Raw genomic sequence first — 57,671 nt, 5'->3', positions numbered from 1 at the left:
TTGCTCACCTTAATTAAAGGAAAATATTTTTCGCCTTCTTTTGGAGGTCTTACATGTCCAAGAACAGTATCTCCGGTTTTTAGACCAAATAATCTGATTTGAGATTGAGAGACATAAATATCGTCAGGGGAGGAGAGGTAATTATAATCTGAAGAGCGCAAAAACCCGTAGCCATCTTGCATGATATCCAGCACGCCTTCACTTTCAATAATTGCATCAAATTCGAAATCAGGTTCTCTATAACGGTTTCTATTGTCTTTATTCCCGTTATTTACTTTAGAAGAAGAATGATTGTTGCTGTCGCGATTATGGTTCTGATCTTTAGAAGATGATTTATTCCCGTTGCTATCACTCGAACGCTGTTGTCTGTTGTCTTTAGCCTGGGGTTTGTTGGTGTCTTTTTCTTTTGGAGTGTGTTGTTTTTTCTCCCTGTGCTCTGCACTTTTAACGCTAGGGTTTTCTCTTTTAGGAGTATCAGAAGCGTCGGTTGAGGATTTGGCCTTAGGTGCTGGGGCTTTAGGGGCTACAGCTTTAGGTTCAGGCTTTTTAACTTCGGGCTTTTTTGCTTCAGTTTTTTCCTCGGGTAATTCCATTTTTTGTTGTGACTTATCCGAAGCAGGCTTTTTTACAACACGCTCTCGTTTTTTCTTTTGAGGAGGTGTCGATGTTTTTGGGGCTTCAGCCTTAATGTCTGTTTTAGTGTCAGTGATGGCTCCGATTTCAGTTTTCACCACTTCCGGATTTGCCGCTTGTAAGTCCAAGATTTGATAGACCAAATCTAATTTTTTAAGCGAACGGTACTTAGGTACATTTAACTTTTGAGCTATTTCCTGTAAATCAGAAAGCTTCTTTTCTTTTAATTGCGAAATTTCAAACATGTATGTTTATGAATATTAGTGTAAAATTGAAATTGGATTCGTTCCGAATCTATTTTAGAGATTAAGAAGAGGAAAAAACCGAATGTAATTTTGAAGATTTAACAGCTTATTACTCTGTGAGTAACACAATGTTGTTGCAATAATACAATTTTATTTTAAAAATAACTGTATGATTTAAAAAGAAACTGTTAATTTTGGCTTTTAATTTTTCAGATCAATACATGTTACAGCGCATTCAGACAGTTTATTTACTTATAGCAGCCATTTTTTCATGTGGTTTGATATTTGTATTCCATTTGTGGACCAACGCACAGGATGTGCCTGTGTACGCAAAAGATAATATGATGTATTTGGCTATGTTTTTTGGATCTGCTGCCTTATCTTTGATTTCTATATTTAATTATAAAAACAGGAAGTTCCAATTTGTTTTGGGGCGACTTAATATCATATTGAACTTTATTTTATTAGGATTATTTCTGTATCTATTGCTAATGGCGCCTGGAGAGAGTGAAATTTCAGAGAAAGGCGTTGGGATTTTCATTCCTATTTTTTCTATCGTGTTTTTGGTGTTAGCCAACAAGGCCATAAAAAAGGATGAAGATCTTGTAAAATCTGTTGATAGATTGCGATAAACCTATTATCTTAATTTTTTTAGTGCGTAAACCCGAGGTGAAGATCTCGGGTTTTTTTAGTGAAACTCATTTTTGAAAAGTCCAGAGGACGCATTCAAAAATGTAAGTTGAACTAATCCCGCTTTTGGGCGGGATCTCAAAGTTCTTTATCACCATCTATAGTTGTTGAAAGCCAAAGGCGCATTGAACGAGGCCTCCCTTAATCCCTCCAAAGGAGGGAAACTGTTGCGCAGTGCTAAATCGAGTTTTTATACTATAATAAGGCACATTAAAAATCACCTAATTTTCTGAAATCTAATAGCTGGAACACTGATGACACTGAATTTTTTGATTTTTGCTGATATCTTGATGAAAATCATTGAAAATCTGCTCAACCTGCGTCATCAGTGTTCTATTCTATTGATCAATCTCACTTCTTAAACTCAATCACCTCCAAATTATCAATCTTGCTACCATCAATCGTAAAGCGCAGCATCGTTCTGACCTGTTGAAAACCATGTTTGCCGATGGCCCCTGGATTCATGTGGAGCAGATTCAATTTTTTGTCCGGCATGACCTTAAGAATGTGCGAATGGCCACAAATAAAAAGCTTGGGCGGATTTTGGTAAAGCAATTCTCGTACACGTTGTGTGTACTTTCCAGGATAACCGCCGATATGAGTGATGAAAACGTCCACGTCTTCACACATAAATCGGTTGTTTTCTGGGAATTCCATTCGGGCTTTTGTATCGTCAATATTACCGTAAACTGCTCTAAGAGGTTTTAGTTTTTTTATCGTATCCGTAACTTTCAAATCGCCAATATCGCCAGCATGCCATACTTCATCTGCTTGTTTCACATATTTTAGAATATCGTCATCAATATAACTGTGGGTGTCTGATAGGAGAAGGATTTTTTTCAAAATAGGGTTTTCTGTATTTTTGAATTCTTAAATCAACAATCGTTTAATCATCAATCTTAAATAACTAACTTTGCAACGCACAAAAATAGTGATAAAGACATTAAACTATCGGTAAGTCATGTATAATCCTATTTTCAAATTTTAGTTTATTTTATCAATGGGTTTATAGCCCTTACATCTAAATAAGCTTTCAAATCTATCAAAGTCGCCTTGAGATATTTTATCGAATTTTCATACAACGGAAAAGCCTATCATGGTTGGCAGAAACAGCCCAATGCCGTTTCAGTGCAACAGGTTTTGGAACACGCGTTGACCACGTTGTTGAGGTCTCCTATTAAAGTTATGGGCGCAGGCCGTACGGATGCGGGCGTGCATGCTGCTCAAATGTATGCCCACTTTGATATGGAAGAGCCTTTTGATATCGATGTCTTGGTTTATAAGATTAATTGGTTTTTGCCTCACGACATTGCCGTACATCGTATTTTTGAAGTTCGAGATAAAGCACATGCAAGATTTAATGCGCTTAGCAGAACCTATCACTATCGAATTTCGAATACCAAGAATGTCTTTACACATGATTTTGCATATAAAATCCATTTACCTTTAGATCTGGATAAAATGAATGAAGCATGTAAAATATTAATGCAGTATAATGAGTTTCAATCTTTTTCTAAAAGTAATACGGACGTGAAAACGTATTTTTGTGACATTAAAGAAGCGTATTGGGAGCTAAAAGATACCGAATTGACATTTGTTATTACCGCCGATCGTTTTTTAAGGAATATGGTACGTGCCATTGTGGGAACGATGGTCAATATTGGTTTGGGCAAACTTGAGGTTGATCAATTGCACGACATTATCAAATCTAAAGATAGGAGCGAAGCCGGTTTTTCAGTTCCTGCACAAGGATTATTTTTAATCCATATTGAATATCCCGAAACGATTCTTAATGCTATATAATATATGAGTGCCAAAAAGAAAACTATAGTTTATGACGTGAACCTCTTCAAGAGATTGATGCAATACATCAAGCCTTATAAACTTGTTTTTGCATCGACTTTATTATTTGTAACGGGATTGGCGATTTTTGGGGCTTTGAGACCTTATGTGTTACAACAAGCCATCGACAATCAAATTGAACTTCAAAAGTCTGATGGTTTTATGTTCTATATTATCATCATGATTGTCCTGTTGCTGTTGGAGGTCATCTGTCAATTGCTATTTATCTACAATGCCAGTTGGTTGGGGCAGTCTGTGGTAAAGGACATTAGAGTGAAACTATTCAAGCATATCATGAGTTTCCGAATGAAATATTTTGACAATTCTTCTGTAGGTGTGTTGATTACGAGGACGGTAACGGATATGGAGCGTATTTCGGATATTTTTGGAGAAGGTCTTTTTATGATTTTCAGTGATGTCTTGAAAATGTTGGTGGTTGGTGGTGTCATGATTTTCATGAACTGGAAGCTCAGTCTTTTGGTATTCACAACCTTACCCATTGTTCTTTTTGCAACCACGATCTTTCAGAAGTATATGAAAATCGCTTTTGAAGATGTCCGTAACGAAGTTTCAAATCTCAATTCCTTTGTTCAAGAGCGTGTCACGGGTATGAAAATCTTGCAGTTATTCACACGAGAAGAAACAGAATATCGAAAGTTTAAAGAAATCAATGCACGCCATAAAAAAGGCTGGTTAAAAACGGTTTGGTACAACTCCGTGTTCTTTCCTATTGCTGAGTTTTTATCATCTTTGACTTTAGGGATGGTTGTCTGGTACGGGGGACTCAATATTATTTCTGATGATTTGGCTTCTCAAGGTGATTTGTTCGCCTTCATCATGATGATTCCAATGTTGTTCAGACCTTTGAACCAAATTGCAAACAGATTTAATACGTTGCAAATGGGAATTGTGGCTGCCAATCGCGTTTTTGATGTTTTAGATACCACATCGCAAATTGATGATGCAGGTAAAATTGAAGCCGCACCTTTTAAGGGCGACATTAAATTTGAGAATGTACATTTTTCATATATTGATGATGAAGAGGTTTTAAAGGACATATCTTTCGATGTTAAATCAGGGCAGACCATTGCTATTGTTGGTGCTACTGGAGCAGGAAAATCAACCATTATCAACTTATTGAACCGTTTTTACGATATTCAAAAAGGAAAAATTTGTATTGATGAAGTGGATATAAAGGAAATGACCTTAACCTCGTTAAGAGCTCAAATTGCCGTGGTGCTCCAGGATGTATTCCTTTTTGCCGATACCATTTTAAATAATATTACTTTAAACAATCCAGATATTACGGAAGAAGATGTGCAAAAAGCGGCCAAAGATATTGGGATTCATGAGTTTATAATGAGTTTGCCCCACGGGTACCATTATAACGTTAAAGAACGTGGCGTGATGCTGTCTTCTGGGCAGCGACAATTGATTTCTTTTTTAAGAGCTTATGTGACCAATCCGAGTATCCTGATTTTGGACGAAGCGACCTCTTCCGTAGATTCCTATTCTGAGCAGTTAATGCAAGTGGCTACTGAGAAAATCACAAAAGACAGAACATCCATAGTCATCGCCCATCGCTTGGCAACGATTCAAAAAGCGGATAGCATTATTGTGATGGATGCCGGGCGCATTGTGGAGCAGGGCACGCATAAGGAATTACTTCAAAATGAAAATGGCTACTACAGAAATTTATATGAAGTACAGTTCTTGAAAAATGAGGCGGTGTAATCTTTAAGTTGAATTCTCTAATATTTACCTTGGAGTCTTTTTTTCAAAGGGATTTTATTGACCTCTGGTTTGACAAGCTGAACGCTCTATACTATTACGCCAAATCTTTTTTGATCATCTCAATGAGTTCCGCATTGTCCTTGAACATCACAAATTCACCGTTCTTTATATAAGAAATCTGTCCGGTTTCCTCACTTACGGCAATGGCCAGGGCATCGGTTTTTTCAGTAATCCCAACAGCTGCTCGATGTCGCAGTCCAAAACGTTGTGGAATGCTCCTTTCACTACTGACAGGAAGAATGACTCGAGTGGCTTTTACAATATTGCTTGCAATGACAATGGCGCCATCGTGCAATGGGCTATTTTTAAAAAAGATACTTTCAATGATTGGTTGGGTGACGGCAATATTCATCTCATCTCCAGAACTGGTTAAAAAGTCCAAGTTGTTATTGCGCTCAATAACAATCAGTGCTCCTGTTCTGGTTGAAGCCATTTTTTTGCATGCAGAAATGATAACATCAACATCGGTTTGTACTTGACCTTCAGTTTTTAGAAAATTGAGATGTCTTAAGAATTTTCGTTTATTTCCAAAATTGGTAGAACCAACCATCAACAGGAATTTTCTTATTTCAGGTTGAAAAACAACAATTAACGCAATAATACCAACGTCCATAAAACCGCTAAAGATTGAACTCAGCAGGCCCATTTTAAGAAATGCCGTCAACTTCCAAACAAAATAGATGATGATGATGCCAATAAATATATTGATGGCAACAGTGCCTTTTATAAGCTTATAGACATAATATAAAAGTATGGCAACGAGGAAAACATCAATAAAATCTATAATCCCGAAATCCCAAAAATTAAGCTCGTCCAATCCAAAAAATGTTTTTGTAAAATTAAAAAATTATGGCTAATAAATGAATTCGTTTTCATTTATGGTCACATTAGGCGATTCTATTTTAGAAAGTGTTGATTTGAAGGTGATATAGTCCTGAAAGGTTAATTGATCATTGATACTCAGGACTAAATCGTATTCTGTTCCATTTGGTAAGGAATCGAGATCATTTTTGAGGGTCTTCAATGTTGATTTTTTGATGATGGAATCATTATAAAGCGTCACAAATTTAATGTCATTTGGAGCCTTAAAATCCAAGATCAGTCGTTTTTCTTTAGAATTATAATAATCTGACGATACGTTTGGAAGAATGGAATTCATCTTGTAGATGATATGGGTGAAATCTAAAAAACCTAAGTTTTGAATACTGGTATCATTACAGGTAAAATAATTTTTGGAATTTTCATTTTTGTGAACTTCAGCATTCCGCTTTTTGTCCTGTAATAAGATGACTTTCGGAATAACTTGACCTAAAGTGAGTCTTTTATCGATATTGACAAGCCAATTGGTCGTGCTGATGACATTGTTTCTATTGAGTTCAAGGCTGTCTGCTTTAGTTTCATCATAAAAAATATAGATTGGAGAAATATCGAGGACTTCAGTAATATCCGCATGGTCAATTTCAGGAAGTAAGACTGTTTTTTCGTGGTTACACGAAAAAATTAAGAGCAGTAATAATAGAGATAAATGTTTCATGGATTATTAGTTTAATTGCTGCGTCAGTTCAATACATTCCTTAGCTTCCTTGACATCATGGACTCTTAAGATTGAAGCATTTTTATAGAGGGCGAGCGTGTTTAAAACCGTAGTGCCATTAAGGGCTTGGGCTGCCGATGTATGAAGTGGTTTATAGATCATTGATTTTCTGGAAAATCCAACTAAAAGAGGTTTTTCCAACATTTTAAATAGTTCCAAATTCTTTAATAGTTCATAATTCTGGGCAGTTGTTTTTGAAAATCCAAATCCAGGATCCACAATCACATCCACAATACCTAATGCTCTGGCTACAGCAATGCGTTCAGAAAAGTAAAATAGTATCTCCTTTGTCAAATGCTCATAAGTAATATTTTGTTGCATATTTTGTGGCGTGCCCTTCATATGCATCATAATATAAGGAATTTTTAGTTCAGCAACAGTGTTCAGCATATTCTCGTCCATTTTCCCAGCGGAGATGTCATTGATCATAGAAGCACCAGCGCTTATAGCTTGTTTGGCGACTTCGCTTCTAAAGGTATCAACAGATATTAAAACATTTGGGAAGGCATCTGTCAAAAGTTTTATAATTGGAAGCAGTCTTTGCGATTCTTCAGTTTCTGAAATATGTACGGCATTTGGTCTAGAACTATAGGCGCCTATGTCGATAAAATCAGCACCTTCGTTAAGCATCTTGTCTGTTTGCTTTAAAATATCAGCGTCATTTTTGTAAAGGCCGCCATCATAAAAAGAATCAGGAGTAAGATTAAGAATCCCCATGACTTTGGGAATGGTCAAATCAATAAGTTGCCCTTTACAATTGATGGTCATGAGGTTGATTCTGATTTCTATGTTCAAATTTCAAAGTTATGAGGGATATAAAGTCAAATCTATAGATATTCACTAAAATATAATTTTATATCTGGAAAACTTTGAACCCTGAACTTTGAACTCTGAACTATTTAGGCGAAATTTACGCAAAATTACCAATTTTCTATGCAAGATACCTCAAAACAATACGATGCTGTTATTGAAAAATGCAGAAATCTCTTTGTTGATAAAATGTCGGATTATGGAAGTGCGTGGCGCATTTTGAGGCTCCCATCCTTAACCGATCAAATTTTTATAAAAGCACAACGCATACGAGGCTTACAACAAAATGTTGAGCGTAAGGTAGATGAAGGTGAGGAGAGTGAGTTTATAGGCATCATCAATTATTGTACTATGGCCTTGATTCAATTGGAAAAAGGAGTGGTTGAAAAACCAGATATGTCTGTGGCAGTCGCCACCAAACTTTACGATGAAAAAATAGCGTTGACTAAAGAATTGATGATGAACAAAAATCATGACTATGGTGAGGCATGGCGAGATATGAGAGTTAGTAGTTTGACTGATCTCATCTTGCAAAAACTCTTAAGAGTAAAACAAATTGAAGACAATGCAGGCAAAACGTTGGTAAGTGAAGGTATTGACGCCAATTATCAGGATATGATCAATTATGCTGTCTTTGCCTTAATTCATTTGAACGAAAAATTATAAGTATAGCACTATTTACAATCTCCGATTGGAGTTTGGAATTTTTAACTTTCGAAATTTTATGAAATATTTAGTAGGCATCAGTAGAGTATTTGTAGGCGTCCTTTTTATCATATCAGGCTTTGTGAAACTTAATGACCCCTTGGGTTTCTCCTATAAGCTTCAAGAATATTTTGGCACTGACGTCCTGAATCTGCCGTTTTTGGAACCTTATGCCTTGGGAATTGCCGTAATAGTCGTTGTTTTTGAAGTGGTATTGGGTATCTTTTTGCTCATTGGTTATAAACCGAAATTCACGGTGTGGAGCTTGTTGCTCATGATTGTTTTCTTCACCTTTTTGACTTTTTACTCTGCCTATTTTGATAAAGTAAAGGATTGTGGGTGTTTTGGAGATGCCATGCCTATGACGCCATGGCAGAGTTTTACTAAAGACATTGTTTTATTGTTCTTTATTCTAATTCTCTTTTTCGGTGTTAAACATATTAAACCAATTTTCAGCAAATTAGGTACCACTGTTGTAGCACTTGTAGGTTTTCTTGCCTCACTTTCGTTTGCGTATTACGTACTTATGCATTTACCAGTCATTGATTTTAGAGCTTACAAAATAGGTGATAATCTCCAACAAAATATGGTGCTCGCGCCTGATGCAAAAAGAGCTATTATAGATTACGAGTGGACTTATACAATTAATGGCGAAGAAAAAACCTTAACAGACCGCGGACAAGGACCAGCAGAGTACGATGAGATTATTGGTGTGGAAACCAAAGAGATCCAAGCTGCAGACCTTCCCAAAATACAGGATTTTTCAATAGAATCAGAAGATGAGGATTTGACCTCCTATTTCTTGGAGAAAGATAAATTGTTGATGATTGTTGCATACAACTTAAAATCCTCCGAAAAGGAAGGTATGGTGAAATTAAAATCCTTGGCTGATGAGGCTCTTGCAAAAGGATATACCGTTATTGGGATGACCACCTCTGATGAAGCTACAAAACAAGATGTCAAGTCGACATACAACCTCGATTTTGAGTTTTATCTATGTGACGAAAAAGTATTGAAAACCATTGTACGTTCAAACCCAGGTGCGGTGATCTTAAACAAAGGGACCGTCACGCAAAAGAAACATTGGAACGACATTGAGGATTTAAAATTGTAAAATAGAATATTAACTAAAAATATAAGCTCTTTTCTCGAAAAGGACTTAAGATAGGATATGAGAAAAAACATAGTAGCAGGAAATTGGAAAATGAACAATGATTTATCGGAAACGGAAACATTGATAAGAGAACTTAAATCGCAAAACAAAATCAGCGATGCTGAGGTTATGATTGCCCCATCATTCACCAATCTATGGCAGGCGTTCAACTCATTAAAAGACAGTACAATTGAAGTGATTGCACAAAATATGCATTTCGCAGAATCTGGTGCTTACACAGGTGAGGTTAGTGCAACAATGATCAAAAGTCTTGGTGTTAAAACAGTCATTTTAGGACATAGTGAGCGTCGCGCTTATTTCAATGAAACCGATGAGCTATTGGCTAAAAAGGTTGATGCGGCCATAAAAAATGAAATGCGTGTTATTTTCTGCTTCGGTGAAGAACTGAAAGATAGAAAATCTGGAAATCATGAACATATTGTTGAAAATCAGATTAAAAATGCTTTGTTTCATTTAGAGGCGACAGCCTTTAAAAACATCGTATTGGCTTACGAACCCGTTTGGGCCATTGGTACTGGAGAAACAGCAAGTCCGGAGCAGGCGCAGGATATGCACGCCTTCATTAGAAAAACATTGGCGAGCAAATACAGCCAAGACATGGCAAATAGTGTATCTATTCTATATGGAGGAAGTTGTAAGCCATCAAACGCCAAAGAGATTTTCTCAAAACCTGATGTTGATGGTGGATTGATTGGTGGCGCTGCCCTTAATGCGGACGATTTTTTTGCCATCGTTAATTCATTTTAATCATAAATAAAACCCGTCTTAGAGTATCACATTGAAATTCAATAATACGCAAATTAGAAGTCGAATATGGCCAATAGTATTTACATAGGTTATCAATTTAAGGTAGAACCTTTGCAACCAGGAACAGAGATCCTAATTGCTGAACTGGGTTATGCGGGCTTTGAAAGTTTCGTGGAAACTGACGAGGGCGTAACGGCGTACATTCAAAAAGATGAATGGAATGAGGACATCTTAAAAGGTATCCAGATCTTGAAATCTGATGAGTTTAAGTTTTCCTATACTTTTGAAGAAATAGAACAGGTCAACTGGAACGAGGAATGGGAGAAGAATTTCAATCCCATTGTCGTTGATGATGAATGTTCTGTTCGTGCACCATTTCATGAGAAACCAAACACCAAATACGACATTGTTATTGAGCCCAAAATGAGTTTTGGTACTGGACATCATGAGACGACACATATGATGATACAGCATATTCTGAAAAACGATTTCAAGAACAAATCGGTATTGGATATGGGCTGTGGTACGGGTGTTTTGGCGATTCTTGCCGAAATGAAAGGCGCCAAACCTCTAGATGCCATTGATTATGACAATTGGTGTTATGTGAACAGTTTGGAAAATGTGGAACGAAATAATTGTGAACACATAACAGTACTGGAAGGTGATGCCAGCTTATTGCAAAATCAAAAATATGATACCATCATTGCTAACATCAACCGAAATATTCTTTTGAATGATTTGGTTTCCTATGTCAAATGCCTAAAACCAAATGGAACCATCTTTTTAAGTGGATTTTACAATCACGATATTCCAGCCATTCAGGAGGAATGCAATAAACTGGGATTGACTCACGTTGAAAGTTTGGAAAGAAATAATTGGGTTGCTTTAAAATTCGTAAATTAGCTAGCGCCCAGATAGTTGTGTTAAATTGTGCAGTTAAAGGACTGCAGACTTAAGTTTTTAAAAAAAATGAGTACTAAAGAGAAAATTCAAGAAGACCTTCTCGTTGATACCCTTGAGCAAAATCTGAATGAGATCGTCTTGTATAATGATGATGTCAATACTTTTGATTATGTCATCGATACGCTTATTTATGCGTGTGACCACACTCCGGAACAAGCAGAGCAATGTTCCATTTTAGTACATTATAAAGGGAAATGTACGGTGAAAACAGGGTCCTATGACGATCTTAAACCGCGTTGCTCCATGCTTTTGGAAGCTGGTTTAAGTGCAGAGATAATATAGTAAAAAAAACCTCAGAGTTTTTTTATATTGAAACTTTGAGGTTTTAATTTTCTATTACCCATCTGCGAAAACCTCTCATTATTCTAACAGGCTATTTCTAGCAATTCTTAAAGAAGACATTGTAAATGGTTTTTTAAGCCTTGCTCAAAACAATAAATGTTTGGACAATGCCTGACTCCATTACTTTTTGAAAATCTACAATAGGTCGTTATTTTAATGCGGAAGTTTATCTTTCAAAACGCCGTAAACATAGGTGCCAAATAGAGCCGCCAAAATAGCAATCAGAATGGTGAAAACACCAGTGCCAACCAAGATGTACATTGGTCCTGGACATGCACCAGATAAGGCCCATCCCAAACCGAAAAGCGTGCCGCCTAAAATATACCGAGTAAAGCCCTTCTCTTTATCTGGGACGCTCATTAAGCCTCCTTCAATGTTCTTGAACTTAAACTTCTTAGTGATCAGAAGTAAAATAACTCCTGTAGCAATGGCAGTGCCGATTATGCCATACATGTGAAACGATTCAAAGCGGAACATTTCGTAAATGCGATACCATGATACGGCTTCTGATTTCACCAAAATGATTCCGAATACAATTCCGACGAGTAAAAATTTTAAAAATTTCATTTGTATATATTTATTTTGAAGATCCGGTGCATTGTCCAAATTAACTTTTTAGTTAATCTATGATTTGCAAAAGGACATTTCGTGTTAACCAAAAATTAAAGGGAATAATAAGTGAATCATAATCAATCCACCAAGAAAGAAACCGACAACAGCAATTAGAGAAGGCAGTTGCAAGCTACTTAGTCCAGTAATAGCATGTCCAGAGGTACAGCCACCAGCATAACGGGTTCCGAAACCTACCAAAAATCCTCCAATGATTAAAATGGATAATCCTTTTAAGCTAAAGGCGGCATCCCAACTATACAATTCGGCCGGTAGTAGGCTTTTTCCTGCATTTTCGAAGCCTAATTTAGATAGGCTATCAACAGTTTCAGGATTCAAATCGATATTCACGGGATTGGATAATAAAAAATGTGCGATGAAGCCCCCAATGACAGCACCTAAAACGACGACAAGATTCCACCGTTGCGATTTCCAATCGAAATCAAAGAAGTCGTTATTTTTTCCTGCCCCAGCCATGGAGCAAAGAGTTCTCAGATTAGAGGACATGCCAAAAGTCTTCCCAAAATAAATAAGTGTAAACATGATCAGGGCAAGAAGTGGGCCTGAAACATACCAAGGCCAAGGTTGTAAAATGTATTCCATTAAATTATTTTTTTGCAAATGTAAGCGTCCTAACTCAGATTTGTAAGGATTGTTTGTCAAAAAACGATAGATCGGTCTGGTCTTGGTCAACATCCATCAAAATCGTATTATTTTTCATATATCTGAAATAGCTTTCTTAAAGAGCTTATGTTGAACAATTTTGTCGAATTGATATTGGAAAGAAATTCTTAAAACTTCGTGTATCTTGGTCAAAAACTAAACATTTGCAAATTTGAAATAAATTATTTGGTACTAAATTAATAAAAGTGTTATATTTGCACCCACTTTAAAAGGCCTCGTGGCGCAACTGAATAGCGCACTTGATTACGGCTCAAGAGGTTACTGGTTTGAATCCAGTCGAGGTCACTCAAAGCTATATCAAATAGCATCAAAACCACGCAAATCTTAGGATTTGCGTGGTTTCGTGGTTTTTAAGGGTTCATTTAATTTGATATGATTTGATTTAAAATGATACCTCAGAGGTTACCCCAAAATTTAAAAGGTACCTCAGGTGTATTTTAAACTAAAGCAATATCACTCAATTGTTTGTTTGATTTGACAATCGGAATTTAAGTTTAACTTAAAACGGCAACAATTATGAGAACAGTAAAAACACTTGGGATTCACTTTTGGGTCAACAAGCAAAAAGAGATTGATGGTGAAGTACTTCTGTATATGCGAATCACTATCGACAAAAAGCGTGTCAACATTAGTTTGAAACGAAAAGTCCCATTGGAACTTTGGGATTTCAAACACCGGAAGATGATTGGTAATTCCGCTAAAGCGAAAGAAATTAATAATTATTTAGAAGTTACTAAGTCAGAACTTTATAATAAGTATCAAATTCTACGCAACGATAATATTCCTATAACTGCCGAAAATCTGAAAGATGGATTTTTGCAGGAAGGAGTAGACTCAAAAACACTTCTTGAGTTACTAAGATATCATGGGCAAAAAATTGAAAACACTTTGGCTATTGGTTCCATCAGAAATTTTAAAGTAACTGAAGGTTATATTTCACGATTTTTAAAACAGAAAAAGCTAAATGATATTTCTTTATCCCGTTTGAACTACGAGTTTTTATGTGATTTCGAGAACTATTTGAATGCCTACTATCCAAAGGGGCATCCTAAGGCGATGAGCCATAATACAGTTACTAAACACATTCAACGTTTTCGAAAGGTGGTGACTCTTGCATACAATTTGGAATGGATTAAAGATGACCCTTTTCGAAGATGGAAATCTTCATTTGATAAGGTGGATAGAGAATTCCTATCTGATAGTGAGCTTTCAAAACTTGCCACACATCATTTTGAACTTGATCGTTTGGATCGTGTGAGGGATCTTTTTGTTTTCAGCAGCTACACAGGTATCTCTTATGTGGACATTCGGAATTTGACAAAGAAAAATGTCTGGATTGGTGATGATGAAGTTCATAAATGGATTACAACGTTTAGGCAAAAAACGAATACTAAAATCAAGATTCCATTGCTGTTTCGTGCTGAACAGATTCTTCTTAAATATGAGGCGCATCCGGTGACACAGTTCACGGGTAAGCTTTTGCCATCCATAACCAATGAGAAAGCCAACCTTTATCTGAAAGACATAGCCAAAGAAGTTGGAATTGAAAAAAATCTCACCTTCCACATGGCGCGGCATACGTTTGCAACAACAGTGGCATTGAGCAACGGAATGCCGATTGAAACCGTTTCAAAAATATTGGGACATTCAAAAATCACAACGACTCAAATTTATGCTCGTGTCATGGATCACAAGATAAAATCTGATATGGACGCTGTGCAAAGAAGGCTCGACAAAAAAGCGAGAAAACTTGAAGAAGAACACGAGCTGAAACTGCTACGTAAAAAAATCGCAGATGCTGAAAAGGACAAATATGCTCAGATGACAAAAGAACAACTCCTTAAGAAGTTGAGCAAAATAATGAGCGAAAAATCAGATTAGGAATAATGTGGGATTTTTTGTTGTTTCTCTTTTCTTGATGGGCAATTAACAATAGGATATTTAATTCGGCATCAGCATTTTAATATGTATGAGGTTAAAATAGAGTACCTTGAACATAACTTGGTGTATATGGGAATCGGGAAATATTTGCTGATTAGCCTATGCGATCGATGCGTCAATGGTCTATAGTTGGCAATAGGAATTACCATAGGTCATTCTCTTTTATATATTCAACACCGTTGAATGCGGCTATCTTTGCTTGGTCGATATCCTCAAATTGCTTTGTACCTATAACGTCGCCAATATTGACCTTGAACGTTTTTATGTATCTGTCTTGATAAATGACAATTAAATGATCAGTTATTTTTAAGTGTGAATTGCCTTTCTTGCTAATCTTCCATTCTTTTTTAGCCAGTTGATGCGCCTGTGGGACTAATTTCTTAATTGTTTTTCTTGCTTTTTGGGATTTACATAATCATTGGTCATTTTCTCAGCAAAGATACATCCAACTTTAAATTCCTCTCCAAAATCTATATGGCTTACAACGTATACATGCCGTATGCGTTAGTTGTTGCACATCATGCACGTTTCATACTGGGTTCCATCCGTAGATTGTCTCTCAGCTCTGATGTCATAAACTTCTTCCAATATCCCTCCCTTCTGAGGAACACCCGATATATTCCAATAATTACTCATTTTGATAAGTATCGATTTATAAGTAAATGAATTGAAGAATGATAAACTGTTGATTAATTACAACATAGGTGCGACTTTTTGTTGTTTCAAATCCCATGTTTTTTTAAAATTAAATCAATTCAATTCTCATTTTTATTTAGGAGCTATCAATTAGGATAATAAATTCTGGTGAATCACAACCTTTCTCTCATCAGAAGGGAAATTTATTCTCATACAATATACGCGCAAGTTAAACTCGTAAAACACGTCTATCAAATGACTACGACATAAAGCCAAAGGATCTAATCTGGTATTTATGTCATTTCATTTTAAGTTAAAAATCTTTTCATTTTAATTCTTGCGAACAATTGTTAATTGGGAATTTCTTATAATTACCTTGGTGGTTTATTCTAAATCTTAATTGAATTGCTATTACTTAAAAATATTTGAAATAACTTAATTTAACATCTTGTTTTTTAATAGGTATAGGACACTAGTAATAATTTAATTAATTTACGCGTTTCAAAAAGTTGTTCAGTTCAACAAAAATTTGTTCCTGTTTTAAAATGTTTACCGAAAGTTATTTAAAAGCAATATTTGATACATATTATAAGTCTCTTGTAACCTATGCTAACCGCTTTTTGTCTTCACACGATGAATGTGAAGATGTGGTGCAAGAGGTGTTTGCGGATTTGTGGCAAACAGAAAACAACTTTCCAGATGAGATTTCACTTAAATCGTATCTTTATAAGACCTCAAGAAATAAATGTCTTAACATTATTAAACACAATAAAGTAAAAGATAAATATGCTGCAACTTCTATACAGCAGTTAAATGATGACAATCTATTTATGCAACACGTGCTTGAGGAAGAAATCTCGAGACAGTTGCATGAGGCTATCAACACCCTACCAATACGAAAAAAGGAGATTATAAAACTCAGCCTAAAAGGTCTAAAAAATAAAGAAGTTGCTGAAAATCTAAACATCAAACTACAAACAGTCAAAACCTTAAAATCTCAGGCTTACAAACAATTAAGACAAAGGTTTAAGAATTTAAGCATTATCATTTCTTTTTTAATTGCTCATAAAATGAAACTTGAGCACCCCTTAAAAAAACCGAATTAAATCAATAATCTTTCTTGGATTGTTTAGCTGACTGCCTAAATAAATGTGTTTAAAACTGAGCGGTATTAATTAAAATACAGTCTTCATTTGATTCCATTTTATATTTTTTTAAAAAAATAACATTTCTCAGTAGTACTTTTTTGGTTTTTAGTTGTTCTATATATAAACACCCTAATAGAATGAACACTATTTTTCATATTTCGAGACTGATCATCAAGAAAAAACTTGACGTCTTGACACCTGCTGAAAAATTGCAATTAAAAGAACTTAAAAAGAAATACCCTTTTCTATCCAAAACAGATTTCACTAAGGTTTCCGATACGCTTTCGAGTTACGATACCATAGATAAGGATAAAGCTTGGAAAAATGTTGTCCTAAAGGCGGAACAATCCAAATCGAAACAAAAAAATCTGTTTTCCAATAAGTCTTGGATCAAATACGCGGCAATAGCCGTTCTATTCCTTGGAATTGGCTTTCTATTTCAACAAGGCTATTTCAGTACTAACTCAACATTAGATATTCCGAATGAATTTATTACGCTTGAACTGGAAAACGGTAGCACAAAGATTATAAATGAAGACGGCACGTCTGAATTAGTTGATAAAAAAGGGAATATCATAGGGAATCAAAAAGGAAAAATTTTGGTATATGATACTACCATAACCAACGAAACCTTAGTTTATAATACCTTAACCGTACCTTATGGCAAACGTTTTGAAATTCAACTATCTGATGGCACCAGAGTGCATTTAAACGCCGGAACATCTTTAAAATATCCAGTTAAATTCATCAAAGGTCAAAACAGACAAGTCTTCTTAAAGGGTGAAGCGTTTTTTGATGTATCAACAGATGCCAAACATCCATTTATTGTCAATGCGGAGGAAATTAATATTAGAGTTCTTGGTACACAATTCAACGTGTCTTCCTATCTTGAAGATGAGCAGATTACCACTGTGCTTCTTGAAGGTTCTGTAGGTGTCTATAGCAGTAATGAAACTTATAATCAAGAAACGGCTACACTTTTAAATCCAGGTTTTAAGGCCGAATGGAACCTTAAGAATCACGAAATTAAAGTTGATAAAGCTGATACCGAAACACACACCGCCTGGATGGAGGGTAGATTAATATTGAACGGCGTTCCCTTTAATGATATTCTTAAAAAACTGGAAAGGCAATATAATGTTGTCTTTATAAATAATGATAAGGCTTTAGAGAACAGAAGGTTTACTGCACGATTTGATGTAGAAAACATCCATCAAGTGATGCAGAGCTTTAGTTATTCGGCCTCTTTTACCTATAAATTCGATTCAAATAAAATAATAATTAACCCATAAAAACTATAAAACATGTCTCGCTAAAACTAACAAACACAACTAAAAGAAAACATCATTTTTTTAATCTTTTGTATGAGTAGTATGAAAAAATAAAAAAACCGGGAAATGTTGGAGCATTCCCCGATTTTAAAAAAATGATCTAAAAATGTTCAACTCTTTAAATCAAACCAAAAGTATGAAAAAATTCATTATCGGGATTTACAGCTTGCTTTATATCCCTAAAATAAGTTTAAAAATGAAGCTCACGTACATGCTGCTCTTTTTAGCATTGTTCCAAATTCAAGCTAACAGCACATATTCTCAAAATACCAAAGTGACTTTAGACTGTAAGTCAATGACTATTGCGGATGTCTTAAATGAAATAGAGCGTAAAACCGAATTCAAGTTTTTATATGAGGATGAGATCCTCAGAAATAAGGAAATTGTCAGCATTTCTGCGACTAAAGAAAAGCTTTCAAATGTATTGAACACACTTTTTAAAAATGCCAATATTGGTTATAAGGTTGTGGACAAACAGATTGTTTTAAAGCCTAAAATTGTCGTTTCCGTAAAAGAAACACCGTCTTTTTTGGGCAAAATAAAATTCAATTTTTCAGAGATTTTAAACCAACAAAGAATCAGTGGAACAATTACTGATGAAAATGGACAACCATTGGCAGGTGCAACTATAATTGTAAAAGGTTCAAAAACAGGTGTAGTTTCGGACTATGATGGGGGATATAGTCTAATCTTTTCAAGTAACTCAGAAATTATCGTGGTATCCTATATTGGCTATGAAACTATTGATGTGCCCATTAACAATAGAAGCGTTGTAAACGTACAGTTGAAAACATCAGTAACAAGTTTAGATGAATTTGTAATTATTGGTTATGGTCGTGCCAAAAGAAAAGATTTGACTGGTTCAGTAGGAACGGTTGATGTGGCAAACATTGCCAGCCAATCGCCTACCATCAATCTTGATAATGCACTGCAAGGTCAGGTAGCAGGAGTTTATGTGTCAAGTTCTACAGGACAACCTGGTGCTGCAGCCCGAGTGCGTATTAGAGGGACCACTTCATTGTTGGGTTCTAATCAACCGTTGTATGTTATAGATGGTATACCAGTGGTTCCTGATAGTAACATCCCATTAGGTGGTAGAGAAGGTGGTGGTTTAGGATCACTCGGATTAGGTGATGAATTGGCAAAGGAAGGTATCAGTACGCCCATCGGTAATATAAACACATCTGATATCCAGTCTATAAGTGTACTAAAAGATGCTTCTGCTGCGGCCATTTACGGCTCTCGTGCCGCAAATGGTGTCATTATCATCACTACAAAACAAGGCATTTATTCCGGTAAAACAAAGTTTGAAGGAAGTGCCTCTACGAGCGTTCAGTTTGCTCAAACTTTAGATGTGCTCAATGCAGCACAATTTAGACAAGTCTGGACAACGGCAGTAGAAAATGGTACACGAAATGATGAGTTTGCGCGTAGCGTTTTAGATGGCTCTTATTTTGGAAATGCAGATACCAATTGGGAAAAAGAACTAAGTCCAGGAAGTCCAATAACGTCCAATTATAACTTAAGTGTTTATGGAGGTTCTGAAAAAACAAGATATAGCACCTCTTTAGGAATCAATACACAAGAAGGTGTTTATAAAAACTCAGGATTTGATAGGTATTCTTTAAATTTGAGTATTGATAATAAAATCAATGAGCGTTGGACATTTGGTACCAAAATTAATCTTTCAAACACTAATCAGGATGCACTTGACAATAGTTTAACACAACTCACTTATTCTTATAGACCGGATTTACCGGTATTTGATGCGGACGGCAATTATTCAGTCTCCCCATATTCTAATACTGAAAGTCCAGCAGCAAGATCTCAAGGCAACAACACCAACAGTACGTTTTTGGTGTTGGGATCGATTCATACAGAATTAGAAATTGTAAAAGATTTAAAATTTAAGACCTTGTTTTCCTTAAATTACAATAATGGAACTCAAAATAGTTTTTATCCTTTATTCACCGCCAGAGGAGGATGGGGTAGGTTAACAGGAAATGGTAACGGCTATGCACAAGAAAGTAGAAGTAAATACACGAACACACTCCTACAATCAACTTTAACTTATGACAAATTAATCGGTAACCATGACATCAACGCTGTAGCCGGTGCATCTTTTGAAAAATCAAAAAACTCTTATGTTAAAGCATGGGGAGAAGGTTTTTTTAATAACGTATTAACCAATGTTTCAAGTGCCACAGTTTTCAGAGACGCTTCATCCTTTGAGACTGGATCTGGCTTAGCTTCCTACTTTGGACGTATTAATTATGGTTATGACAGCAGGTACTTATTAACTTTATCTGCAAGGGTTGACGGCTCTTCAAAGTTTGCAAAAGATAACCAATATGCCTTTTTTCCAGCAGCTGCTGTTGCATGGAGGATATCTAATGAATCATTTTTAAAAGATAGTAGTGTCATAGATGACCTTAAACTTCGTGCAAGTTTAGGGAAAACCGGTCAACAGGACTTTGGGGATTACGCGTGGAGAACACTTTATGAAACCGATAATTATGGACCTGATCCGTCAATTGTAATATCTCAGTTGGGAAACCATAAACTAAAATGGGAAACCACTGATCAGTTTGACCTTGGAATTGATTTTTCATTGTTTAGAGGTCGTCTTAGTGGTGGGATTGGTTATTACACCAAAACTACCAAGGACGCTTTATTCACAGCTATTACTCCGGGAAGCACGGGGTATAACAGAATTACTGCAAATATTGGAGACACAGAAAATAAAGGGGTCGAATTGGAATTAAAAGGTGATCTTATTCGTTCAAACGATTTCAATTGGAGCATATCTCTAAACGTCAGTAAGAATAAGAATAAATTGACCAAAATCTCAGACGATTTTAGAGGAGATGATGGTTTCTTGACAGGTTTCCCAGGTGGTGGAAGATTGCGTGAAGGCAGTCCAATTGGCTTGATCTATGGTTATGTTGCCGAAGGTATTTTCCAAGAACAAGCTGAAATTGATGTACTAAATGCAGGATCGAGCACTGGTGCTTATCAAAATAGTGCAACCGCCCCAGGCGATCTGAAATTTAAAGATTTAACAGGGCCAGACGGTGTGCCAGATGGTAGGATTACCAGTTTAGACCAGGAAGTCCTTGGAGATACCCAACCAGATTTTTTTGGTGGTATTAATAATACATTCAGATACAAAGGATTTACACTCTCAACGTTCTTTACATTTTCTGTAGGGAATGACGTGCATGCATTTGGACTGGGAAGAGACACCAATTTTGCCAATACATTTATGGGAGAAAACAAAGTATCCAGTGTTTTGAACGCTTGGAGTCCTGATAACAGGGACACAAACATCCCGAGACTCGTCTATTTTGATCCAAACGTAAATAACAGATCGTCATCACATTATGTGTATGATGCGTCTTATATAAGATTAAAAACGCTTAATCTCAACTACACCTTCTCTCAGAAACTTATCGATCAGATTAAAATATTTGACAGTTTGTCTGTTTTTATGACCGCACAGAATTTATTTACGGTTACAAATTATCCTGGAGCAGATCCTGAAGCTTCCAACTTGTATAATAATGATATCAGTGCTGGAATGGACAATAACAAATTTCCAATTTCAAAAGTGTTTACCGCTGGCGTTAAATTAGGATTCTAAAAAATAAAAATTATGAAAAAAATAGCAATTTATATTACAACCTTGTTTTTTTTGACATCCTGCGAACTTACAGATGTAGTAGATGTTGACCCACCTAACAATCTGGTGGCTGAAAATGTCGTAAAAAACGAAAATGATGCAAAGGCTTTGCTCAATGGTGCTTACACTACTATCACATCGCGCACCAATCCTTTTTACTATATGTATACCGAGCTTATTCCGAGCGCTTTAGCAGGATCGATGAGTCAAACTGGAGGTGGAAATGTTCACGGCCAATTTTCTATAAATGACATTAAATATGACAATTCTTATGTCAAAGACTATTGGTTGAGTTTTTATAAGGTCATGGATATGGCAAATAATTCTATTGTGCTAACCGCTGAGCTCTCTGATGAAGAGATCTCTCCAAATAATAAGAGAGAAATTATAGGTGAAGCCCACTTTTTAAGAGCGATGGCAACATTTGATGCCCTCAGATATTATGGTCAATTTTTTGATGAAAGCAGTAAGTACGGCATTGTTTTAAGAACAGAGCCTTCAAATTTCGTAACCAGAGATAAAGCACGGAGTACCGTCGCAGAAAGTTACGCACAAATTTTAGCTGATTTAGACATTGCCATTGCTGACGCTCCTGATTACACAGTATCTTACAGAGCTTCCAAAACAGCCGCGAAAGCATTAAAGGCCAAAGTATTACTTTATCAAAGTAAATACGCAGAAGCTGCAGTTTTGGCTGACGAAGTGATCATGAGCGGTTCTACATCTTTGGAAAGTACTTTTGAGAACGTATTCAGTAAAGGCTTGAAGTCTTCTGAAATGATCTTGATGACTTATAGAGACGAAAATTCCGATAATATTGACAATAATAGAAAGCGATTTTATACTGGCCGTGTTGGAACCTCCTGGTTTACATCTTTAATGACATCAGATCCTCGAAAACCATTTACCTATAGTGGTGCTAACGTTTTAAAAACAAACAATGTAGAAGTTTTTAGACCTACCTATTTTATGCGTTTGGCAGAAATGTACTTGATAAAAGCAGAAGGCTTGGCTTTTAGTAACGCAAGCTTAGAAGATGCTAGTGCACCATTGAATGTCATCAGAAATCGCGCAGGTATTGGAAACACAACTGCGACGACTATTGATGAACTAAAGGACGATATTTTTGATGAAATTGCTAGGGAACTAGCATTCGAAAATGGCAGCGAGTGGTTTGCCGCCATCCGATTCAACAAAATAATGACCTTAAAACCTACAGTTACAAGTTCCAATCAGTATATCCTTCCTATTCCGGAAGAGGAAATTAACGGAAACGGCTCTATTACCCTTGCCGACCAAAATCCTGGTTACGAATAAGTTCAGTTGATTAGTTTGAGTTAGTCTTTTTAATGGAGCTTTAAATTTTAATCAACGGTTTGGAGCTCCATTTTTAAACCAAAAACAAAATGCAAAGCATGTTTATTCAAATACTTATAGGAATATCAATTGCGGTTTGGATTTGGACCCTAATGGATTTTTATGAAACAAAATTTAAAAAGTTAAATCAAAAAATTGTTTGGTTGCTACTCGTTTTATTCTTTCCATTATTAGGCACTATATTTTACTTTCGCTATAAAAAAGATTTGATAATTCGAGATACTTTAGAGTAATAGACCTGAGTCAACAATGACTCTTATTACGCTGTTCCTTAGGTAAATAAGCCAAATACAGTGAAACATCTATCCTATAAATTTAGCCCAATAGATCGAATCGAAGGTTTAACAAAATACAAGCTCTCTTTTCTACTGATAATTCCATCAGATTACCTCCCCTGAATAATTTTGTCTGCGTCAATTCAAGTGCATCACTATCTAAATTATTCCTTAAAAACAAAGATCATGAAAGACATCAAAACAATAATAACAACATTTTTGCTCATTGTTAGTTTGAGCCTGACAGCCCAGGTTAAGGATTTAAGCGAAAAAATTCCAATAGACCCTACAATAAAAACTGGCAAATTGGACAACGGTCTCACCTACTATATCAAACACAATCCTAAGCCTGCTGACAAAGCAGTATTACGGCTCGTTCTGAATGTGGGTTCGATATTGGAAGATGAGGACCAACTTGGCCTTGCACACTTTATTGAGCACATGGCGTTCAATGGTACCAAAAGCTTTGAGAAAAACGACCTGATTGATTATTTGCAAAGCCTTGGTGTTGAGTTTGGAGCCGACCTAAACGCGCATACAAGCTTTGATGAAACTGTGTACAAGCTCTCGATTCCAACTAATGACACGGATGTTTTTGATAAAAGTCTAAAAGTATTAAGAGATTGGGCAGACGGCATTACATTTTCCCATGAAGAAATTGATAACGAACGTGGTATTGTTGCAGAAGAATTGCGGGCAAGAAGTGGTGCAAGAACTCGTATGTACTATCAATCCATACCTGTGCTAACAAACAACTCCAGATATGCGGAAAGGCTTCCTATTGGAACATTGGATGTGATCATGAATTCTGAATATGATGCTCTTAAAAGATTTTATAAAGATTGGTACCGTCCAGATTTAATGGCACTTGTGATAGTAGGAGACTTTGATGTTACTGAAACAGAAGAAAAAGTCAAAACAATATTTGAGGACTTAAAAGCTGTTAAAAATCCGAGAGAGCGTATTTATTATGATATCAAAGATAACGATGCTCCTTCAGTAAGTATTATTACAGATAAAGAAGCACAAGGAGTCAGCATTTCCATTTATCATAAGAAACAAGGCACTGAAGTTGAAACCTTGAAAGATTATAAAGAGCAGCTCTTGCAATTGCTTTATTCAGGAATGCTGAAACAACGTCTTGCAGAGGTTGAAAAATCTGCAGACGCACCATTTTTATCTGCAAATGCAGGTATGGGAAAGTTTTTGGGTCCTTTAGATAGTTATTATTTACGAGCCATCTTAAAAGAAGATAAGATAGTTGAAGGTATTGAAGCTTTACTGACTGAAAGTGAGCGCGCCAGACGCTTTGGTTTTAAAACTTCTGAACTAGAACGCTATAAAGCGGCATTACTTAATAGCGCAGACCTATACAGGAAAGAAACCGGAAAAATCCCAACCCGTACGTACGTAGAACGTTATATAGATAACTATACGGGTAATAAACCTATTCCGAGTGATACTTTTAGATACCATTTCTACAATGAAATGTTGCCAACCATAACTGTGGAGGACGTCAATAATCTTGCAAAAAAATGGATTACAGATAAAAATATTGCCGTAGTCATAAATGCAATAGACAAAGAAGATTTGAAGCTGCCAACCGAAACAGAGATATTGGAACTTCTAAATAAAAACGCGAAGAAGAAAGTGGAGCCTTATGTAGATTCTCTTGAGAATCTTAAGTTAATGACAGAGATACCGCATGCAGGAAAAATTGTTAGCAGTATTTATAACGACAAGATTGATATGACCATGTGGAAATTCGCAAACGGCGTCACGGTTATCGCAAAGCCTACAGGCTTTCAAAACGACATGATTTCAATGAACGGATTTAGACCTGGCGGAAGTTCTGTTGCACCAGATTCATTATATGTTTCTGCAAGAAGCGCGGGTAATATCATTGGCGCTAGTGGTATTAATAATATCTCTAATACCGATTTAGGTAAATTGAACATGGGTAAGAGCGTCAGGGTAACCCCGTACATTAACTTCTATGACGAGCTGTTCTCAGGAAGTAGTTCATCTGCCGATTTAGAACGTATGTTACAAATGACCTATTTATATTTTACGGCTCCAAACAGAGATCAAAATGTATTTGACGCTTATAAGGCAAGTTCTTTATCACTATATAAAGACCAAGACAAAAGTCCGGATGCAGTGTTCAGAAAAAAGATCAGTGAAGTCATGACACAAAATCATTTAAGAGGCATCCCTCTTACCGAAGAACAAGTCGAGACAGGTATGGATTTGGAAACTGCCTTTGATTTTTACAAGGAAAGATTCGCATCAGCCAATGGCTTCACCTTCGTTTTTGTGGGGAGTTTTGATATAGAAAAACTTAAAGCTTTTACGACACAATATTTGGGTAGTCTTCCATCGAACCTCAATGAAAAAAGTACTTGGAACGACATCGGATTAAGACGTCCAGAAGGCATCATTAAAAATACAATTGTTAAGGGCATTGGTGATAAAAGTCAAGTGGTCATGAATTTTACGGGCAGCTTGGATTTTACGCTTGAACAAAAAGAGCAACTCACCTTATTGGCAAAATTGCTCAAAATTAAACTCACGGAAGAACTTCGCGAGAAAATGTCAGGCGTGTATGGAGTTAGAGTTTCTGGCTTTGCAGCTAATAGACCTAATGACTGGTACCGCATGAGCATTGAGTTTACTTGTGCACCAGAAAATGTAGAAAGGTTAACAAATAAAGTTTTCGAAGAAATTGAAATAATAAAACGTGATGGTGCATCAGAAAAAGATTTGCACAAACTTAAGGAAGCCGAATTGTCACGTACAAAAGAATGGTTGACCAATAATAGTTATTGGGTTGCAAAACTAAAGGAAGCTTATGAATTCGATTTGGAGTATAGCGATATCTTAAATTACGAAACTCAAATAAATAAGATGAGCACCAAAGATTTCAAAGATGCAGCCAACACCTATTTTGATGAGAGCAATTATGCTGAATTTATTTTGCTGCCCGAGAAAAAATAGGGTTATTAGGAGTTAAGTGGCTATATTTATGATAACACACAACCAGTAGCCAGAGGAGTGTTTTGAGATAGTAATACATCTCACTGATTTTATATAAAAATAAGTATAATAATTTAAATTTTAAATCATGAAAAAACTGATGGTTTCTAGTGCATTAATGATCATTTCGTTATCTGCTTTTGCAGGACCTTGTTCAGATTCCTTCAGTGCATTTGATGTGAACGGGATGATCTTTTAACCCTTGTAGAAATTCGAGCAGGAATTCCTGACCTCACAGAACAAATGTTTGCACAACTCGATACTGATGCCAGAGGGACAGTTGGTCTAGGTGAATGGGCAGCGGCTTGTGAAGCTCGAATAATAGTTTTTGAATAGTAGTTTTTAAATTTCATAAATCACAGTGTTTTGATATTTTCTCCAAAACACTGTGATTAATTTTTTCTAAATGAATATAATCCGTAAAGTATTCTTTGCAATGGGTTTGTTATTGATTCAACATTCTTATGCGCAAATAACTGTAAAGTCTTCATTGATAAGCTAAAAAGTCACGATTAATGGCAGTATAATTGACGTCAAAGGTGAGCCTATATCGTATGCAAATATTGTTTTTGTGAATTTAAAAACGGAGGAAAAGGTTGGAACTATCAGTAGTGAAGATGATGGAAAGTTTTCTATTGAATTAAGTTCCGGTGAATATATTTTGGAAGTAAGCGTTTTAGGATATTCAAAGTATATAAAAAGATACTCTTTAACATTGGATATTAAACTGCCAGATATTGTACTTAGAGATCAAAACCAACAATTGGATGAAGTGATGATTAAAGCGGAGATATCAAAAAATATAGAACACACCGCAACCAGTATAATGGTGAATATACAAAATGATTCATTGTTTAAACAGATATCAACCGCCGACGTGCTATCTCTTCTACCTGGGGTGCAAATTGATGAAGATGGTGGGGTTAAACTACAGGGTAGGTCCGCTTTGATTACAATAAACGGTAAACCCAACCGGATGTCTTCCCTAACATTTATGATGCTTTTGGAAAGTATGCAAGGTGACCACAACACAAATATACGCTAGGGTTTTGGATGAGAAATTAGTGAAGACATGAAAAGCGTTCAAGAGATTCTGAATTTAAATTCTTAGGATGTGTAAGTTTGATACGTTCTTGCCAGGCATGAAAGATGAAAAAGTGATATTCATAAGATAAGTGACGATTTTAAATCATAAAATGGAATATATCAATTACTGCTTTTATCTTAGTAGTAGAAACGTTCTATACTTAGGAACTGGTGCTGCCAGGTTTGGGGGTGAGAGTTCTATCAGAATAATAGAATTTTGGTAAATAATCATCTCATTCCTTTGTAAATGGAGTCGAATAAAAGTTAAAAGAAAATTCAAAGTTCTTGGATCTATTGCAAGCAGAGCTAACTATTAAAACTGGTGCTTCAGGCGTGGAAAGTTGAGTTTCTATGCACGGATTATAACTTTGGTGTTGTAGTTAGCAGTTACTCATTTTGAACGGGTTAGTTATTACCTAATTAGGTAAAATCGGCTGTGTTTTAACTATTTGATATTCAGACGAATAAGCCGTACGTCTAATGAAATAAAACACCGAATATGAATCCTAAGCTCTAAAAACGGGCTTTTGAATTTCAAAAGGTATAATCAAGGTACAAAGATTATCCGAATTCCAGCACAGTTTTCTATTTTCAACCCCTGGTGGGTAGTTTGATGATTTTTATGCACGTTTTCTCTAGAGCGACCTTGGAAAAATCCATCTTGTCATCCCTTAGGATTCTCTGGTCCGTGTCTTCGGTCTTTTGGATGCCGCTAAAGGTCTCTCATACCTATTCTACAAAACTTCAAGGGGTACCTGCAGACCGATGGTTATGCGGGATAAAATGCCTATGGCAAAAAATCTGAGGTAACACATTTAGCTTGCTGGGCACATACAAGACGCGAATTTGAGAGAGCTCTGGATAATGACAGATCAAGGAGCGAGCATGCGTTGGTTGAAATACAAAAACTCTATGCGGTCGAGCGCAAGGCAAAAGAACAGGGATTGAATCCAAAGCAGATCAAAGAGCTTAGGCTCAAAGAAAGTAGATGTTTTTGCAGATCAATCTCACCCCGCCCAAAAGCCAAATAGGCAAAGCCTTGGCATACTCCCAATCCAGATGGGACATGCTAACGGCATATCTAACAGGTGGAAACTTGCAGATAGACTAACCTGGTGGAAAACGTGATCAGGCTCGTTGCTCTTGGCAGAAAGAACTATCTCTTTGCGGGATCGCACGATACGGCCCAAAAGGCGGCAATGGCATATAATTTTTTTGCAAATTGTAAAAAAACAGGAGGTCAACCCGTATGCCTGACTGAAATATACACTTGAAAACATACAGTCCATAAACCACAAGAAGATCACAGATCAATATCCTCATAATTACAAGGGGACGATAGAGTCTACAACATCAAAATAGTGCTACACTAAAATTTTATTGAATTAACCAACATGTAGTTGCTCGGGTGATACATTATAACAGTTTAAATTTAGTAAATTCAAATTGATAAATGTATTATTCATAGGAAGCCTGCAACTCAGGTTAAACTATTAATAAAGCGCGGAGTTCTTCTCGGAATTCCGATTTTAAAAATGTTTATACAAAGACTAATGATTATTTTTGTAATATTGACGTTAGTCCATAACTAACAGTGAAATGAGGAATTATAAAATATTAAAATTTACAAGAACTATCTTAAATATCTTTTGGTATTTGCAAATAGTAATAATAGCTCTAATTATAGTGATCGGGTTTTTACTGTATTATAATATTGATATAATAGATTTAAATCATTTAAAAGGTTTTAATATTAGTTTTAAAAAAATCACTTTTGTGGAACCATTAATTTACAACGGTGATAATTATGTCTACTCATTAACAAATGGCAAAGGAAGGCTTCATATTACGGATCTGGATCAAAAATTCATATACTTAAGGATGTTGGCAGCAATGGTTGATTCTTTAATTTATTTAATTATAATCTATTTTTTGCGTAGAATATTTAAAAATTTAACAGACAATAATTATTTTATTACAGCTAATGGCATGTATATTAGGAAGATATCGTTGTTTATTATATTAATGTCATTTGTGGCTCAGTTGATTCAGTACGCGGCTGACTTATGGATAAAGAACACGTTAGTGTTCGAAAGTATTATTATTAAAAATGAGTTTAATTTTAGATTTCAAACAATATTATTAGGCTTATTAGTATACGTAATAAGTATCGTTTTTCTAAGAGGAGTTGAATTACAAAAAGATAAAGACCTTACCATATAGATGGCTATAATAACAAACCTTGATGTAGTTTTAGCAAAACGAAAGATGACTTTAACCGAACTTTCGGAGAGAGTTGGTATAACAATGGCTAATTTATCCATTTTAAAAAGTGGAAAAGCAAGGGCTATACGTTTTACAACCCTAGAACTTATATGTGAAGTGTTGGAATGTCAGCCAGCTGAACTTCTCGAATATGTTCCTGAAAAGTAACTTCATTTAATGGTCTTAAATTAAGTTAAAACTATCCACTTTAGTGCATGTCGCTTTAGCTTCTAAAAGTTTTGACACGAATTTCACGGATTACGAGATCTTACTCATACTCTGAGGATGCCAACTCATTTTTTTTACTGTAAATTTCATGAATGCAACAGACTTTCAATCTATTTCAAAAACCTATGGCACTTAAGTCCATTGATTTAGTTAGTTTAAATTCTTCCAAAAGAAATTTAGAGCATACTTAGGGTCAAGATCTCCGTACTCATAAGATTGGGGAAATAGGATAAAAAGTAGGGCATGCGGCATTTAGGGCTTCAACAGCATATTCTGAACGATATCAATCCATTATCAAATATACTGAACTACTTTGATGTTAGAAGCGCCAATGCTTCCGCAGAATCGTTCAATGCCATGATAGAAGCTTTTGGGGTGCAGTTCGGAGTTATCATGAGCGTAGAATTCTTCCTAATTATGGACTAACAACAATTTATGCTTAATCTTAAAATCACACAACTGTCTGACTTTTTCCCATACATATTTATTTTATTTATCAATAAACAGTAATAATGTATTGTTTATCAATAATAAATTTATATATTCACTGCATGAAGTTTCACGCACAAATAAAACACGCATAAATGGATATTAAAAAATACTTATCGTTATTGATTTTTGTAATGGTTTTTCAATACATGCCAGCACAAAATGCATATCAAGATATCTCTGTAAATATTGATATTTCTAACTCGAGCATTCAAGTGGAAAACACATTTGATTTGCCAAATAATATATTAGATAATAACAACAGTACATATATATACTTAAATAAAGATTTAATTATTGAAAATCTTAAAGGTGCAAAAATTGTTACAGTTGAAAATCCTAATAAAGATACACAAAGTTATGTTAATAAGTACTTGTTGACATTAGAAAAATCGTCAAAAAATTCATTTACTATTTCTTATAAGGGAGTTATTAACGATGCTATTGAAAAATCTGCTGCTGAATATGCACGAGGATTTAGCGAAACAAAAGGAACTATTTCGGAAACAGGAGTTTATTTAGCTGGTTCGACCTATTGGCTTCCTGAGTTTGAAAATAAATTGTTGTCTAGTTTTGATTTAAAAGTGAAAATCGACAAAAATTGGTCAATTGTATCACAGGGTGAGCGAACTCAAAATGAGGTGCAGAAGAACATTAGAAATGTTCTTTACCATTCCCCGGAGCCTATGGATGAAATTTATTTGATAGGTGCGAAATGGGCTGAGTACTCAAAAATGTTAGGTAATGTCGAAGTGCAAGCATTTTTAAGAACCCCGGATAAGGACTTGGCAGATAGGTATTTAAATTCAACTAGTGAGTTCTTAGCCATGTACGAGAACTTAATAGGGGAGTACCCTTATACAAAATTTGCATTGGTTGAGAATTTTTGGGAAACAGGTTATGGTATGCCATCTTTTACCTTATTGGGTGAGAAAATCATTCGTTTTCCTTGGATATTATATTCTTCTTATCCACATGAATTACTTCATAATTATTGGGGTAATGGTGTTTTTGTGGATTATTCTAGAGGGAACTGGTGTGAAGGTATTACAGCATACATGGCAGATCATTTGATTCAAGAACAAATGGGGAATGGCGCTACATACAGGCAACAAACTCTTCAAAAATTTACAGATTATGTAAATGAAGAAAATGATATGCCTATTAATCAGTTTTTAAGTCGAAATAATCCAGCTGAAGAGTCTATTGGTTACGGTAAAGTCCTGATGATAAATAATATGTTGAGAACTAATTTGGGAGATGATGTATTTATAAAAGCATATCAAAAATTTTATAAGGACAACAAATTTACAAAAGCTTCATTTTCTGATATTCAAAAGAGTTTTGAGGAGGTGTCAAAACAAGATTTGTCATCATTTTTTGAACAATGGATCGATAGAGTAGGTACTCCGTCTATCGAATTGTTGAATGTAAATTCAACTCAAAACAATAATGAGTTTGAATTATCTTTCACCTTAAAACAGGTGCAGAAAGAAGATTTATTTGATGTGGCTATCCCTATTGCAGTTTATTTAAATCAAAACTCTGAAGTGATTTGGAAGAAAGTAGATATGAATAAAAAAGAACAGAATTTCAGCTTTACGTTTAATCAAAAACCTCTAAAAATTGAGGTAGATCCAGAATTTGATGTCATGCGAAGAGTAAGTCGCAGCGAAGTGCCTTCTTCTTTATCCCAGGTTTTTGGAGCTAAAGCCTTATCACTGGTAATTCCTTCGAAAGGAGAGTATCAGGCAACTTACAAAGAATTGGCGAATATATGGAAAGCAACACAAGAAGCACAAGGTAAAATTGCTACAATACTATTAGATTCAGAAATAGAAAAATTGCCAACGGATCAATCTGTTTGGGTGATAGGTTTTGAAAATAAATTCAATAACAATGATTTACAGACCTCCTATGCCTCAAGCTTTGATTCTGAAACATTAGAGCAAATTAAAAATTTATCAAATACAGGCGCAATAGTTTATGCAGTACCAAACTCGAGTAATTTAGCGGAAAGTGTAGGTTTTGTTGGTGCAAATTCTCATGAAGCCATAACAGCTTTAAGTAGTAAATTATTGCACTATGGTAAATACGGATATTTAGGATTTGAGGGTAACGCAGCGAACAATGTATTAAAGGGCTCATTGCCAGTTTTAAATTCTTCTTTAAATGTTAGGACTAGTGATGGGGAAATTACAGCGAAAATAATTCCAAGAAAGGCATTATTTGAAACCAAGAGATAAAGATATTTAACCAATTTTAAAACTTTCGAAATGATCAAACTGTCTAAGTATTCATTGCTGACATGCATTTTCTCGGTAATGTTATTATCGTGTGCTGATAACAAAAAAAATAAGGAATCAGATTTAGCATTAGATGATGAAGCAATTGTTGCAGAAGCAACGTCTTTAGAGCTTCCTGTTAAAAGAATTCCTAATGTTTCAAGTGGTGCTGAGGCCTATTTTTCGCCAAATGGAAAGTCTGTCATTTTTAATGGTAAAATGGGGCAAGACACAACACATCATGTTTACACTGTAAATATTGATGGAACCGACTTAAAAAAGATCAATGCTTTTGGGGATGATGCATGTTCGCATTATGTGCCAGATGGCGAGCATTTAATTTGGACATCTACAAGAGATAACGTGGAAATGCATCGTGGGAATTACTCCGATCCGGAGGACTATCCTCAAGGAGCGGAGTTGTATATGAGTGATTTAGATGGTAAAAACATTGTTAGATTGACAAACAATACGCAATACGATGCTGAGGTTGGCATAAGTCCGAACGGAAAAATTATTTTATTCAGTCGACAAACCGATGGAATGATTGATTTATGGACAATGAGCCCTGATGGAAGTAATCAAAAGCAAATCACATTTACAGAGGATCTACAAGAGGGAGGCGCATTTATAATGAATGATAATAAAACTATTTTATTTCGAGCTTGGAAAAAATCAGAAGAAGGACAAGAGAAAATGAACATGCACATATTCACTATTGATATTGATGGGAAAAACATGAAGCAAATTACCCATAAAAGTGGCACACATTGGGCTCCGTTCCCTGCGCCAAATGGAGATCATTTTGCTTATGTAACCGTTTTTCCACCAAATAATTACGAAATCATGTTACGAAGCCTTAAAACTGGAGAAGAAGTGAGATTAACAAATAATGATGGATTTGATGGGTTTCCAGCTTTTTCACCTGATGGCAAATTGATGTCATTTTCATCGAGTAGAGGGAATGAAAAAGGAGATCGTTCATTAAAATTATTTGTTATGGATGTTTCGTCATCAAACCTTGGGCCTAAAGAATAAAGCATAAACTTTTGTTATAATAAACACATGAAAAATATTTATAAATATAGTATAATAAGTATCATTTTCGTTTCTGTAGCTTGTAAGAGCGACTTAAACCCTGAAATTACTGTTGAAGATTTAACCAAGACAGTAACATTTTTAGCCTCGGATGAATTAGAAGGTAGGCTACCAGGAAGTCAAGGAGGCGTGTTAGCAGGAAACTACATTGCGGAGAGATTTAAACTAATTGGTGTAAAACCTGCAGGTGAAAGTGGGTATTTTCAAAATTTTAATGTAGTAACAGAAACAGAAGCTCCATTGGAAGAGAACTTTTTGAAAATCGGAAATCATACAGCCGAATTGCATAAAGATTTTATCCCTTTTAGCTATTCAAGTAATGTTTCATTAGAAGCGCAGGTTGCAATGGTTGGATATGGTTTTGATATTTCTGTAGATAGTTTGCAGTGGAATGATTATGAGAATGTTAATGTAAAAGACAAATGGGTTTTGCTCTTGAGAAATGATCCAGAGATTAGAGATCCAAATAGTTTGTTTATTCCTTTTTCGGGAGAAAAATCTAAAGTTCTAACAGCGAAAGAAAAAGGGGCTAAAGGAGTTTTGTTAGTGGCAGGTGAAAATGTTTCAAAAAAGGATAAATTGTTAGATTTAGAGATTGACCAGACCGAATCAAACTTAGGAATACCTGCATTTAATATCACTAGAGAACTTGCGAATAAAATACTTGAAAGTGTTGGGAAAACAATTGAAGAAGTGGAAAGTGGATTGGTAAATGAAATGAAACCAAATTCATTTGTTTCGGAAGCTCTGGTTGAAGCTCAATCAAAAATTGTTTTCAAAACAACTGAAACGAGAAACGTAATTGGGATAATTGAAGGGTCGGATTCTAACTTAAAATCTGAATACGTTGTCGTTGGAGCTCATTATGACCATTTAGGTTGGGGTGGTAGCACAACCTCTTCTAGAGAGCCGGATGTTCATGCGATTCATTATGGTGCAGATGATAATGCATCTGGAGTATCAGGTATGCTGGAAATTGCTGAGAAATTAGTAAATTCCTCACTTAAAAGAAGCGTAATTTTAATAGGCTTTGGGGCGGAAGAAATAGGAATTATTGGTTCTAAATATTTCACAATGAATCCAACCATTCCAAAGGATAAAATTGTCGCCATGGTTAATTTAGACATGATTGGAAGATTAAAAGACACCAAAGAAATTACAGTTAGTGGCGTTGGCACGTCAATAGAGGGTGAGCAACTATTAGAGAGAATTTTGTCTGAAAAGGAGCGAGACTTAGTTTTAGGAGTAGAACAGAATGGATTTGGGCCTTCAGACCATGCAAATTTTTATGTAGAAGATATTCCGGTTTTCTTTTTTAACACAGGTGCTCACGATGACTATCACACGTCAGGAGATGTATTAGAGAAAATAGATTTTGATGGATTACGCAGAATAACAGAATATGCTTATGATTTATCCGAAAATTTAATAAATGCAGATACCGCATTAACTTTTCAGGAAGCAGGGCCAAAGGGAAAAGCTGCAAACACAAGAAAGGGAAAGGTTGTTTTAGGATTAATGCCATATTTTGGAAAATCAGAAGAAGATGGTTTGCGCGTGGACGGAGTCACTAAAGGTTTAGCAGCGGATAAAGGTGGTATGAAAAAAGGAGACGTCATAGTTGGTATAGCAGGAAAAAAAATACATAATATTTACGAGTATATGGATCGAATGACTAAAATAAGACCAGGGCAAACTATTAATGTTGATGTTATGAGAGATGGGAAGAAAGAAATATTAATTATACAAATAGATCATGATTAACATGAGTAACATTAACCTTTATAACAGTAACATGAAACAAATTAAATTATCAGCACTTATTTTATTAATAAATATAAGTTTTGTAATAGCACAAAGTCAGCCTGCTTATGAACTCTTCAATCAAAAAGGGAAGATTGCGAATTACGATAAAATGATCAAAGACCTGGTGAAAAGTGATATGGTCTTTTTTGGAGAATATCACACCAATCCGATTTCCCACTGGATGCAAATAGAAATGGCAAAAAGTTTCTATAAAGAAAGAGGTGATAAATTATTTTTTGGTGCTGAAATGTTTGAAAATGGAAACCAGCTCGTATTGGATGAATATTTAGCTGGATTTTATGAAGAAGACAAGATGCTACCTGAAATCACTCAATTGTGGGGGAATTATGCTACCGATTATAAACCTTTAGTTGAGTTTGCCAAAGAAAAGAAACTTCGCTTTGTTGCTTCTAATATTCCACGCCGATATGCTGCCATGATTAATAAAAAGGGAATTGATGTTTTAGATGAGTTAAGTCCGGAAGCATTGGCAATGATCGGCCCATTAAAAGAGCATTTTGATGCTTCAGTATACGCTGACATGAAGGATAAAATGGGAGGACATGTCCCACCAAATATGTTAAACATACAAACAGCACAGGCTGCAAAGGATGCTACAATGGCTCATTTTTCTATAAATAATTTTAATCCAGGTGACTTATATTTCCATTTAGATGGCGCGTATCATTCTGATTATGGAAGAGGAATCATTTGGTGGGTTAATAAAATTAAACCAGGATATACTATCAAGTCTATAACCACTGTTTTGCGATCAGAATGGAATAAGATGACTGATGAAGAAAAAGCTCAGATAGCTAATTATATAATTGTTGTTGCGGATAACATGACGCAGACTAAAAGATAATCACCTAAACTCAACATTATGAAATTAAACTATATTTATATACTAGTTTTCGCTTTATTTTTTCAGTCCGCAATTATCGCACAAAACACTAGCATAAGAGTGATTGACAGTCAGACCAATCAAGAAATCCCTTATGTAACCGTAGCACTCTACAAAATTAACGGTCAATTAATAAGAGGTTTGGTTACAGATAATAATGGAATGGTGAGGTTTGATTTGGATGATCGTGTAAATTATAGTGTATCTTTTTTAGGTTTTGAAACTTTGGAAGGACAAATTGGAAAAGGTGAGCATCTCACTTTGGAAATGACTGAACAATACGACACTTTAGATGACATTGTAATTACTGGGCAATATGGTCCTAAAAAGGCAGATAAATCAATTTATAAAATAAACGTAATAAGCAGTCGTGACATGCAACAGCGAGGTGTTAATAACTTGGCCGAAGCACTAAGTCAGGAATCGTTTATTAGATTGAAAACCGACCCCTCTACAGGTACCTCTTTAGAAATGCAGGGTATGGGAGGTGAAAACGTGAAATATTTGATTGACGGCGTTCCCATTATAGGAAGAGTTGCGGGAGACATTGATTTATCCCAGATAAACATGGACAATGTTGATCATATTGAAATTGTACAAGGCCCCATGTCGGTGGTATATGGTACAAGCGCTTTGGCAGGAGTCATAAATATAATTACCAAAAAGAACAAGACGTCTAAAAATATGTTTACGGTTAATGGCTATACTGATACTAAGAACAATTATAATGTTGGTGTTTTTGGTTCTATTAGCAAAGGAAACAGTACGTTAAGTGTATCTGGAAGTAGAAATATATTTCAAGGAATTGATTTAGATTTGAATATTGCTAACAATAATACTACTGGTAAAGATCGGTATATGGAGTTTAAACCAAAGCTCGTTTATAATGGCGACATAGAATATGCTTACAGAAAGAATGATTTTCAGGTTAGCGTGAAATCATCGATCATGAATTCAGAGTTAAAAAACTATGCCAACGAAAATCCTTTCACATTGATAGCATATGATAACAACTATATCACTTTAAGGTCTATGAACACCCTGAATTTTAGTGATCGAATAAGTAAAAGTTCATCCTATAATGTAGTTGGAGCTTATACCTATTTTAAAAGGACTGCGGAAGATATTCGCTCCGATCTCTCAGAATTAACTCATACGCGAACAGGAACAACAGGTACCATTTTTCATAATCTCATGACAAGAGGTACTTTTACGGTAGCACCAGAAGAATCAAAATTCAACTATCAGTTTGGTTGGGATATCAATAGTGACAAAGGCGACGGAGATAGAATTGAAAAAGAGGCCAGTATGTCTGATTACGCTGCTTTTGCTAGTCTACAGTGGGAACCAATTAGCTCTATTTCACTTCAGCCTGGATTGCGATATATTTATAACACCTCATTTGAAACACCACTTATATTTTCCATGAATGCTAAATGGGGAATTATTGAAAATTTGAACATAAGAGCATCGTATGCAAAAGGGTTTAGAGCGCCTTCATTAAAAGAATTGTTCTTAGATTTTCATGATTCAAACCATAACTTAGCAGGGAATCCTGATTTAAAAGCAGAAACAACTGACAGCTATAATGCGTCTCTATTGTATACCATAAACAAGGGCACTTCAACAATAAAACTTGAACCGTCCATATTTTATAATGATGGAAAGGATGTCATAGCTTTAATAAGAACTAATCCAGTAACTGAAGAATATCGAAACACCAATTTTGGTGGCAGAAGAACTAGAGGGTTCAATATAAATTTAGCCTATTTAAACAAAGGATTGAGACTTTCTGCAGCTTATAATAAGACTGGAGAATCTTATGATTATGCCGGTGATGCCATTTGGACTAAAGAGGTAAGTTATGCTAATTACACGCTTAACGGTCAATATAATTTCAGGAAAGCTGGAGTGATTCTTATGGCAAACTACAAACTATACGGGAAAACACCAGCACTAGCTACTAGTAGCGATGCTTTAGGTGATTATTATTTTGTTTATAAAGAATCTATGAGTGATTTGGAAACAACGTTAAGTAAGAAATTCTTTAAAAATAAGTTGGACCTGGTCATTGGCGGTAAAAACTTATTTGATAATTATTGGTCCCGTACTTATGGCTATGAAAATGGACAGGAATTCCGTAGTCCAATTAATTATGGAAGGACCTTTTTCGCAAAAGTAAATTATCGATTTTAACCAAAAAAATGAATTTATGAGAACATCAATATTTTATATTCTATTACCGGCTTTACTGTTTTCTTCATGTTTTAAAGAAATTGATACCGTAGCACAGTTAAAATCAACAGAAGAGGTTTTTACGAGTCAACATAACATTTCCAGAAACGTTACATTTTTTAAAATTTATCCAAACACAACGCAGGAGGTATCCAACAAGTCTTTAGGCGGATGGGATATGGCTTTTCAATCAGCCGAAGAAGGTGACAATGTATTAGTAAACTATACAGTCTCTGCAAAAGTAATTAAAACAGGAACTTCTAATTTTTCAGAAGTTAATAAAGAAACGGTAAATACTTTATTTAATTCAGATGAATGGAAATTCAATGATCCAGCATATTCTAATATAAAAGATTCAATAGGTCTAAAAAGCTGGGAAGATAAGGAAGTTTATTTGGTAAATAGAGGAAGTGCAAGCTTACCGGAAGAAGCATATTATAAAATTCAGTTTGTTTCTAAAACACCTGAATCTTACACCTTCAAATATGCTCATGTAGAAAGTACAGGAGAAATTGAGAAAACTATTAACAGAACATCGAGCTTGGCCAATGTATATTTTTCATTTACTGAAAATGCTGTTGTTGAGCATGAGCCAAATATTAATGAATGGGATTTTTATTTGGCCCCATATTTTGGTTGGTTTGAAACTCTAACTGCAGGTGAGTATTCTCCTTATAACATGACTGGAGCGATGATTAATAATGAAGGAGGCGTTCGGATAGCTCAGGTTTTTGATGGTGGAATTGATTATAACAGTATAGATTTGACCATGGCGCATAGCTTAACATATACTGATTGGAAAGGAGCGATAGGTTCCACCTGGAAAAAAATACCATCTACAGAAAATCCGATCTATCTAATGGATACCGATAAAAAATACGTTATTGAGTTAGATGATGGGAATTATTATAAACTTAGATTTTTAGATTATTATCTTGATGGGAAACAAGGATTTCCATCTTTTGAAATTAATGCAATTAAATAAATTAAATACCTTAGAACTATGACACAAAAAATCAAAACAATTTTATTAATCTTCACAATGGCTTTAGTGGTTACAAGCTGTTCAGATTCTGAAGATTCAAACCCACCAAAAGCAGGATTTACATTAAGCTCCACGGATCTAATGCGTTGGGATTCTGCAACAATTTCGAACTCCTCATTTTCATCAATTGAGACTGAAAGTTTGACATATACCGTTACAGGTGGTGCGTACGAAATGGAAAACAACAGCATTCAATTTCTTGATTCGGGGAGTTATACGATTACCCAAACAATTAAAAATGCTGATGGTTCAGATTCAACTAAAATAACTGTTGATGTTGCTGCCCCTAAAAATGTCTATAAATTAGATGGTGAAGAATTAGCTATAGGAACTACAGATCAACCTAACGTCTATTGGTATGATGGAACCTCCCAAGGAGGCACATTGTATTTAAGAATGTTAGGAAATGTTTCTGGTCAGGATAATCCAAATTTAATTAAATTACTTCCGGTTGCGGGTCCAAATCCTATACAAGCAAATTATACATGGTCTGATTCAGGAGATATTGGAACTTATGATGTTGGTATGACAGCCAATTATGCTGGATTTAGTTATGATTGGACGACTGATGGAGACAAAGGCGAAAATCTTTCTATCAAGTTGATCTATAAGGCCTCTAGTAGCGCTAATAACATATATGAGATAACACTACCTTCGTACACTTTAAATTACGGTAATTATAATTGGGGCGCAGGTACTTTTGATATTGATGGCACAAAAGAGTTATCTATTTTTTATAGAGGAAAAATTGATCCATCTAATTAGTCGATAAATGATTTTTGAGTTAGGAAGTTGAAAACCTGTAGTGCATTATAAATTGAATTTTGCAAAACCATTGAAGTAGTAAATTACATAGATTTGGAAGTAGTAACAATTTGTCACTGCAGGTTTTATTACCATGTTGAAATCATGTTTTAGGCAGACCAATATAGATGAATATTGATTTTGTTAAAAGGATTTCTCTGGGTTCTTCAGAGCTTAATGATATGGAAGAGTGTAAATTGAACTAAGTCTGATTAAAGATTGTAGTTCAGAAAACGGATTTGAGGAAGTTGTTAAATTTTGATACACTCTTAAAAAAATATAGTCTTCATTAGAAATATATTTTAGACACTGTTAAATCTGTGTAGTAGTTAATAATGACTTGGGTTAGATCAACTCAAGTCATTTTTATTTACACAATTATGAAAACAAAAAATTTATTTCCAGACGATTTTTTCAATCAGTTTAAAACAGGAGTGGAACTTAGCAGCTTTTTAAAGGATCTACAAGAGTGTGGTGTTGAGATAATTATCGAAGGAGAACTCGATGTGCATTTGGACTACAACAAACATGACTGGTTTTTCCCAGTCCCCGATCGCACGTATCACGGAAGCTGGCTTGGCAGATATTTTAGCTTGGCAGAACCGTCCATTGGAAGCAGCTTATCGTATGGTTATGGTTGGATGGGATTGTTTTTATTGTAAGGCTCCAGGGTTATCAATAAAACAATCTATATCGCATTGCTCTGAGGGGTGATGGACTCAAAGAAGTTTTGGACCTGAGGCTTGGAAAAGATGAGTCTGCCTCCTTTTGGATGAGTATTCTGAAGGATTTCAAACCACATGGGACAGAAGACTTATTGAACACCTCCACGGAAAATCTTAACGGTTTTGTCTATGGCATCCGTATTGTCGTTCCTGAGTCCAAAACACAAAAATGTGTGGCACACCAAATACGTAATCCCTGTAGGTAGGTGGTCTAGAAAAATAAAAGGCAGTTTACCAGGAATATGGAAGAGATCTACAATGCCACCACAGAACAAGTTCTGGAAACTGCCCTGAACGATTTGCGGCAAAGTGGGGGCTAAGAATTCTTATGCCATCCAGAGAGATCTTACCATCTTCTTTTAGTTCTCTACAGATGAAGTGGTTATGGAATCCGTATATTTAACTACACGGGAAGTCTCAAAAAACGGGTCTATGCCTGTCAGAAATTGAGGGGTTATTATTGATCAGTTTTTAATCGTTTATGAAAAAAGGGTGAGATTTTAAATAAAAACTTAACCAAGTTTATTTTTTGACTCATCCATTTTATGAGACAATACCTATAAGCGAAAATTTATGACGTTAAACCTGGATCCCAAATACTGTTGAGTGCACTCAATAGCTTCTTCCCTGATCCAGATTTTTCCACGACGTCCGTTACATATAATTTCTTTTTATTAAGGCATCACAGCAACAATGCTTAAATTCAACTTGAGATCATTTAGCTTTTCTAAAATGATTAAGAGAGAACAGTTCCAGATTTTGTATGAAAGGATAATTACGAATTTTAAACTCTTTCCTGGAAGAATTCTAAATTTAATCTCGATATTTTTTTATTCATCCAACTCATTTAAAATGGCTTCATCCACCAGATTTGGAAGGGGAACTTTTAAGTTTGGTGTACGCTCCATTTCGCGTTCTATTGCAAAACGTGCCTCTTGGTTTCGGGCCCAGCTTCTTCTAGCAATTCCATTATTTACATCAAAGAACAGCATGTTTTTGATCTGGTCCTCCGATTTTTGCGAGCCATCTAAGAGCATCCCAAATCCACCATTGATAACCTCTCCCCATCCCACACCGCCACCATTGTGTATGGAGACCCAAGTCGCACCCCTAAAGCTGTCACCTATCACGTTATGCACCGCCATGTCTGCGGTAAAACGACTTCCATCGAAAATATTGCTAGTCTCCCGAAACGGCGAATCTGTTCCACTCACGTCATGATGATCGCGGCCCAACACGATTGGAGCGGTTATTTGTCCGCTTTTTATGGCCGTATTAAAAGCCAATGCGATCTTTTGCCGTCCCTCAGCATCAGCGTAAAGAATGCGTGCTTGGGAGCCCACGATCAAATTGTTCTTTTCTGCATCTGTGATCCAGGTGATATTGTCTTGAAGTTGTTGGCGGATTTCAGGCGGTGCGTCTTCTTTCATGGCTTCCAAAACGGTTTTTGCCAAAGCATCTGTGGTTTTTAAATCTCTGGGGTCGCATGATGTGCATACCCAACGAAACGGACCAAAACCAAAATCAAAACACATAGGGCCAAGGATATCCTGTACGTAGGATGGATACCTGAAATCGATGCGATTCTCGGCCATAATCTCGGCTCCAGCACGAGAAGCTTCCAATAGAAATGCGTTTCCGTAGTCGAAAAAATATGTTCCTTTTGAGGTGTGTTTGTTTATGGCCGACACATGTCGTCTCAATGAATTTTGAACATTTTTTTTAAAGGATTCAGGATCATTGGTCATTAATTCATTAGCTTCTGAAAAAGTGAGTCCGACCGGATAATAACCGCCTGCCCATGGATTGTGCAGCGAGGTCTGGTCTGAACCGAGTTGGATGTGGATGTTTTCGGTGTAAAACCGCTCCCAGACCTCAACAACGTTACCCACGTAAGCAAGAGAGACCACTTCCATGTCCTGTTGTGCCTTTCTTGCGCGCGCAACCAGAACGTCCATGCTTTTTATCAGTTCATCGATCCATCCCTGCTCGTAACGTTTGAGTGCTACTTCTATATTGACCTCGGCACAAATGGTAATGCAACCGGTAATGTTTCCTGCTTTAGGCTGCGCGCCGCTCATGCCGCCTAATCCAGCAGTAAGGAAGATATTCCCTAGGGGTGTTTCATCTGTTTTTAATGTGCGTCTAAAGGCATTCATTAGCGTAATAGTCGTCCCATGCACTATACCTTGCGGCCCGATGTACATATAAGATCCTGCAGTCATTTGACCATATTGGGTCACGCCAAGCGCGTTAAAGCGCTCCCAGTCATCAGGTTTGGAATAATTGGGGATCATCATCCCATTTGTCACTACCACACGTGGCGCATCAGGCGAGGACGGAAACAGCCCCATGGGGTGACCTGAATAGATATGCAATGTCTGCTGCTGGTTCATTTGAGCCAAATATTGCATTGTAACTAAGTACTGTGCCCAATTCTGAAAAACTCCACCGTTGCCGCCGTAAGTAATAAGTTCGTTAGGGTGCTGCGCTACTTTGGGATCCAGGTTGTTCTGTATCATAAGCATGATCCCAGCCGCCTGCACACATTGAGCTGGATATGCGTCTATGGGCCTTGCGTAAATTTCATATTCCGGTTTGAAGCGGTACATATAGATACGACCGTATTTTTGCAGTTCCCGATAAAATTCAAGTGCCAAAGTCTTGTGCCAAGCTTTTGGAAAGTAGCGCAGTGCATTTCGAACGGCTAGTTTTTTTTCCTCAGCGGTTAAAACATCCTTTCGGCGGGGGGCATGGCTATCTGAAGGATCGTAAGTTTTTTTAGAAGGCAATTCGGTTGGAATACCTTGTAAAATAAGCTCTTTAAAAGTCATAATGTTATTGTTTTTATATTTGTTTTACATTTTTTTAAACCTATGAGGATTTTAACTGTCCTTGGTGGTAAAGAATATTGGCATACGAAACCATTTTGAACAGTATAAGTGCTTTCAGATTTCCTTTTGCTAAATCCATTTGATGCGCAAGGTTCAGGGCTTTGGCTGAGCATGAAATGATACTTATGAAAACTTCGGTATTTCTAAGTTTTTCAAATGTCTTGAAAGTAGCCAACTGTGGGAGCAGATCGTCCTTTAGAGTTGAGCCTGAATTGAAGTCGCTACCAATGTAAAGAATAGCACCCTCATTAAGCAATTTTCGGACTTGTGCAAAGCTACAGTCCAGCTTCAAGGACGTTTCTATAAGTAAGCTGGCAACAGTTTTGGATTCTATGAGAAGTTTAATCTCATTTTCTTTGCTGACCTTCAGTTGATCTTCACGCACGGTACCAAAATCTACCCTGGTGAGATTTCCTCCTGTGAAAAACTTAAACGCATGAACGGCAATGTCAAATTCTAACTCCTGTACCTTTTCAAAATATAATCGAGAATTTTCACTCTTAAAAGAGCCATGGTCTATAAATGCATCTACACATTTCTCCAGTTGTTTCTCCTTGATCTGAAGCCAAAATTCTTTCATAATATCGCTGATATATCTGATGGTATTTCCTTTATATTCTCTTAGAATCTTGCCACCTGTGCATGTTTGTTTCATGTAAATAAAATAAATAATGGTACGATAAAGAATATGGACAGAAATAGTGCGGTTTTAATGATTAACTCCTTATACATAATCGTCTAATAATTTATTTTTTATTTTAAACATAGTAGGTAGGTTCAAAATGTTATTTTCAATTTACTTATCCTTATTACCTAAAAAGCCTTACCAAAAAATGCTAGCCTTGAGAAAATTTCGCAATAAATAACGTTCGTTCCATCGCCAAATAAAAGATTTGCGCATGCTAAAATAATTCCTTCAATCTTAATGTTTTGCCCAACAAATTAATGCATAGAACCAAGTCGATTTACGTTAAGAACTATAGGCTACTATAGGGAAATTTAAAAACTGCTAGTTTTCATAAATATTAAAACTTTCTTCCGTTGAATACCTCGTTGGCTCTGCCTCGAGGATTATTTATTGTATAGTGTTCCTAGGTCGAATAAACACCCTATAGTCTATATTCAATTTATTTTTAGTTCAATATTCCAAATTCAATGATTTCTTCCCACATACAACCATTCCTTTTCTTTCGAAATATAAATTCTACGGGAAGAAAACCATAGTTATTATGATTGCGATACTTTCTAAAATCCCCTTTACATCGTTTGAAATTCATTTTGAAAAAGATCAGTCTCTTGGAGGGATTTTTCGGTAACACATTGTTGATAGACGGCGATTAGTGCCCGTTCCTGCAACAGCTGATGTGCCTTTTCTATGTCTTTTGAAAAGACTCGGTCAGCTTTTGCAAAAGCAATCTTCTCTCGAACAACCTTGTGAACTTTTTCCAAAAAAATGCTCGATCTCAACGTTCCTCTAAAGTCAAATGCCTGAGCGGCAGAAAGCATCTCTATTGAGAGGATGCGCTCCACATTTTGAATGACCTGTAATGCTTTCCTCCCGCTGATTGATCCCATGCTTACATGGTCTTCCTGACCCAGCGAGGAGGGAATACTGTCTGCGCTCGCCGGAAAGCACAAGCCTTTATTTTCACTCGCCAGAGCCGCCGTGGTGTATTGCAAGATCATGTAACCCGAATTGATTCCGGTATCAGTGAGTAGAAGTTTGGGTACACCAGCATATTTTCCCTCAAGTGATAGGTACACACGCCGGTCTGAGATATTCCCGAGTTCGCTGGCCGCCAATGTTGCATAATCCAAGGCCATGGCAAGCGGTTGACCGTGAAAGTTTCCACCACTTATGGTAAGGTTTTCATCAATGAGAACTGGATTGTCAGTAACCGAATTCAACTCAACTTCCAAAAGTTCTTTCAAATGTAGCCAAGCATTACGGGAGGCGCCGTGAACCTGCGGAATACAGCGTAACGAATATGGATCCTGAACACGGTTGCAATCTTTGTGTGAACTAAGGATTTTAGAGCCTTCAACAAATGATTTAATTCTGCCCGCAACATGTTGATTTCCTTTAAATGGACGTAACTGGTGCAGTTCAGGATAAAAAGGTTTTGCCGAACCTTGCACAGCCTCAAGCATTAAGGCTCCAATAATATCTGCATGATCGAGACAATTTTTTAAGCGATCGATTACTTCTACGGCATGAGCGCCGATAAATTGGGTGCCATTGATTAATGCCAGGCCTTCCTTTGGTTTTAAGGTAATCGGCTCTAAACAAAACTCCTTATAAACCTTTTTAGTCGATTGTCGTTTCCCATTATAAATGACTTCGCCAAGACCCAAAAGTGGAAGAAACAAGTGCGCCAACGGGGCAAGATCCCCACTTGCACCCAGTGACCCTTGCTCTGGGACGATGGGTGCGATCTGATTCTTGAGAAACCAAAGAATACGTTCAAAAGTCGTTATGGAAATACCTGAATAACCTTTAGCCAAAGCATGCACTTTTAAAACCAGCATAAGCAAGGCAAGCTCTTCGCTTATGGGATTACCAACTCCGACGCTGTGACTTTTAATAATATTTTCCTGCAGTGTGAGGGTAGCTTCTTTTGATATCTGCGTAGTACAGAGCGGTCCAAAACCAGTATTGATACCATATACAGGTTCATTTTTCGCCACAATCTCCGCCACAAGCTGGCTGCTCGCTTTCATACGTTTTAAAGTTTCTTCAGCAAGTCCTGTATTCAGTTCGCCGCGCGCAAGCTGTAATGCGATACGGGCAGTAAGATGGTCTTTGCCTAAATAAAATATGGAATCGTCAGTGCTCATAATTCGGTTTTTTTAAATTTTATATTTCAAACTTAAGGTTTATCTTTAATAATCAGAAATACTAAATTTAGCAATACATGATGCGTAGAGGTTATCAATTCGAATTACGTCATTTTTCCTATTTTTTGGCTGTTGCCGAAGAACTGCACTTCAGAAAGGCAGCGGAGCGGCTTTGCATTTCTCAGCCGGGTCTTAGCAGGCAGATTAAACAAATGGAGGAGATCCTTGATGTCGAGCTGTTTATCCGTGATAAGCGTAATGTATCGTTGACAGTTGCCGGCGCCTATTTAAAAAATGAGATGGAGAATATATTTAATCTTTTGGAATTTACTTTAAAGCAAACAAAATTGGTGCAGAAAGGAAGTCTGGGGGAAGTACGCATAGGTTTTTTAGGTTCAGCAATGCAATCGGTGCTGCCTGATCTTTTGATCAAGTCCAATGAACATATGCCACAGCTTCAGTTCATCCTAAAAGAACTGTCGAATTCCGCGCAGCTAGACGCCTTAGAGAAAAATCAATTGGATCTGGGCTTTGTCCGTCTGACCCGAGTGCCCCCAAATCTTCAACTTAAGCCCGTTTACACAGAAACATTTTCACTTGTATTACCTCAGTCTCATATGCTTGACCTTAAGAGCTTTACTACAATCGCTCAGGTTGCGACAGAACATTTTATATTGTTTTCATCAGATTATAGTTCGCTGTACTATGACAAGATCATGAGTATCTGTGAGGATAAAGGATTCACTCCTAAGGTCACGCATAAATCTGTACATGCGCATACTATATTTAAATTGGTAGAAAGTGGAATAGGTGTGGCTATCATCCCCACTTCGTTACAAAAAGGCTTTACAATGGGCGTAAAATTTATAGAAATACCTAATATCCCACAAAGAGCCGTACTTTATGCCCTTTGGAAAAAAGACAACCGGAATCCAGCACTACAGCATATTCTGGAATTTTTATAAATTCAAAATCTCTTTTAAAAGAAAGCCTTATTTGTCCAATTTCTTTGATATGATGATTGTTATTGCAGAAAGTGAATATCAAATTAATATCAGAAAAACTTCTCTACTGAGCAATCGCCCTTTTAAAGGCAAAGAACAACAAACAGTAATATTTGTCTTTACATAGCTCGGGAAAGGCAGACAGATTTATTATCGAAAATGAAAGGATGGAAAATCTGACTGCCAGATGTTCAACCGTAGTTTCCATGGTTTTATAAATCACACAGATGAAGTCCAGAATTGGAGAGAAAGTAGAATTTTCATTGAATAGGGAAATTTCCTTTACAACCCACTCAGTCCATTGCCACTCAATTCCGCGAAAAGCTCCCTTAAGGGCAAAGCGCTTCATTAAAAAAACCTTGGGCCCAACTCCGAAGTCTACGATTTCCATTCCACTTGTCCACTCATTCCCGAAAAAAATCGGAAAGCGTGCCAACTCCATTGCAACCTCCAACTTTGAAGTCAAGTCCGCTTAACCTCTGCTAAATGGGGTCAATACGATAGAACAACATGAGAAGCACATTTCCCTCCATTCCACAAAAGCTTCATTCCTAAAAAAATGCTTCGCTTGAAAAGTCTTGGACACAATTCCCACCGGCTTTCCATCCATGAGCCCTTCCCGCTACGGCGGGCAGGAATACTTCATTTCGACATAGCTCAGCACAAGCATTCCCGATTTAAAACTCTTAATAACGGCCGCAAAATGAGAGTTTATTTAAGGATGGGATGCCGCTTCCTGTGTTTTCATAATTCACACAAGCCGTTAGATATACATCCGCACGTGGACTGACCAATCTTTTTTTTGATAGTAAAATACTAACATTTGGAACATGAACGGATTACATAAACCAGGCTTGTACCTTGCTCTTTTTTATTAGACATCAACAATTCCAAAATATTAAAAATGTATCAGGAATAAAAAAAGGATGTGCGATAAAAAACAAATTTTTTATTACTTTTATTTCCTATGTATTAAGTGGTATTGTTAAATGGAACAACCCTTAAAAAAAGAGTTGCTTCCAGTCCAACAAGTACAAAATCATCAGTAATTTTATTCTATCAAAGAATAATTTGGTTCGTACTCGGATCCATTTTTCCAGATAGTATAGATAAGCACCAGTAATTTCCTTGCGACTGCAGTCAATGCGATCTTTTTTATGGATTTTTCTCTGCCAGACGGTTATAGATTGTTTTCAGGCTAGGATTGTGCTGCAGGGAGGATAATGCAGGCATAATTAATTCGGATCTTATAAAGCTATTTTCATCTTTACTTTTGGTGTATTTCTCGCAGGATTCAAACCTCAACAGGAATATCAGTGTTTACGGTTTTTTTTCAAAATGCTATTTTATTTGTTGACGAATTGTGAACTAGAAACGCCATTTATTTTTTAGTAATTATCCATTTCATCCATTGCAAAATGTAATTGATATTTATTTGATAACAAATCTTATTAAGGTAATATGTCTATAGAAGCGTATCACAGCCCATTCCTCTCCACAGAAAAAGACTCAAGGCATCCATTGACAACTTTTGGTTAATAGCTATCAATGGATGCAAATGCAACATTATGCACCAGAATTTTGACCCAGAGCAGGGTTCGATTCTTCCTTTTTTTGATCGTCCATTTTGATTCCTCTTTCCCTACGGGTCTTGTTTTTGGAATCTGCTTTTCCAAAGTTATAACTAAAAGTCAATCCAAAAGAGCGGAATGGAAGTTTCATCCTGTTTGTTTGGGTATAATCGGGTGTAAATACTTCGGTCTTAAAATAGGTGTTTTCCCAAAAAGGATCCGTAATATTCAGTCCTATACTAGCGGTTTTATCCCACAGTTCTTTTTTAAACCCTATGGTCCACATACTCATAGAGGGCGAAGTTCCTTGGAAAGTACGTTGCGACGAATTCAACATCAAAAACGTTTCGGCGATAAAAGTATTGCTTATTTTGTAGCTCCCGTTTATAAACGCACGGTACATTAAATGCATTTTATCGGTCTGGGTGCTGATTTCCTCATTAAACGAATTGCCCTTTGCTTCATAGGTAAACAAACTGATATTGCTTCTTAAAGTCAGGTTTTTGATTGGAGAATAAGACACGAACAAATTGGTCCCAAAAGATTCGTTGGTGCCGATATTGTCAAAAGTAGTCAAAGAAATTTGCTGTCCCGGAGACGTGGTACTATCTATCTGACTTAAACTTTCGATAACATCGTTAGTCCTGCGGTAAAATATAGATGCGTTGATAATGGTTCCTTTTTTAAACGTAGAGTACCCCAATTCAACATTGTGTGAAAGCTCGGGTTTTAGCTCCGGATTTCCTTGTTGTTGAATTATTGGATCGGCCGTATTTCTAAAAGGATTCAGGAAAAACAAGCTCGGTCTTTGGATACGTTGGTTGTAACTTAGTTTTAAATTAGACATTTGGCCAAGTTGTTTTGATAATATCACACTTGGCAATACATTTGTATAATCATTTTTGAAGGCCTCGAAATCGCCTACGGCATCTCCATTCAAGATAGTATGTTCCATCCGAACGCCTGTTTTTACCTCGTATTTTTCTGCAAATTCAAAACCATATGATACATATCCAGCCATCACATCCTGATTGTAATTAAATTCATACGAACTATCGTCCACAAGCACATAATTTCCATTCGTACCTTCTTTTATCAAAGATGTACTTGTGATATCCCTGAAAATCGTTTTGGCACCAAATTCCAAAGTGGTTTTGCCAATGGGCTGTACATAATCGGCCTGAAAGGCGAGTTCGTCATTATGGCTATTGTTCTCTCCTATTTCGTCCAAGCGCATTCCTTCCACATAAAGCGTTGTATAATCGGTATCGCCGTTGTTTCTGGAAAACTGCCCAGCAATGGTCAATTCCCGTTTTGGGTCTTCAAATTTTCTGGTATAATCTGCCGACCAATCAAAACCATCGGAACTAGTCGTTTGATTTCGGTTGGATAACAAAGAGGTTATAACATTGTTCGGCAAGAAGAACTCCGAGCTTGTACTGCCATCCATTCCCATTTCAAATCCGTTGGCAGAAAAAGTCGTTGATAATAAATCCTTATCGGTCAAATCATAATCCAATCCTATCGATCCGCGTAGTCCGGAACGGGTGGTTTCGTTTTCACTATATTGTCTTACGGTAGGATCGCCCGCGATGGTAAATTGCTCAAATTCATTGGTCGTAATTTGTGGCCACATATAATTGCCTCCCAAATTGGTGACGATGCCAAGCTTTCCCTTTCTGGCATTAAGACTTGCGTTCCCGTTGTTGTGCCGTGTTCCGACACCTCCAGATATGGATCCGTTTATCCCGCCAATATCTTTCTTTTTGGTAATGATATTAATGATTCCCGAGGTGCCTTCAGCATCGTGTTTTGCGGAAGGACTGGTAATGACTTCCACACTTTTTATCTGATCGGCCGGAATGGTTCTCAAAACGTCTCCCACATTATTGCCCATCGCCGCTGAGGATTTTCCGTTGATCAGGATTTTCACATTTTGATCGCCTCGCATCGATACACTGCCGTCAATGTCCACAGAAAGCATGGGTACTTTACGCAAGACATCAGTGGCATCTCCGCCCGAAGAGGTAACGTCGCGTTCAGCATTAAATACCAATCGGTCAATTTTGTTTTCTATAATTGGACGTTCACCTTGTATGACCACCTCATCGAGCTCATTTTCATTGACTTCGACCAATATGGTTCCAAGATTATTGTCTCCTGGTTTTAAAATGTAGTCGGTAAAGGTTTTGGTTTTATATCCCAAAAAACTTATAGCGATATTGTATTTCCCCGGCGATAGGTTATCCAGAGAAAAACTCCCCTTTTCGTCAGCAATAGTTCCGTTTAACTTGCTGGCATCAGCAACTGGATGTAAGGAAATGGTCGCATAATAAATAGCTTCTTGAGTAGTGGAGTCGATTACTTTTCCGCTAATACTAGTTTTTGGTGCTTGTGCCAAAGCGCTGTAAGAAAGCGCAGTAAAAAAGAACAATGTAATAACTTGTTTTAATTTCATAGGGTGAATTGTTTTATATAGTGTTTGTTTTTAAATTACCATCAAGAACTCATATTATTTCCTCCCGCAGATTGCGTACGTGTTCGCAGATTTTATAATCTATCAGAAAAGATTATTATATTTCATATTTCATTTTTCTATTCCAGTTGTGCAATAATATAATCGTAAGCGGTCCTTCCAAGGTCAAAGCAGTTTTTGTCATACTGACCCGGATATTACTCGATAGGCGATCGGGGTTTCCACTGCGTTGGTTGATTACAACCGTGGAAGAAAGAGCATCGTTGTATTTCGGATCAAAAGCAGAGGTTGTCAATTTGAGATCATCAATAAAGGAGACGTTCAAAATTCCTTGTGCTCCGCCGGAACTGCCTTGGGTTTGGAAGTGGTTGAGCACAGGGATTTCTATTCCGTGCAGATAATTATACATTCTCATTCGGTACACCTTCTATAATTAATGATGTCGTTTCGCTCTCCAACGCGATTGCTAAGCCCTCCAGCTAGTAAGGTTTTAACGACCTTGGAAACATCAAAATTTCCTCTTGGACTGGCTTTGATTTCCTGAGTGGTCAATCGCTGAACCGACATTGACGCAAACATATGGGTTGCCACGGCAGTAGTTCTTCGGTTGGTGGTTATTACTACTTTACCTAAAGATGCCGCATCTGGATGTAGTTCATAACGTATTATTTGGTCGTTTCCAGAGCTGATCACAACATTATATTGAGTATGCGTACGATAGCCCATAGTTGAAACCTTAATGGAATAGCTTCCAACAGGCAAATTGAGTTTGAAATTCCCATTAAAATCTGCTATCGTTCCAAAGGGGATTCCTTCGGCAATAATATTAGCTCCGACTGTTTTTTCTTGGGTTACAGCATCCTCTGTAGTTCTAAAGATGGTTTTTGGTGCGATGTGCAATAGCATTCATTGAAAACATAAGTATCAGACCACTTTCAAAAAATTTTCAAAAATATTTTTCAAAGACAGGATTCTAATTTTGTTGAAGGCAAAAGTATTTTTTTAAACCTTAGGACGAAAAAATACTATATGAAGCCCCTTATTTTGTGGATGAACACTGTTCCTGGACAGATGAACTTGTTCAGTTCTTTATAGATAAAAACCTTGAGTTCGAAGGAAAATGAAGTAGGTTTGTTGAAAAACCTTGTATTATTTCAAATATTGCAAGAACTTAGCCACTTATGGAAATAAAACCGAAAAAACACAGACTGTTAATAACACTAGTGGGGATATCGCTTCTGGCCATCTTGTTGTTTTTATTGATTCCGCTTTCTTATGGCACAGCTTTGCCATTCGTCTATTGGGTTCATCAGTTTTTGCTTTTTTCTTTTCTACTTGGTCTTACTTTTATCAATATAAAATGGTTGGCTCCTGCCTATCTCTTTCAACGAAAATTTTTTCGGTATTACCTGATTTTATTTTTATGCTGTATTTTAATTATCGTTGTGCTGCGCCAAGCCGAAACTTGGCTGCAAATTGCTGAAGCTTTTGCAAAAATGGCTGGTAATAAAGTGATCAAACAACAACACGGAAATCGTGGGGTTTTTGTGTCGTTTTATATTTTTCTAGTCGAAATATTGGTTCTTGGCGTGAACATCGCCAACATCTTGGTGAAAAAATGGGAGGAAGAAAAAAGTATTCGTTTAAGGGCAGAAAAAGACAAAGTGGAAATGGAACTATCTTTCTTAAAATCGCAGATCAATCCGCATTTCTTTTTCAACAGCCTGAATACAATCAATGCTTTGACCTACATCGATGTCGAAAAATCCAGAAGTGCATTGAAGAAACTGGGAATAATAATGCGTTATGTTTTGTACACCACTTCTGATGAAAGCACCACGCTGGTCGAGGAAATCAAGTTTATAAAAAACTACCTTGACTTGATGAAAATGCGTTCTTCCCATTGTGTCAATATTGATTTTGCGGCGCATATCAATTCCCCAGAAAAAAAAATTGCACCAATGCTATTTTTACCGTTTATTGAAAACGCCTTTAAACACGGCGTGAGTACCCAGACCGAGAGTCCGATATCCATAACGATTGTCCAAGAAAATTCTCAGCTGATTTTTCAATCAAAAAACAAACTGTTTGACAACAAGGTTTTAGATGATTTCAGTCAAAAGGAACAGCCCGGAATAGGCATAAAAAATACACGGCGCCGGCTAGAGCTACTTTACGCGAACAGATATGAATTATCTATTCGTCAGAAAAAAGGTTTTGAAGTATGGCTTAAAATTGACTTAGATGAAAATTAAATGTATTACCCTTGATGATGAACCGTTGGCGTTAAAAATGATCAGTGCATTTGTAAGGCAAACGCCATTTTTAGAGCTTGTAGCGGATTTTGATAATGGTATCGATGCTCTAAATTATCTGCATTCGAACAAGGTTGAACTGCTATTGTTGGACATTCAAATGGCTGATCTTACGGGAATGGAACTGGCGCGCATACTTTCGGAAGACAACATTAAGAATACGCCATTTTTCATTTTTACAACTGCTTATAGCCAATTCGCACTCGAAGGATATCGCGTGAATGCTGTGGACTATTTACTAAAACCTTTTGATTATAAAGATTTTTTGGTAGCAGTGACCAAAGTGAGACATCGTATGGAAGATCAATCGGATCGGGAACAGAATCAGCTCCTTGAAAATCCATCCTTTATTTTTGTAAAGGTAGATACCCAAATTATACGGGTAGAGATTGATGACATTCTTTATATTGAAGGGTATAAAGATTATGTAAAAATTCATTTATCGAGCAGTACTTCTCCTTTATTGTCTTTGATCAGCTTAAAAAAACTGGAAGAAAAACTGAGTGGCACCGGCTTTTTGAGAATTCATCGGTCTTATATCATTTCTTTTGCCCGAGTAGATGCCCTTTTGAAAAACTCCGTTCGCATAGGCAAAAAGAACATTTCCGTAGGTTCAACCTATAGAGAAGTATATGACCAATTTGTCGATCAATGGGTGAAGTGACAAAGCGGTTGAATTAAAAAATCGGCGCCAGCTAATACTGTTTTTCCCTCAGGTGTTGCAAAATAAAAACGATTTTGAATACGTTACTAGTGTGTTCTTTTGCTTGTCATAATTACTGGCTATCCGCTTTCGCATTTCCGAGGAAACAGAAAATCAGGTTATTTGAGTTATATGGACTCCTATACCTATAAAGTACTCAGAAAAAATTTACTTAAACCGATGAATATTAATGCTTTAATAGATGTGGAGATTACTTTGACCAAAAATTAAATCTTTCCCTATGTTTCTAGTTGGGTAATTTCTTAAAATTGGAGTAATTCAAAAATATTAATTTAACAGCAGATTTTTGTCTTTAAGTATCTACAGCTAACAATGTCTTTTAGTTTTTATAACCCAATCGGCCCATTGCCGCTCCATTCCGCGGAAACCTCCATTCCGGGCAAAGCGCTTCATTAAAAAGTCTTGGACCCAACTCCAAAGTCTACGATTTACATTCCGCTTGCCCGCTCATTCCCGAAAAAGGTCGGGAAGCGGTCAAACTCTACTTCGATTGAACTCGGTACAGGCATTGCAACCTCCAACTTTGAAGTAGCGTCCGCTTAACCTCGGTTAAACTAGAACATTTTGTTCTCATAACACGGGAAGCCATTCCCCTTGCATTTTTCGAAAAGCTCCATTCCAGGAAAACAGCTTCCCTACAAAAGTCTTGGACACAATCCCCAATTTCAGCTTTCCATTCCGTTAATCCTTTTCGCTACGCCGGGCAGGAACACTTTCATTCCTTATCTAAAATTGGAAATAGCGTCCGCCAAATCGCAATTCCATTTAAACCTGAGTTCGACGTAGGAAATAGGTTTGTTTAGCATAGAAAAGCAGAATATTTAGTATAATAAAATGTTGATTTACAGTGCGCTAAAAGATATTCTGTTTATGATTTTAAAAAATAAAATTACTAAGATGTTTTGTTCTATCGATGATTTTGCCTTGTTTTTGATCCTGCACTGCAAAAGAGACAACTTTCTACAGGAAAAATGACAAGAAAACGTAAATTCACAATGTCGACCAGTGAGATAGTCACCATTGCAGTTCTGTTCCATTTGAGCGGCATTAGGGCCTTTAAGCACTTTTATATTCATTACGTTCAGAATCAGCTCAGGATGAGTTCCCAATTACCGTTTCCTTCAACTGTTTTGTTGAATTGATGCAATCCAACATACTCCCGCTGACCCTATGTAGATCTGTTGTTTGGGTAAGTGTACAGGGGACCGTTTGTGGATTCCGCGCCCATCCATGCCTGTGGTAACAAACGGATAAATCAGAATATGGTTTTTAAGGGCATAGCGACCATAGGCAAATCAACAATGGGCTGGTTCTATGGCTTTAAGCTTCACATCATCATAAACGATAAGGGCGAACTGCTCGACTTTGTCATAACCCAAGCCAATGTAGATGACAGGACATCTCTAAATGAAGAAAACTTTTTAAAGAAGATATTCTGTAGCCTATATGTTGACAAGGGCTATCTCTCAAAGGAGCTTGCTGCCCTATTGTTCGATCAGGGACTGCACTTGGTAACTGGATTGGGAATAACATGAAAAATGTGATGATGACCATGAGGGAGAAAATATTGCTCAGAAAACGTTCGGTAATAGAGACCATTAACGACCAATTAAAGAACATCGCCCGAGCTGAGCATTCTATACATAGGAATTTTGCCAATTTTATTACAAATTTAATCGCCAGTCTAATTGCTTATTCTTTTCAAGAAAAAAAACCGAGTATAAAGTTTGGAACCGAAAACACAACGCAATTGGTTCTTTTTTGCTAAATCCTTATATCGAACTTAGGTTGAGAGATATCTGGAAATTATAGGAATCTATTGGTGAGACCCACTCAGCCCTGTGCCACTCCATTACGCGAAAAGCTCCATTTCGGGAAAAGCGCTTCCCTGAAAAGTCTTGGACCCAATTCCAAAGTTTAGGGATTTACCGTATAAATGTATCGTAATATTATGAATTGTATTCTCGCGATTAGCCATTGGTCAACTTTGGAATAGCGTCCGCTTAAACAAGTAATCACTATTCCATTTTCTTCACAAAGTTTAAAATTTAGCTCGAGACGGACTGCATAACCGGTCGTGCCTCCCTTTTATAAATCCTTACTCGATCTAAATTTTGGTTTCGGTATTCGAAAAAGGTAACAGCGATAGGCACTATGGGAAGTAAATGAATTAAAAGATGGTGATAGTGAATTGTGTTCATAGTGTATAGACAAAAATTGTTGGCTATTATGAAGCTTTGATACGATCACTCAAAAAAAAAAGGAAAACGCTCAGGATATAATAAGTAAATGGTTCTATGTTATTATGGTAAGAAATTGGCAGCATTCAAAACTAAATAACAGGACTTAAAAATTGTTCTATTTCATTAGAAATAAAAAATTAAAAAGACTGAGCTTGATCGGTTTTATGAAACATAATTAAAAAACTTATTGTTGGAACTGTTAAAAAACAAGTTGTTATGAGTCATTCAGAATCGGTTCCTTAGCTTTTGGTAAAAAGTATGAAAGCACCGAAATGGAATGAAGGGATGGATTTCCATGTTAAAAGCAAATGAAAAATGAAAAAATTAAGCCAAATTTTTCACATATGGTTCCTGTCGTTTAATGACAGCACAGATCCT

42 protein-coding genes, 1 tRNA gene and 3 pseudogenes (1 of these 46 running past the window's edge) are annotated in these 57,671 nt (G+C 36.4%); 33 read left to right on the top strand and 13 right to left on the bottom strand.

Going from position 1 to position 57,671, the window contains the following annotated elements:
- On the bottom strand, positions 1-878 hold the start of the coding sequence (gene rho, locus J4051_RS15955) for a transcription termination factor Rho (RefSeq protein WP_208234874.1). Its footprint begins 895 nt before the window's first position; 878 of the gene's 1,773 nt are visible here — the first part of the coding sequence; it begins with the start codon at positions 876-878; the stop codon falls past the left edge of the window.
- 221 nt (positions 879-1,099) lie between these two features.
- On the opposite strand from rho, the gene J4051_RS15950 reads away from it, so the two are divergent.
- Positions 1,100-1,510 carry a DUF4293 domain-containing protein gene (locus tag J4051_RS15950; protein WP_208234889.1) on the top strand — a complete coding sequence of 137 codons (411 nt, stop codon included), beginning with the start codon at positions 1,100-1,102 and terminating at the stop codon, positions 1,508-1,510.
- 409 nt (positions 1,511-1,919) lie between these two features.
- Here J4051_RS15950 and J4051_RS15945 read toward each other — a convergent pair whose 3' ends face one another.
- Positions 1,920-2,411 (bottom strand): metallophosphoesterase family protein, encoded by a 492-nt coding sequence (locus J4051_RS15945; RefSeq protein WP_208234873.1) that lies wholly within the window; start codon positions 2,409-2,411, stop codon positions 1,920-1,922.
- 210 nt (positions 2,412-2,621) lie between these two features.
- On the opposite strand from J4051_RS15945, the gene truA reads away from it, so the two are divergent.
- Positions 2,622-3,371, top strand: coding sequence for a tRNA pseudouridine(38-40) synthase TruA (gene truA / locus J4051_RS15940; RefSeq protein WP_208234872.1), 750 nt, complete (start codon positions 2,622-2,624; stop codon positions 3,369-3,371).
- Between the two features lie 3 nt (positions 3,372-3,374).
- Positions 3,375-5,144, top strand: a complete 1,770-nt coding sequence (locus tag J4051_RS15935; protein ID WP_208234871.1) for an ABC transporter ATP-binding protein — start codon at positions 3,375-3,377, stop codon at positions 5,142-5,144.
- 94 nt (positions 5,145-5,238) lie between these two features.
- Here J4051_RS15935 and J4051_RS15930 read toward each other — a convergent pair whose 3' ends face one another.
- From J4051_RS15930 to folP, 3 genes are read right to left on the bottom strand one after another with little or no spacing between them, the layout of a single operon-like run.
- On the bottom strand, positions 5,239-6,021 hold the full coding sequence (locus tag J4051_RS15930; protein WP_208234870.1) for a diadenylate cyclase: 783 nt from the start codon (positions 6,019-6,021) through the stop codon (positions 5,239-5,241).
- 36 nt (positions 6,022-6,057) lie between these two features.
- Complete coding sequence (locus J4051_RS15925; RefSeq protein ID WP_208234869.1) at positions 6,058-6,738, bottom strand: hypothetical protein; 681 nt, start codon at positions 6,736-6,738, stop codon at positions 6,058-6,060.
- Positions 6,739-6,744: 6 nt separating this feature from the next.
- Complete coding sequence (folP, locus tag J4051_RS15920; protein WP_208234888.1) at positions 6,745-7,566, bottom strand: dihydropteroate synthase; 822 nt, start codon at positions 7,564-7,566, stop codon at positions 6,745-6,747.
- A gap of 165 nt (positions 7,567-7,731) precedes the next feature.
- Between folP and J4051_RS15915 the strand changes: the two genes are divergently transcribed.
- From J4051_RS15915 to J4051_RS15895, 5 genes are all read left to right on the top strand, one after another.
- Positions 7,732-8,274 carry a DUF1599 domain-containing protein gene (locus J4051_RS15915; RefSeq protein WP_208234868.1) on the top strand — a complete coding sequence of 181 codons (543 nt, stop codon included), beginning with the start codon at positions 7,732-7,734 and terminating at the stop codon, positions 8,272-8,274.
- Positions 8,275-8,332: 58 nt separating this feature from the next.
- The gene (locus J4051_RS15910; RefSeq protein ID WP_208234867.1) at positions 8,333-9,427 is read left to right on the top strand and encodes a BT_3928 family protein; all 1,095 of its coding nucleotides are present in this window, start codon (positions 8,333-8,335) and stop codon (positions 9,425-9,427) included.
- Between the two features lie 57 nt (positions 9,428-9,484).
- Positions 9,485-10,234, top strand: a complete 750-nt coding sequence (gene tpiA, locus J4051_RS15905; protein WP_208234866.1) for a triose-phosphate isomerase — start codon at positions 9,485-9,487, stop codon at positions 10,232-10,234.
- Positions 10,235-10,300: 66 nt separating this feature from the next.
- Positions 10,301-11,137 carry a 50S ribosomal protein L11 methyltransferase gene (prmA, locus tag J4051_RS15900; RefSeq protein WP_208234865.1) on the top strand — a complete coding sequence of 279 codons (837 nt, stop codon included), beginning with the start codon at positions 10,301-10,303 and terminating at the stop codon, positions 11,135-11,137.
- A 66-nt stretch (positions 11,138-11,203) separates the two neighbouring features.
- Entirely contained in the window at positions 11,204-11,479 is a 276-nt protein-coding gene (locus J4051_RS15895) for an ATP-dependent Clp protease adaptor ClpS (RefSeq protein WP_208234864.1), read from the top strand.
- 213 nt (positions 11,480-11,692) lie between these two features.
- Here J4051_RS15895 and J4051_RS15890 read toward each other — a convergent pair whose 3' ends face one another.
- The gene (locus J4051_RS15890; RefSeq protein ID WP_208234863.1) at positions 11,693-12,106 is read right to left on the bottom strand and encodes a DUF6691 family protein; all 414 of its coding nucleotides are present in this window, start codon (positions 12,104-12,106) and stop codon (positions 11,693-11,695) included.
- Between the two features lie 84 nt (positions 12,107-12,190).
- A complete protein-coding gene (locus J4051_RS15885) occupies positions 12,191-12,751 on the bottom strand; it encodes a YeeE/YedE family protein (RefSeq protein WP_208234862.1) in 561 nt (186 codons plus the stop codon).
- Positions 12,752-13,043: 292 nt separating this feature from the next.
- Between J4051_RS15885 and J4051_RS15880 the strand changes: the two genes are divergently transcribed.
- The 21 genes and pseudogenes from J4051_RS15880 (at position 13,044) to J4051_RS19330 (ending at position 41,678) form a co-directional block, all read left to right on the top strand.
- Positions 13,044-13,117 (top strand) — tRNA-Arg (locus J4051_RS15880).
- A 231-nt stretch (positions 13,118-13,348) separates the two neighbouring features.
- Positions 13,349-14,713, top strand: a complete 1,365-nt coding sequence (locus J4051_RS15875) for a site-specific integrase (RefSeq protein WP_208234861.1) — start codon at positions 13,349-13,351, stop codon at positions 14,711-14,713.
- Positions 14,714-15,954: 1,241 nt separating this feature from the next.
- Positions 15,955-16,515 carry an RNA polymerase sigma factor gene (locus tag J4051_RS15870; RefSeq protein ID WP_208234860.1) on the top strand — a complete coding sequence of 187 codons (561 nt, stop codon included), beginning with the start codon at positions 15,955-15,957 and terminating at the stop codon, positions 16,513-16,515.
- 179 nt (positions 16,516-16,694) lie between these two features.
- A complete protein-coding gene (locus tag J4051_RS15865) occupies positions 16,695-17,849 on the top strand; it encodes a FecR family protein (RefSeq protein WP_208234859.1) in 1,155 nt (384 codons plus the stop codon).
- Between the two features lie 175 nt (positions 17,850-18,024).
- Positions 18,025-21,531: a TonB-dependent receptor gene (locus J4051_RS15860; RefSeq protein WP_208234858.1), complete on the top strand. Its 3,507-nt coding sequence runs from the start codon at positions 18,025-18,027 to the stop codon at positions 21,529-21,531.
- A 12-nt stretch (positions 21,532-21,543) separates the two neighbouring features.
- Positions 21,544-22,887, top strand: a complete 1,344-nt coding sequence (locus J4051_RS15855; protein WP_208234857.1) for a RagB/SusD family nutrient uptake outer membrane protein — start codon at positions 21,544-21,546, stop codon at positions 22,885-22,887.
- An 89-nt stretch (positions 22,888-22,976) separates the two neighbouring features.
- Positions 22,977-23,180, top strand: a complete 204-nt coding sequence (locus tag J4051_RS19295; protein ID WP_394368930.1) for a PLDc N-terminal domain-containing protein — start codon at positions 22,977-22,979, stop codon at positions 23,178-23,180.
- Between the two features lie 228 nt (positions 23,181-23,408).
- Positions 23,409-26,219: a M16 family metallopeptidase gene (locus J4051_RS15845; protein WP_208234855.1), complete on the top strand. Its 2,811-nt coding sequence runs from the start codon at positions 23,409-23,411 to the stop codon at positions 26,217-26,219.
- Positions 26,220-26,769: 550 nt separating this feature from the next.
- A complete protein-coding gene (locus J4051_RS15840) occupies positions 26,770-27,303 on the top strand; it encodes a carboxypeptidase-like regulatory domain-containing protein (protein WP_208234887.1) in 534 nt (177 codons plus the stop codon).
- A gap of 772 nt (positions 27,304-28,075) precedes the next feature.
- A pseudogene (locus J4051_RS15835) lies at positions 28,076-28,706 on the top strand (IS66 family transposase); the annotation flags it as partial.
- 237 nt (positions 28,707-28,943) lie between these two features.
- Positions 28,944-29,567 carry a DUF2975 domain-containing protein gene (locus J4051_RS19290; protein ID WP_208234854.1) on the top strand — a complete coding sequence of 208 codons (624 nt, stop codon included), beginning with the start codon at positions 28,944-28,946 and terminating at the stop codon, positions 29,565-29,567.
- Entirely contained in the window at positions 29,568-29,777 is a 210-nt protein-coding gene (locus J4051_RS15825) for a helix-turn-helix domain-containing protein (protein WP_208234853.1), read from the top strand. It begins immediately after the preceding gene.
- Positions 29,778-30,080: 303 nt separating this feature from the next.
- Complete coding sequence (locus tag J4051_RS15820) at positions 30,081-30,263, top strand: transposase (protein WP_236027550.1); 183 nt, start codon at positions 30,081-30,083, stop codon at positions 30,261-30,263.
- 158 nt (positions 30,264-30,421) lie between these two features.
- Positions 30,422-32,572 (top strand): M1 family metallopeptidase, encoded by a 2,151-nt coding sequence (locus J4051_RS15815; protein WP_208234852.1) that lies wholly within the window; start codon positions 30,422-30,424, stop codon positions 32,570-32,572.
- Positions 32,573-32,602: 30 nt separating this feature from the next.
- A complete protein-coding gene (locus tag J4051_RS15810; protein WP_208234851.1) occupies positions 32,603-33,649 on the top strand; it encodes a TolB family protein in 1,047 nt (348 codons plus the stop codon).
- 27 nt (positions 33,650-33,676) lie between these two features.
- Positions 33,677-35,473 carry a M20/M25/M40 family metallo-hydrolase gene (locus J4051_RS15805; RefSeq protein ID WP_208234850.1) on the top strand — a complete coding sequence of 599 codons (1,797 nt, stop codon included), beginning with the start codon at positions 33,677-33,679 and terminating at the stop codon, positions 35,471-35,473.
- 31 nt (positions 35,474-35,504) lie between these two features.
- The gene (locus J4051_RS15800) at positions 35,505-36,380 is read left to right on the top strand and encodes a ChaN family lipoprotein (protein WP_208234849.1); all 876 of its coding nucleotides are present in this window, start codon (positions 35,505-35,507) and stop codon (positions 36,378-36,380) included.
- An 18-nt stretch (positions 36,381-36,398) separates the two neighbouring features.
- Complete coding sequence (locus J4051_RS15795) at positions 36,399-38,615, top strand: TonB-dependent receptor (protein WP_208234848.1); 2,217 nt, start codon at positions 36,399-36,401, stop codon at positions 38,613-38,615.
- Positions 38,616-38,631: 16 nt separating this feature from the next.
- The gene (locus J4051_RS15790) at positions 38,632-39,639 is read left to right on the top strand and encodes an HmuY family protein (protein ID WP_208234847.1); all 1,008 of its coding nucleotides are present in this window, start codon (positions 38,632-38,634) and stop codon (positions 39,637-39,639) included.
- A gap of 18 nt (positions 39,640-39,657) precedes the next feature.
- Entirely contained in the window at positions 39,658-40,464 is an 807-nt protein-coding gene (locus J4051_RS15785) for a hypothetical protein (protein ID WP_208234846.1), read from the top strand.
- A gap of 419 nt (positions 40,465-40,883) precedes the next feature.
- A pseudogene (locus J4051_RS19330) lies at positions 40,884-41,678 on the top strand (transposase).
- Positions 41,679-42,058: 380 nt separating this feature from the next.
- Here J4051_RS19330 and J4051_RS15775 read toward each other — a convergent pair.
- From J4051_RS15775 to hutH, 3 genes are all read right to left on the bottom strand, one after another.
- A complete protein-coding gene (locus J4051_RS15775) occupies positions 42,059-44,062 on the bottom strand; it encodes a urocanate hydratase (RefSeq protein WP_208234845.1) in 2,004 nt (667 codons plus the stop codon).
- A 40-nt stretch (positions 44,063-44,102) separates the two neighbouring features.
- The gene (locus tag J4051_RS15770; protein WP_208234844.1) at positions 44,103-44,777 is read right to left on the bottom strand and encodes an amidohydrolase family protein; all 675 of its coding nucleotides are present in this window, start codon (positions 44,775-44,777) and stop codon (positions 44,103-44,105) included.
- A gap of 602 nt (positions 44,778-45,379) precedes the next feature.
- Positions 45,380-46,960: a histidine ammonia-lyase gene (gene hutH, locus J4051_RS15765; RefSeq protein WP_208234843.1), complete on the bottom strand. Its 1,581-nt coding sequence runs from the start codon at positions 46,958-46,960 to the stop codon at positions 45,380-45,382.
- A gap of 77 nt (positions 46,961-47,037) precedes the next feature.
- Between hutH and J4051_RS15760 the strand changes: the two genes are divergently transcribed.
- Complete coding sequence (locus J4051_RS15760) at positions 47,038-47,925, top strand: LysR family transcriptional regulator (RefSeq protein WP_317192732.1); 888 nt, start codon at positions 47,038-47,040, stop codon at positions 47,923-47,925.
- 1,605 nt (positions 47,926-49,530) lie between these two features.
- On the opposite strand, the gene J4051_RS15755 is transcribed toward J4051_RS15760, so the two are convergent.
- The 3 genes from J4051_RS15755 to J4051_RS15745 form a co-directional block, all read right to left on the bottom strand.
- Positions 49,531-51,993, bottom strand: coding sequence for a TonB-dependent receptor domain-containing protein (locus J4051_RS15755; protein WP_208234842.1), 2,463 nt, complete (start codon positions 51,991-51,993; stop codon positions 49,531-49,533).
- Between the two features lie 115 nt (positions 51,994-52,108).
- Complete coding sequence (locus J4051_RS15750; protein ID WP_208234841.1) at positions 52,109-52,426, bottom strand: hypothetical protein; 318 nt, start codon at positions 52,424-52,426, stop codon at positions 52,109-52,111.
- The gene (locus J4051_RS15745; protein WP_208234840.1) at positions 52,423-52,917 is read right to left on the bottom strand and encodes a carboxypeptidase-like regulatory domain-containing protein; all 495 of its coding nucleotides are present in this window, start codon (positions 52,915-52,917) and stop codon (positions 52,423-52,425) included. Before J4051_RS15745 ends, J4051_RS15750 begins: the two co-directional genes overlap by 4 nt.
- A 275-nt stretch (positions 52,918-53,192) precedes the next feature.
- Here J4051_RS15745 and J4051_RS15740 point away from each other — a divergent pair, with 275 nt between their 5' ends.
- The 3 genes and pseudogenes from J4051_RS15740 (at position 53,193) to J4051_RS19325 (ending at position 56,818) form a co-directional block, all read left to right on the top strand.
- Positions 53,193-54,266, top strand: coding sequence for a sensor histidine kinase (locus tag J4051_RS15740; protein ID WP_208234839.1), 1,074 nt, complete (start codon positions 53,193-53,195; stop codon positions 54,264-54,266).
- The gene (locus tag J4051_RS15735) at positions 54,256-54,990 is read left to right on the top strand and encodes a LytR/AlgR family response regulator transcription factor (RefSeq protein WP_208234838.1); all 735 of its coding nucleotides are present in this window, start codon (positions 54,256-54,258) and stop codon (positions 54,988-54,990) included. The genes J4051_RS15740 and J4051_RS15735 overlap by 11 nt, the downstream gene beginning before the upstream one ends.
- Positions 54,991-55,920: 930 nt before the next feature.
- A pseudogene (locus J4051_RS19325) lies at positions 55,921-56,818 on the top strand (IS982 family transposase).
- The last annotated feature ends 853 nt before the right edge of the window (positions 56,819-57,671 follow it).

Source organism: Gelidibacter pelagius, from assembly GCF_017581925.1.
Classification (GTDB): domain Bacteria; phylum Bacteroidota; class Bacteroidia; order Flavobacteriales; family Flavobacteriaceae; genus Gelidibacter; species Gelidibacter pelagius.
This window is presented reverse-complemented; position numbering and strand designations above follow the sequence as displayed.

Bases quoted from the DNA above. Each gene is read 5' to 3' on its own strand.
- J4051_RS15875 (WP_208234861.1), top strand. From the start codon at position 13,349: ATGAGAACAGTAAAAACACTTGGGATTCACTTTTGGGTCAACAAGCAA.
- J4051_RS15785 (WP_208234846.1), top strand. From the start codon at position 39,658: ATGACACAAAAAATCAAAACAATTTTATTAATCTTCACAATGGCTTTA.
- J4051_RS15810 (WP_208234851.1), top strand. From the start codon at position 32,603: ATGATCAAACTGTCTAAGTATTCATTGCTGACATGCATTTTCTCGGTA.
- J4051_RS15745 (WP_208234840.1), bottom strand. From the start codon at position 52,917: ATGCTATTGCACATCGCACCAAAAACCATCTTTAGAACTACAGAGGAT.
- J4051_RS15805 (WP_208234850.1), top strand. From the start codon at position 33,677: ATGAAAAATATTTATAAATATAGTATAATAAGTATCATTTTCGTTTCT.
- hutH (WP_208234843.1), bottom strand. From the start codon at position 46,960: ATGAGCACTGACGATTCCATATTTTATTTAGGCAAAGACCATCTTACT.
- J4051_RS15915 (WP_208234868.1), top strand. From the start codon at position 7,732: ATGCAAGATACCTCAAAACAATACGATGCTGTTATTGAAAAATGCAGA.
- J4051_RS15755 (WP_208234842.1), bottom strand. From the start codon at position 51,993: ATGAAATTAAAACAAGTTATTACATTGTTCTTTTTTACTGCGCTTTCT.
- J4051_RS15925 (WP_208234869.1), bottom strand. From the start codon at position 6,738: ATGAAACATTTATCTCTATTATTACTGCTCTTAATTTTTTCGTGTAAC.
- J4051_RS15795 (WP_208234848.1), top strand. From the start codon at position 36,399: ATGAAATTAAACTATATTTATATACTAGTTTTCGCTTTATTTTTTCAG.
- J4051_RS15825 (WP_208234853.1), top strand. From the start codon at position 29,568: ATGGCTATAATAACAAACCTTGATGTAGTTTTAGCAAAACGAAAGATG.
- J4051_RS15910 (WP_208234867.1), top strand. From the start codon at position 8,333: ATGAAATATTTAGTAGGCATCAGTAGAGTATTTGTAGGCGTCCTTTTT.
- J4051_RS15790 (WP_208234847.1), top strand. From the start codon at position 38,632: ATGAGAACATCAATATTTTATATTCTATTACCGGCTTTACTGTTTTCT.
- J4051_RS15935 (WP_208234871.1), top strand. From the start codon at position 3,375: ATGAGTGCCAAAAAGAAAACTATAGTTTATGACGTGAACCTCTTCAAG.
- J4051_RS15750 (WP_208234841.1), bottom strand. From the start codon at position 52,426: ATGAGAATGTATAATTATCTGCACGGAATAGAAATCCCTGTGCTCAAC.
- J4051_RS15890 (WP_208234863.1), bottom strand. From the start codon at position 12,106: ATGAAATTTTTAAAATTTTTACTCGTCGGAATTGTATTCGGAATCATT.
- J4051_RS19295 (WP_394368930.1), top strand. From the start codon at position 22,977: ATGCAAAGCATGTTTATTCAAATACTTATAGGAATATCAATTGCGGTT.
- J4051_RS15820 (WP_236027550.1), top strand. From the start codon at position 30,081: ATGCGGCATTTAGGGCTTCAACAGCATATTCTGAACGATATCAATCCA.
- J4051_RS15760 (WP_317192732.1), top strand. From the start codon at position 47,038: ATGATGCGTAGAGGTTATCAATTCGAATTACGTCATTTTTCCTATTTT.
- J4051_RS19290 (WP_208234854.1), top strand. From the start codon at position 28,944: ATGAGGAATTATAAAATATTAAAATTTACAAGAACTATCTTAAATATC.
- prmA (WP_208234865.1), top strand. From the start codon at position 10,301: ATGGCCAATAGTATTTACATAGGTTATCAATTTAAGGTAGAACCTTTG.
- J4051_RS15895 (WP_208234864.1), top strand. From the start codon at position 11,204: ATGAGTACTAAAGAGAAAATTCAAGAAGACCTTCTCGTTGATACCCTT.
- J4051_RS15735 (WP_208234838.1), top strand. From the start codon at position 54,256: ATGAAAATTAAATGTATTACCCTTGATGATGAACCGTTGGCGTTAAAA.
- J4051_RS15775 (WP_208234845.1), bottom strand. From the start codon at position 44,062: ATGACTTTTAAAGAGCTTATTTTACAAGGTATTCCAACCGAATTGCCT.
- J4051_RS15865 (WP_208234859.1), top strand. From the start codon at position 16,695: ATGAACACTATTTTTCATATTTCGAGACTGATCATCAAGAAAAAACTT.
- J4051_RS15815 (WP_208234852.1), top strand. From the start codon at position 30,422: ATGGATATTAAAAAATACTTATCGTTATTGATTTTTGTAATGGTTTTT.
- J4051_RS15885 (WP_208234862.1), bottom strand. From the start codon at position 12,751: ATGGAATACATTTTACAACCTTGGCCTTGGTATGTTTCAGGCCCACTT.
- J4051_RS15770 (WP_208234844.1), bottom strand. From the start codon at position 44,777: ATGAAACAAACATGCACAGGTGGCAAGATTCTAAGAGAATATAAAGGA.
- J4051_RS15860 (WP_208234858.1), top strand. From the start codon at position 18,025: ATGAAAAAATTCATTATCGGGATTTACAGCTTGCTTTATATCCCTAAA.
- J4051_RS15950 (WP_208234889.1), top strand. From the start codon at position 1,100: ATGTTACAGCGCATTCAGACAGTTTATTTACTTATAGCAGCCATTTTT.
- J4051_RS15800 (WP_208234849.1), top strand. From the start codon at position 35,505: ATGAAACAAATTAAATTATCAGCACTTATTTTATTAATAAATATAAGT.
- J4051_RS15845 (WP_208234855.1), top strand. From the start codon at position 23,409: ATGAAAGACATCAAAACAATAATAACAACATTTTTGCTCATTGTTAGT.
- folP (WP_208234888.1), bottom strand. From the start codon at position 7,566: ATGACCATCAATTGTAAAGGGCAACTTATTGATTTGACCATTCCCAAA.
- tpiA (WP_208234866.1), top strand. From the start codon at position 9,485: ATGAGAAAAAACATAGTAGCAGGAAATTGGAAAATGAACAATGATTTA.
- J4051_RS15870 (WP_208234860.1), top strand. From the start codon at position 15,955: ATGTTTACCGAAAGTTATTTAAAAGCAATATTTGATACATATTATAAG.
- J4051_RS15855 (WP_208234857.1), top strand. From the start codon at position 21,544: ATGAAAAAAATAGCAATTTATATTACAACCTTGTTTTTTTTGACATCC.
- J4051_RS15740 (WP_208234839.1), top strand. From the start codon at position 53,193: ATGGAAATAAAACCGAAAAAACACAGACTGTTAATAACACTAGTGGGG.